35 protein-coding genes and 1 pseudogene are annotated in these 40,822 nt (G+C 73.2%); 14 read left to right on the top strand and 22 right to left on the bottom strand.

Annotated elements, in window-relative coordinates; translation table 11 throughout:
• A pseudogene (locus DKT68_RS31230) lies at positions 1–433 on the top strand (hypothetical protein); the annotation flags it as partial.
• Here the strand turns inward: DKT68_RS31230 and DKT68_RS25645 are convergent.
• The 5 genes from DKT68_RS25645 to DKT68_RS25665 form a co-directional block, all read right to left on the bottom strand.
• A complete protein-coding gene (locus tag DKT68_RS25645) occupies positions 396–941 on the bottom strand; it encodes a GNAT family N-acetyltransferase (protein ID WP_109819945.1) in 546 nt (181 codons plus the stop codon). The pseudogene DKT68_RS31230 and the gene DKT68_RS25645 sit on opposite strands and share 38 nt — an antisense overlap.
• Before the next feature lie 63 nt (positions 942–1,004).
• A complete protein-coding gene (gene fxsT / locus DKT68_RS25650; protein ID WP_109819946.1) occupies positions 1,005–4,916 on the bottom strand; it encodes an FxSxx-COOH system tetratricopeptide repeat protein in 3,912 nt (1,303 codons plus the stop codon).
• A 12-nt stretch (positions 4,917–4,928) separates the two neighbouring features.
• On the bottom strand, positions 4,929–6,170 hold the full coding sequence (locus DKT68_RS25655) for a TIR-like protein FxsC (RefSeq protein ID WP_109819947.1): 1,242 nt from the start codon (positions 6,168–6,170) through the stop codon (positions 4,929–4,931).
• 247 nt (positions 6,171–6,417) lie between these two features.
• Positions 6,418–9,054 carry a discoidin domain-containing protein gene (locus tag DKT68_RS25660; RefSeq protein ID WP_109819948.1) on the bottom strand — a complete coding sequence of 879 codons (2,637 nt, stop codon included), beginning with the start codon at positions 9,052–9,054 and terminating at the stop codon, positions 6,418–6,420.
• 203 nt (positions 9,055–9,257) lie between these two features.
• Positions 9,258–10,457 carry an ROK family transcriptional regulator gene (locus tag DKT68_RS25665; RefSeq protein ID WP_109819949.1) on the bottom strand — a complete coding sequence of 400 codons (1,200 nt, stop codon included), beginning with the start codon at positions 10,455–10,457 and terminating at the stop codon, positions 9,258–9,260.
• Between the two features lie 236 nt (positions 10,458–10,693).
• Here DKT68_RS25665 and DKT68_RS25670 point away from each other — a divergent pair, with 236 nt between their 5' ends.
• The 4 genes from DKT68_RS25670 to DKT68_RS25685 all read left to right on the top strand — a co-directional run bounded on the left by DKT68_RS25670 (position 10,694) and on the right by DKT68_RS25685 (position 15,293).
• The gene (locus DKT68_RS25670; RefSeq protein WP_109819950.1) at positions 10,694–11,992 is read left to right on the top strand and encodes an ABC transporter substrate-binding protein; all 1,299 of its coding nucleotides are present in this window, start codon (positions 10,694–10,696) and stop codon (positions 11,990–11,992) included.
• A gap of 70 nt (positions 11,993–12,062) precedes the next feature.
• Positions 12,063–13,055, top strand: a complete 993-nt coding sequence (locus tag DKT68_RS25675) for a carbohydrate ABC transporter permease (RefSeq protein WP_109819951.1) — start codon at positions 12,063–12,065, stop codon at positions 13,053–13,055.
• The gene (locus tag DKT68_RS25680) at positions 13,048–13,887 is read left to right on the top strand and encodes a carbohydrate ABC transporter permease (RefSeq protein ID WP_109819952.1); all 840 of its coding nucleotides are present in this window, start codon (positions 13,048–13,050) and stop codon (positions 13,885–13,887) included. Before DKT68_RS25675 ends, DKT68_RS25680 begins: the two co-directional genes overlap by 8 nt.
• A 29-nt stretch (positions 13,888–13,916) precedes the next feature.
• On the top strand, positions 13,917–15,293 hold the full coding sequence (locus DKT68_RS25685) for a GH1 family beta-glucosidase (RefSeq protein ID WP_109819953.1): 1,377 nt from the start codon (positions 13,917–13,919) through the stop codon (positions 15,291–15,293).
• A 76-nt stretch (positions 15,294–15,369) separates the two neighbouring features.
• On the opposite strand, the gene DKT68_RS25690 is transcribed toward DKT68_RS25685, so the two are convergent.
• Genes DKT68_RS25690 through DKT68_RS25700 form a run of 3 tightly spaced genes read right to left on the bottom strand, consistent with a single transcriptional unit; the run spans position 15,370 to position 19,174 of the window.
• Entirely contained in the window at positions 15,370–17,829 is a 2,460-nt protein-coding gene (locus DKT68_RS25690; protein WP_109819954.1) for an ABC transporter permease, read from the bottom strand.
• The gene (locus DKT68_RS25695) at positions 17,826–18,551 is read right to left on the bottom strand and encodes an ABC transporter ATP-binding protein (RefSeq protein ID WP_109819955.1); all 726 of its coding nucleotides are present in this window, start codon (positions 18,549–18,551) and stop codon (positions 17,826–17,828) included. The genes DKT68_RS25690 and DKT68_RS25695 overlap by 4 nt, the downstream gene beginning before the upstream one ends.
• Positions 18,548–19,174 carry a PadR family transcriptional regulator gene (locus tag DKT68_RS25700; protein ID WP_109819956.1) on the bottom strand — a complete coding sequence of 209 codons (627 nt, stop codon included), beginning with the start codon at positions 19,172–19,174 and terminating at the stop codon, positions 18,548–18,550. The genes DKT68_RS25695 and DKT68_RS25700 overlap by 4 nt, the downstream gene beginning before the upstream one ends.
• A gap of 131 nt (positions 19,175–19,305) precedes the next feature.
• Here DKT68_RS25700 and DKT68_RS25705 point away from each other — a divergent pair, with 131 nt between their 5' ends.
• Positions 19,306–19,977 carry a TMEM175 family protein gene (locus DKT68_RS25705; protein WP_109819957.1) on the top strand — a complete coding sequence of 224 codons (672 nt, stop codon included), beginning with the start codon at positions 19,306–19,308 and terminating at the stop codon, positions 19,975–19,977.
• A gap of 23 nt (positions 19,978–20,000) precedes the next feature.
• On the opposite strand, the gene DKT68_RS25710 is transcribed toward DKT68_RS25705, so the two are convergent.
• Positions 20,001–20,579, bottom strand: coding sequence for a nucleotidyltransferase family protein (locus DKT68_RS25710; protein WP_109819958.1), 579 nt, complete (start codon positions 20,577–20,579; stop codon positions 20,001–20,003).
• A 127-nt stretch (positions 20,580–20,706) separates the two neighbouring features.
• Here DKT68_RS25710 and DKT68_RS25715 point away from each other — a divergent pair, with 127 nt between their 5' ends.
• The 6 genes from DKT68_RS25715 to DKT68_RS25740 all read left to right on the top strand — a co-directional run bounded on the left by DKT68_RS25715 (position 20,707) and on the right by DKT68_RS25740 (position 25,999).
• Positions 20,707–21,204: a 2Fe-2S iron-sulfur cluster-binding protein gene (locus DKT68_RS25715; protein WP_201749188.1), complete on the top strand. Its 498-nt coding sequence runs from the start codon at positions 20,707–20,709 to the stop codon at positions 21,202–21,204.
• Entirely contained in the window at positions 21,201–22,193 is a 993-nt protein-coding gene (locus DKT68_RS25720) for an FAD binding domain-containing protein (protein WP_109819960.1), read from the top strand. Before DKT68_RS25715 ends, DKT68_RS25720 begins: the two co-directional genes overlap by 4 nt.
• Positions 22,190–24,289, top strand: a complete 2,100-nt coding sequence (locus DKT68_RS25725) for a xanthine dehydrogenase family protein molybdopterin-binding subunit (protein WP_109819961.1) — start codon at positions 22,190–22,192, stop codon at positions 24,287–24,289. The genes DKT68_RS25720 and DKT68_RS25725 overlap by 4 nt, the downstream gene beginning before the upstream one ends.
• A gap of 28 nt (positions 24,290–24,317) precedes the next feature.
• Positions 24,318–24,686 carry an ArsR/SmtB family transcription factor gene (locus DKT68_RS25730; protein ID WP_109819962.1) on the top strand — a complete coding sequence of 123 codons (369 nt, stop codon included), beginning with the start codon at positions 24,318–24,320 and terminating at the stop codon, positions 24,684–24,686.
• Positions 24,683–25,324 (top strand): SRPBCC family protein, encoded by a 642-nt coding sequence (locus DKT68_RS25735; RefSeq protein WP_109819963.1) that lies wholly within the window; start codon positions 24,683–24,685, stop codon positions 25,322–25,324. Before DKT68_RS25730 ends, DKT68_RS25735 begins: the two co-directional genes overlap by 4 nt.
• 159 nt (positions 25,325–25,483) lie before the next feature.
• On the top strand, positions 25,484–25,999 hold the full coding sequence (locus DKT68_RS25740; RefSeq protein WP_109819964.1) for an NUDIX domain-containing protein: 516 nt from the start codon (positions 25,484–25,486) through the stop codon (positions 25,997–25,999).
• 123 nt (positions 26,000–26,122) lie between these two features.
• Here the strand turns inward: DKT68_RS25740 and DKT68_RS25745 are convergent, their stop codons facing one another.
• The 3 genes from DKT68_RS25745 to DKT68_RS25755 all read right to left on the bottom strand — a co-directional run bounded on the left by DKT68_RS25745 (position 26,123) and on the right by DKT68_RS25755 (position 29,898).
• A complete protein-coding gene (locus DKT68_RS25745) occupies positions 26,123–26,755 on the bottom strand; it encodes a hypothetical protein (RefSeq protein ID WP_109819965.1) in 633 nt (210 codons plus the stop codon).
• 13 nt (positions 26,756–26,768) lie between these two features.
• On the bottom strand, positions 26,769–28,553 hold the full coding sequence (locus DKT68_RS25750) for a DUF4012 domain-containing protein (protein ID WP_109819966.1): 1,785 nt from the start codon (positions 28,551–28,553) through the stop codon (positions 26,769–26,771).
• 100 nt (positions 28,554–28,653) lie between these two features.
• Positions 28,654–29,898 carry a glycosyltransferase family 4 protein gene (locus DKT68_RS25755; protein ID WP_109819979.1) on the bottom strand — a complete coding sequence of 415 codons (1,245 nt, stop codon included), beginning with the start codon at positions 29,896–29,898 and terminating at the stop codon, positions 28,654–28,656.
• Positions 29,899–30,066: 168 nt separating this feature from the next.
• Between DKT68_RS25755 and DKT68_RS25760 the strand changes: the two genes are divergently transcribed.
• Complete coding sequence (locus DKT68_RS25760) at positions 30,067–30,621, top strand: arsenate reductase/protein-tyrosine-phosphatase family protein (protein WP_109819967.1); 555 nt, start codon at positions 30,067–30,069, stop codon at positions 30,619–30,621.
• Here DKT68_RS25760 and DKT68_RS25765 read toward each other — a convergent pair.
• Complete coding sequence (locus tag DKT68_RS25765; protein ID WP_109819968.1) at positions 30,602–32,053, bottom strand: polysaccharide biosynthesis tyrosine autokinase; 1,452 nt, start codon at positions 32,051–32,053, stop codon at positions 30,602–30,604. The genes DKT68_RS25760 and DKT68_RS25765 overlap by 20 nt on opposite strands.
• 337 nt (positions 32,054–32,390) lie before the next feature.
• Between DKT68_RS25765 and nhaA the strand changes: the two genes are divergently transcribed.
• Positions 32,391–33,773 carry a Na+/H+ antiporter NhaA gene (gene nhaA / locus DKT68_RS25770; RefSeq protein WP_109819969.1) on the top strand — a complete coding sequence of 461 codons (1,383 nt, stop codon included), beginning with the start codon at positions 32,391–32,393 and terminating at the stop codon, positions 33,771–33,773.
• Between the two features lie 65 nt (positions 33,774–33,838).
• Here nhaA and DKT68_RS25775 read toward each other — a convergent pair whose 3' ends face one another.
• From DKT68_RS25775 to DKT68_RS31235, 9 genes are all read right to left on the bottom strand, one after another.
• Entirely contained in the window at positions 33,839–34,036 is a 198-nt protein-coding gene (locus DKT68_RS25775) for a hypothetical protein (protein WP_109819970.1), read from the bottom strand.
• Positions 34,033–34,365 (bottom strand): hypothetical protein, encoded by a 333-nt coding sequence (locus DKT68_RS25780; RefSeq protein WP_109819971.1) that lies wholly within the window; start codon positions 34,363–34,365, stop codon positions 34,033–34,035. The genes DKT68_RS25775 and DKT68_RS25780 overlap by 4 nt, the downstream gene beginning before the upstream one ends.
• A complete protein-coding gene (locus DKT68_RS25785) occupies positions 34,362–34,724 on the bottom strand; it encodes a DUF1622 domain-containing protein (protein ID WP_109819972.1) in 363 nt (120 codons plus the stop codon). Before DKT68_RS25785 ends, DKT68_RS25780 begins: the two co-directional genes overlap by 4 nt.
• Positions 34,725–34,763: 39 nt before the next feature.
• The gene (locus DKT68_RS25790) at positions 34,764–35,351 is read right to left on the bottom strand and encodes a TMEM165/GDT1 family protein (protein ID WP_109819973.1); all 588 of its coding nucleotides are present in this window, start codon (positions 35,349–35,351) and stop codon (positions 34,764–34,766) included.
• A gap of 215 nt (positions 35,352–35,566) precedes the next feature.
• Positions 35,567–36,532, bottom strand: coding sequence for an L-histidine N(alpha)-methyltransferase (gene egtD, locus DKT68_RS25795; protein ID WP_109819974.1), 966 nt, complete (start codon positions 36,530–36,532; stop codon positions 35,567–35,569).
• A gap of 49 nt (positions 36,533–36,581) precedes the next feature.
• Positions 36,582–37,328, bottom strand: a complete 747-nt coding sequence (egtC, locus tag DKT68_RS25800; RefSeq protein WP_109819975.1) for an ergothioneine biosynthesis protein EgtC — start codon at positions 37,326–37,328, stop codon at positions 36,582–36,584.
• A 40-nt stretch (positions 37,329–37,368) separates the two neighbouring features.
• Positions 37,369–38,709, bottom strand: coding sequence for an ergothioneine biosynthesis protein EgtB (gene egtB / locus DKT68_RS25805; RefSeq protein WP_407940791.1), 1,341 nt, complete (start codon positions 38,707–38,709; stop codon positions 37,369–37,371).
• A gap of 117 nt (positions 38,710–38,826) precedes the next feature.
• Positions 38,827–40,062 carry an ergothioneine biosynthesis glutamate--cysteine ligase EgtA gene (gene egtA / locus DKT68_RS25810; RefSeq protein ID WP_109819977.1) on the bottom strand — a complete coding sequence of 412 codons (1,236 nt, stop codon included), beginning with the start codon at positions 40,060–40,062 and terminating at the stop codon, positions 38,827–38,829.
• 158 nt (positions 40,063–40,220) lie between these two features.
• Positions 40,221–40,822: hypothetical protein (locus DKT68_RS31235; RefSeq protein WP_109819978.1), on the bottom strand; the 602-nt coding region annotated here is incomplete at its 5' end.

Below are 40,822 nucleotides of genomic sequence, written 5' to 3' on the forward strand. Positions count from 1 at the left end.
CCCGGCCGACGCGCCACCCCCGGCGGTCGCGCCGGGCCCGGCCACCCCGGCGCTCACCACCGACGCCGGTCCGGAGTCGGCGGTACGCCGGCGGCTACTGGCCGCCGACGCCGAACCGTCCACGCTGGATCCCGTCGACCGGGCCTACGCGGCGGGCGATGCGGCGGGCGCGCTGGACGGCTACCGGCGGCGGCTGTCCGACGATCCGGACGACGCCGACGCGTGGGTGGGGCTGGCGCTCGCCGCCCGTCGTGCCGGCCGTCCGGCCGCGGCCCTCGCCCTGGCCACCCGTCCGGACCTGGTTCGCGCGGCCCACCAGGCGCTGCCCGACGCCGACGTGCTGACGTTGGCGGCGTGGTGCCAGGACACCACGGCACCGCCCGAGCCCGGCGCGGTCAGCCGCGATGGCGGGCCTGGTACTGCTCGCGGGTGAGCGCGTGCACGGCGACGGGCTGCATGTGTTCCGGTACGACTGTGCGGAACACGTACGAGAGCCCCATCTTCTCCATGACGCGCGCCGATCGCGCGTTGTCCACGTGCCGGATGCTGATGATCCGATCCAGGTCGCGGGTCTCGAAGCCGAACCGCATGACCTCCGCGGCGGCCTCGGCGGCGTACCCGTGCCCCCAGAACCCGCGGTCCAGCCGCCAGCCGATCTCGACGGCGGGCAGCACCTCCGGCAGGAACTCGGGCACCGAGAGACCGACCCATCCGGCCACCGCGCCGGTCTCCCGCAGCTCGACGGCGAACAGACCGAACCCCCGGACGTCCCAGTCGCGTATCATCCGGCGCAGGCCCGCCGCGCTCTGCTCCCGATCCCGGACCGAGCCGTCCAGGATGTAGCGCATGACCTCCGGATCGGCGTTCATGCTCGCGAGGGCGTCGAGGTCGTCGTCGCGCAGACGTCGTAGGGACAGGCGGTCGGTGCCGAGAAGCGTCACCCGCCCATTCTCGTCCGACGGCCCGGACGGCGCGACGCGATATCAGCTCGCGTCGCCGGCGTCCTAGAGCAGCGCCGGTTCGATGTAGGCGTTGGAACGGTCCCGCTGGCGGGCCTGGACCACCCGTGGGTTGTCCCCTCCGAAGAGCTGCACCAGCTGCCCGAACGCCTCGTCGTAGAGGGCACGCCCGGCGTCCGCCTCGCTCTCCGTGGCGAGGCGGCTCAACGCCAGGTTGACCGACGCGGAGAGGGTGTCCGGGTGCTCGGGGCCCAGCGCCCGGGTCAGCTCCACGTAGGCGGTGGTGTCCAGCAGCAGCGCGGTGTCCCGGTCACCGAGGGCGAACAGGTCGTTGGCCAGGTTGAGCGTGGCCAGCAGGGTGTGCGGGTGCCGCTCACCGAGGTTCGCCAGCAACTGGTCGCGGACCCGCTGGGAGAGGTCCCGGGCCTGGACGTGGTCGCCCTGCTTGCGCAGCAGCACGCCGACGTTGTTGAGGCAGGCGAGGGTGATCGCGTGCGTCTCGCCGAGCACCTCGTTGTAGCCGTCGCGCAGCCGGCGGGCCATCCGCAGCCCGGTCTGGTTGTCGCCGACGGCCGACCAGGTGGTGGCCAACGCCATCTCCGCGGACAGCGTGTCGGCGTGCTCCCCGCCGAGGACGCGCTGGTAGCGGACGACGGTCCGTTCGATCAGCCGGTGCGCGTCGGCGAAGCGGCCGAGCTGGCGCAGGGTGAGCGCCAGCTCCTTGGCCGTCCGCAGGGTCTCCGGGTGGTCCGGGCCGATCACCTTCTGCTGCGTGGTGTACGCCCGTTGCAGCACGTTGTGTGAGCGCCACAACTCGCCGGTGTCCCGCAGCCCGCGCCCGTAGTTGCTGGCCGAGGCGAGCGTGGACGGGTCCTCCTCGCCGAAGCGGGCCCGCCGCCGCTCGTGGATGTGCTGGTCCAGCAGGGCGGCGCCGCGGAAGTCACCGACCAGCCGCAGCGACACGGCGAGGTTGTTCTCCGCGATGAGGGTCCGGCCGCTGTCGTCGCCGAAGCTGCGCACGCTCAGCTCCAGGGTGCGCCGGTCCTGCGCCTCGGCCTCGTGGTAGAGGCCCTGGGCGCGCAGGTCGGCGCCGAGGCTCCGCGCGGTCATCAGGGTGTAGAGGTGCTCCTCGCCGAAGATCCGGCGCTGCCGGTCGTACACGTCCCGGTCGATCTCGTACGCGCGGTCGAACTGGCTCTGCGCGCGCAGCACGTTGGCCAGGTGGAAGCGCATCCGCAATTTGGTCGGGTCGTCCTCGTCGGTGTCCCGCCAACCGTCCAGCGACTCCTGCGCCAGCACCCGGCTGGTGTCGTAGTCGCCGCGTCGGTAGAGGTAGCGCACGATGTCCACGACGAGCTGGCGCGCCTCGTCCATCGTGGACAGGTGCAGGCCGCTGGGCCGCACGTGCGGCCACAGCTCGGCGTACCGAGGCCAGTTGACCGGCTTGTCCGGGTCGCGCGGGCTGGCGGCGGCGAGCAGCAGTTGCGCCTGCCGGCGGGCCTCCTCCCGGTCGTCGAGCTGGTCCTGGATGACCAGCTGGACGAGCCGGTGGATGCGGACCGAGTTGTTCTCCGCGTCGACCTGGGCCAGCCCGTAGCGCCCCAGCTCGGCCGTGACCAGACCCTGCAGGATCGGGTCGGTCAGCGTCGGGTCGAAGGGTGCCATGAAGCTCGCGAAACGGTCGCCGGTGAGCATGGCGACCGGGATCGGCTCCGGCGCGTAGAACGAGCACAGCTCCAGCAGCCGGGCCGCCGCCGGCTTCTCGGAGCGCAGCTGGGCCAGGGTGACCAGCCAGGTGGCGGCGAGCGCCTTGGAGTAGCCGGCGGACTGCCGGCCGTCGAGGATCCGCAGCAGGCCCGGGGTGTCGAGTGAGGCGAGGTACCGGTCGACCTGCATCGCGGTGGCCCGCAGGTACGCCGCGCCCTGCTCGACGGCGAGCGGCAGGTCGCCGAGCTTCTCGGCCACCTGGGCCGCCTCGTCCTCGCTGAGCCCGGCGACCCGGTCGCGCAGCAACTGGACGCTCTCGGCGCGGTCGAAGACCGTCAACTCGGTCGCGGTGGCGTACTCGCTCCAGCTCTGGTCGCGGGTGGTGAGCAGGACGTGGCCGGGCCCCTGCGGCAGCAGCGCCCGGATGGCCCGGGTGGGCTCGTTGGCGTTGTCCAGGATGACCAGCCAGCGCCGGTCCGGTCCGCCCCGGCGCAGCGCGTCGAGCACCCGGCGGACGGCGTCGGCGCCGCCCCCGGTGCCCAGCCCCATCGCCTGGCCGAGGTCGGCGAGGCCGCCACGGATGCGGTCCTCGCTGTCCGCGGGAATCCACCAGACCAGGTCGTAGTCGCGGCCGAAGCGCAGCGCGTACTCGGCGGCGAGCTGGGTCTTGCCGACGCCGCCGAGGCCGTGCACGACCTGCGTCGCGGAGTCGGGCGAGGCGGTGAGCCGGTCGCGCAGCGTTTCGAGCTGGGCGGCCCGGCCGACGAACGGGGTGCCGTGCTGGCGGACGTTGGACACGGCGGGGAACGGGCCGGGGAACCGGCCGACCGGGCGCCCGCCCGCCGTGACCGTCGGAGTGCCGGCCGCCTCCAGCAGCCGGGTACGCGCCGTGGACGGGTCGACGTCGGTCAGGTCCACCGGGCTGCGGTCGCTGTACGGGACGGGCAGCCGCGACTCGTCCACCCGCAGCGGCACCAGCAGGCCGTCGCCGCCGAGCTGGTCCCGGCTGGAGGCGCTCTTCCACACCTCGGCGGCGAGCGAGGTGCCCGCGTAGTGCCGGGTGAGCACGGCGAGCACCCGGCTCGCGCCACCGACGGCCCGGTCGAACTCGGCGCGCCCGCCGGCGCGCAGCGGCACGTCCACCGCCCGGCGGTCCACCCGCAGCCCGGCCTCCTCGAGCTGGTCGGTGATCCACTCCGCCCAGAGCCGGTCGGCGGAGGCGTAGCTGACCAGCACGGCCTGCTCGGCGGTGAGGCGGCTGCGCTCGAACTCGGTGAGCGAGCGGCGCCGGTCCTCCTCGGGCATCGGGTGCAGCGCGGTGACCCGCCCTCCGGTGATCACCGAGGCGAGCTGCTCGTACGCGGCGAGCAGGGTGCCGACCTGCTCGGGGCGGTCGCCGAAGACGGCGAGGATCTCCTCGTAGGCGTAGAAGGCGCGGTAGGGCACCTCGATGGTGTTCCAGTAGCGGGCGGCCGCCGCGTCGGAGAGGTGGTCCAGGAACGGGGCGAACTCGGCGCGGACCAGGTCGCGCCCGGTCTCCAGCTTGCGCAGCTCGGCGTCCTCCACCCGCATCGGCACCGGCAGCAACAGCGGCGGGTGATCGGGGCGCTGGCCGCGGATGGACCGGGCCACCGCCGCCGCGCCCCGGATGCTCTGGGTGGACATGGTGAAGCAGTTGACCACCAGGTCGGGGAGTTGCACGGTGCAGATGCCGGCCACGTCGCTGAGCCCGGTGCGGCTGTCGATCAGCACCACGTCGTACTCGGCGTGCATCTGCGCGCGGACCGCGTCGATGAACGACGCGCCGCCATGCCGCTCGTAGAAGTTGGCCCAGTCGAACGTGCTCACCAGCCGGGAGTACGCCGAGTCCTGCTGGCCGGCGGCGACGAAGTCGATCACGCCGCCGTGGCTGAAGTCCCAGTTCAGCGAGACCGCCCGGCGCTGGATCTTGGCATGCCCGGCGAGCAGTTCCTGGGAGTCCTCGTCCCGGTTGCGCTGCATCGTGGCGATCGAGTAATCCCAGATCATCTCGATCACGCCGGGGGTGGCCCGCAGCTCCTTGTCCCGCAGGAACGGGTGGAAGTAGCGGTGCAGGCCCGGGGACTCCAGGTCCCAGTCGACCACCAGCACCTGCAGGCCCTGGCTGGCCAGGATCCAGGCCACGTTGGCCAGCGCCATCGTCCGGCCGGTGCCGCCCTTGTACGAGTAGAAGGTCACGATCTGGCCGCGTGCCGTCTCGTTCACCGCCATGACGTGCCTCCCCTAGGGACCTTCGAGGATCGGGCGCTGGCCGGGGCCGCCGGTGGGCGGCTCCTGGTAGACCGTGCCCGTGCGGTAGATCCGCCCCTGCTCGACCACCAGCACATCCTCCAGCTCCTCCTGGAAGCGGGCGGAGGTCGCGATCTCGGTGCGCCACACGTCGCGGGTGTTGTGCAGCACGTGGTGGGGAAGCACCCGGGCCAGGGTGTCCCACATCCTGCGGTTGCCACCGGACGCCGCGTCGTCGGCGGCCGTCCAGGGCACCAGCACCGGCGCCCGGGGGGACCGCACGTCCTCGTCGTAGTTGATCAGGCTCAGCCGGTAGCGCGGCAGGTCGGCCGACCACACGTCGACCACCAGCACGACGATCTGGTTGTGGGCCCGGGCCCACTCGCGCACCGCCGCCAGCTCCTCCGCGTCCTCCACCGTCCAGCCGTAGCTCTTGGTGGTGGCGATGGCCCCGGCCCAGCTGCCGATCGGCACCTCCAGCTCGGGCCGGTACGGCCGCCAGTCCCGCGACACCGCGCCGTAGCGGTCCTCGGCGCCGGGGCGGCTGCCGGCCAGCTCGGCGGAGCTGCCGGCGACCAGCACGATGTGCACGTGCCGCGCGCTCGTGGCCCGCTGCACCGCGCCGACCGTGGCGGGCCCGGCGTGCGCCCGCGCCCGGGCCGGCGGGCCGAAGGCGCTGGTCACCTTGGCCAGCGTCGGGCGCTGCGCCGGCCGCTGCAGGGTGTGGTCGCGGGCGGTCTGCACGATGTGCTTGGCGAGCGCGTCGACGAAGTCCCGGTACTCGTCCTCGTGCCGGCGCCGCTGCTTCAGGGTGAGCAGCCCGTCCTGCGCGTAGACGGTGCCGGTCGGGAAGTTGCGGTACTGGAACGTGCCGACCGCCTCGGGCAACCGGTCACAGGGGATCCACTGCACCGGCACCAGCGCCGGCGGGCGGACCTGGAACTGCCGCTCGTGCTCGTCGATCCGGTCGGCGAAGACCCGGAACTCCCGCCCGCAGTAGTCGCTGACGACGTACCGGGGGGAGGTCAGCGCGATCAGACACGCGCTGGTGGAGAGCGCGTTGGCGAGCGTGTCCGTCCAGGTGCTGCCGAGCGGGATCTGCCCGTCGATGAACCCGGCCTCGTGCCAGCGGACCCCGGCCAGCCCGGCCACCGCGTCGCTGAGATCGCCGAAGAACGCCTGCACCTGACCGTTGCGGTTGTCCTCTTGGGCGTAGCTCAGGAAGAAGAGTGGCACGCCCGCCTCCGCTCACGGGTTCCACGACCGGTGCGCCCAGTATAGGACCGTCGATGCCAGCCCAGCCGGAGCGCGATCATCGCACCGGGCGCGCCGGGAGTCGTATGCCCGACGGTTGCGGGTGAGCGGCGGTGGGCACGCGACCGGGCCGGCCCGGTCGACGGCGCGACCCGGCCGGCCCGGCACGCGGGCGCCTCCCCGACCGGCCCGGTCGACGGCGCGGCCGGGCCGGTGCGGGGCGCCCCGGTCAGGGGTAGGTGGTCAGGTACACCTGCTGGGTGGCCGCGTTCGCGGTGCCGCCGGCGTTGTTGATCACCCGGTTGATGGTGCCGACGCCGCCGAGCGAGACGGTGACCATGTTGGTGAACCGCACGTTCGGGTTGGTGGGCGCCTCGATGGCCCGGTCGGCGACGACGGCCGGGTTCACGTTGAAGTAGCAGTAGCTTCCCATCCCGAACGCCTGGTGGCTGGTGACCGAGTCGGCCACCTTGTACGCGGCGTACCCGCGGGTCGCCCCGTTCATCCAGGCGACCTGGTTGGGCGGGTCGTACGGCATCTCGTTCTGGTAGAAGTACGTGCGCCCGCCGTTGCCGTTCCAGACGGTCTGGTACTTCTGGTAGTGCTCGACAAAGAGGCCGTACATGGTGACGTTGTCGCCGTTGACCGTGAGCCCGGTGTCGGCGGTGTTCAGCGTCCATCCGGTGGGCACGCCCTGGGCGGCGTGGTCGGCCCGCCACAGCCACATGTGGTCGCCGATCACGTTGTCGCTGTTGACGGTCAGCGTGTTGGTGGCCTTGCCGACGTGCGGCCCGCCGATGCGGAAGAACACGTCGTGCAGCGAGGTCGGGTTCGCGGCGTGGCTCGCCGCCGAGCCGGCCGGGCCGACCTCCATCAGCACCGGCGAGTTCGTCGTGCCGGCCTCGAACATGAGGCCGGCCACCTTGACACCGTCCACGTCGGCCACCCGCATCCCGACGCTGCCGTTGTCGGCCTGGATGGTGGCCAGGCCGAGGCCGAGGACCACCGTGTCGGCCCGGTTGACCTGGATCGGCTCGGTGACGTGGTGCACGCCCGGGGTGAAGAGCAGGTGCTTCCCCTGGGCCAGGGCCGCGTTGATGGTGGCCGCGCTGGTGCCCTGCTGGACGACGTAGAACTGCGACAGTGAGATCGACGAGCCGGCCGGGGTCTTGTTGTACCAGCTGGTGCCGGTGGAGTTGCTGCGCAGCGCCGGCACGAAGACGCGGTACTCACCGGTGCCGTCCACGTAGAGGAACGGCTTCTCGCGTACCTGCGGGGTCTGCGGGATGACGGTGTGCGACGGGTTGGGGAAGTGCGGCGGCGGCGCGCCGGTGACGCCCTGGAAGACCATGTTCCACACCGAGCCGGTCCAGCCGTTGCCGAACTCGCTGTTGCGCGAGTACCACTGCTGCTGAGAGCCGGAGACGACCAGCCCGTCGATGCGGGTGTCGGCCAGCAGGCCGCCGCTGGACCAGCCGTCGCCGCCGTTCCAGAGCTGGATCTGGTTCTGCGCGCCGCGCAGGTGCATCCGCCGGTACGGCGCGGCCTGCGACACCGCCCAGCGCTCCACGGTCTGCCCGGCGGGCAGGGTGACCGAGAGGTTCTCGGCGGCACGCCAGAAGTTCTGGGTGGCGTTGCCGCCCATCCAGAACGCCTCGGTGCGGACGTGGCCGTTGAGGTTGACGTCGTCCGGGCTCATGCCGAGGCCGGCGACCTGGGTGAAGAAGCCGAGGTTGACGTCGGCGGTGTAGGTGCCGGGCTTGAACAGCACCGCGTAGCGCTGCGGGCCGAACTGGTTGGTCTCCTGCTGGGTGAAGAGGGTGTTCAGTCGACTCTGGATGGTCGACGTCGGCGTGCTCGGGTCGAAGACGAACGTGTTCGGCCCGAGGTTGGGGTTGCGTGGGTCGGTCGTGTCGACCGGGGGCTCGCTGGTCCCGCCGCCGGTGGTGTTCACCGCCAGCTCCCAGAGCGAGTAGCCGTAGGCGGTGCCCCGGGCGGTGCCGTACATCCGCAGGTAGCGACCGCTGCCGGTGACGGCGAGGGTCTGCGTCCCACCGGTGCCGGTGGTGGTCGAGTAGATCGTGGTCCAGGTGGCGCCGTCGGCCGAGGTCTGGAGCTGGAAGGCCCGGGCGTACGCGGCCTCCCAGGTGAGGACCACCCGGCAGATCGTGCGGGTGCTGCCCAGGTCGACGCGCAGCCACTGCGGGTCACTGGCGGCGCTGGCCCACCGGGTGCCGGTGTTGCCGTCGACGGCGGCGGACGGCGCGAGGCCGGCGTCCTGGGTGGACGAGGCGGTCGCCGGGCTGCCCTGCGCGACGTTGCTGCTGCCGCAGGTGGGCGTGCTGCCACCGGTCTCGCCGTAGACCTGGAACTCCCAGAGCGAGTAGCCGTAGCCGGTGGCCCGGGCGGTTCCGTACATCCGCACGTACCGGCCGGCGCCGGTGACGGTGAGGTTCTGGGTGCCGCCGGCGCCGGTGGTGGTGCTGTAGATGGTGGTCCAGGTGGCGCCGTCGTCGGAGGTCTGGAGCTGGAAGGCCCGGGCGTAGGCGCCCTCCCAGAGCAGGTTCACCTGGCTGAGGGTGGCCCGGGCGCCCAGGTCGACCTGGAGCCACTGGGGGTCGCTGAACGCGCTGGCCCAGCGGGTGCCGGTGTTGCCGTCGACCGCGGCGGAGGCGGGGGTGCCGGCGTTCTCGGCGGATGAGGCGGTGGCCGGGCGGCCCTGGGAGAGCAGCGTGGGCGCGGCCTGCGCGGGTGTCGTGGCGCCGGTCGGCGTCAGCGCCGCGACCAGGGCCACGGTCAGTCCGAGGAGCAGGTGCCGGACGGTCCGCCGGGAACGCGGCCGTACGGATGAAGCGCGAGATGTCATGACATCGCCTGTCGATAGGGGGTTACGGACGACGCGCGGGTGGGATCGGGCTCGCCCGTGGTGCCGTGGGTGGTGCCGCCGATGCGACGCCGCGGGGCGGAGAGCGCTCTCGTAGGAGTGTTGCGGCGAGATTGCGACGGCGTCAAGACATCGATCTATAACACTGTTATTTATCCCGAAGGTTGGGTGTGGGCGATTTGCCCTCAGCGGCGCACGCCACCATCGGTGAGGAACCGGGCGATCGGCAGCGTGGCCGCGCCCAACGCCACCGCGTCCACCCCGAGTCGGCACAGCTCGATCGACGCCTGCTCGTACGGCTGGCGCAGCGCCTGCCGCCCGGCGGCCTCCCGGACGGCCGGCAGCAGGTCGCCCAGTGCCATCGCCGCCCAGCCGCCGAGCACCACCCGCTCCGGGTTGAACAGGTTGATCAGGTTGGCCACGCCGGCGCCGAGGTAGCCGGCGGTCTCGTCCAGCACCCGCCGGGCGGTGCCCGAGGTCGCGGCGGCGGCCACCAGCGCGGCGAGTTGCGACTCCTCGTCGTCGCCCGGCACCGGTCGACCCCGGCGCGCCTCCCGGTAGCGGTCGATGATCGCCTCGGCGCCCACGTACGCCTCCAGACAGCCCCGGGCGCCGCACCGGCAGGCCCGCCCGCCGTAGATCAGGGTGGTGTGCCCCCACTCCCCCGCGCTGCTGGACGCACCCCGGTAGGTGGCCCCGTTGGTCACCACCGCCGCGCCGACGCCGGAGCCGACCAGCGCGAAGACGGCGTGCCGCGCGCCCCGGCCGGCGCCGAACCACATCTCCGCCTGGCCGAGGGTCTTCGCGCCGTTGTCGATGTGCAGCGGCAGGTCGGTGCCCGCGCCGATCAGGCGCTCCAGCGGCACCCGGTCCCAGCCCAGGGCCTGGGCGTGTACCACGGCCTGGGCGCCCTGTTCGACGACCCCGGAGACGCCGATACCGACGCCCAGCACGTCGGCCGGGGCGACCCCGGCCTGCCCGGTCACCACGTCGATGCCGGCCAGCACGTGCCCGGCCACCACGTCCGGCTCGGTACGCGCCGGGTCGAGCGGGTACTCGACGCTGGCCAGCAGGGTCATCGCGAAGTCGAACAGCTCGACCCGGACCCGGGTCTCACCCACGTCCACGCCGACCACGAAGGCGAACCGCGGCGCGAACCGCAGCAGCATGCTGGGCCGGCCACCGTCGGACTCGGCGGCGCCGGCCTCGGCGACCAGGCCCTCGTCGATCAGGTCGGCCACCACGTTGCTGACCGCCGGCTGGCTCAGCCCGGTGCTGCGCACCAGGTCCTGCCGGGTGAGCGGGGCGTCGAGGAAGAGCTTCGTCAGCAGGGCGGACCTGTTGCGCAGCCGGACGCTCCGGTTCGTGGCTCGCGCCAGCTCCACTCGTCACCTCGATCCCGTCGGTCGTCCGAGCGACTGTAACCGCCCTGTGCTTGACGACCCACCAGCCAGCAACTTTAATGACGACATTCATTAAGCCGTGATGTAACTCCCGGGAAACGCCGACCGGACCCCCGACGGCGTGTCCCCGAACCCGTCCGCAGCCGGCCGTCCGTCGCCTCACCCCTATCGACGACGGAGGTCGGCGGACCCCCACCACGCACCGGAAGGGCTGACCCGTGTCGAGACGACACCTCGGGATATTCACCGCCGCCGTACTGGCCGCCGCCTCACTGACCGCCTGCGGTGGCTCCGGCGACGACTCCGCCGCATCGCCCAAGACGCTCACCTACTGGGCCAGCAACCAGGGCGCCAGCCTGGAGGCCGACAAGACCATCCTCCAGCCCGAGCTGGACAAGTTCGAGAAGCAGTCCGGCATCAAGGTCACCGTCGAGGTGGTCCCCTGGTCGGACCTGCTCAACCGCCTGCTCGCGGCCGCCGCCTCCGGCAAGGGCCCGGACGTGGTCAACATCGGCAACACCTGGTCGGCGTCGTTGCAGGCCACCGGCGCGCTGGTCGAGTTCGACGACGCCACCCTGCAGGCCGTCGGCGGCAAGGACCGGATCGTGCCCGCCGCGCTCGCCGCCGCCGGCGCCCCCGGCAAGCCGCCGGCCGCCGTGCCGCTCTACAGCATGGCGTACAGCCTGTACTACAACAAGAAGGCGTTCGCCGACGCCGGCATCACCGCACCGCCGACCACCTGGGAGCAGCTCGCCGAGTACGGCAAGAAGCTGACCACCGGCGGCAAGTGGGGCCTGGCGATCGAGGGGGCCAACCCGTCGGAGAACGCCCACCACGCCTTCACCTTCAGCCAGCAGTACGGCGGCGAGTGGTTCGACTCGGCCGGCAAGCCGACCTTCGACACCCCGCAGAACGTCTCGGCGATCAAGCGCTACATCGACTTCATGGCCGCCGACAAGATCACCAACCCGAGCAACGCCGAGTACGCGCAGAACCAGTCGGTCTCCGACTTCGCCAACGGCAAGGCCGCCATGCTGCTCTGGCAGTCCGCCGGCTCGAACCTGAAGACGCAGAACATGCCCGCCGACGCGTACGGGGTGGCCCCGGTGCCGTTCCTGGCCAGCCCGCCGGCCGGTGGCAAGAAGGTCAACAGCATGGTCGCCGGGATCAACATGGCGGTCTTCAAGCACACCAAGAACCGCGACGGCGCGCTGAGCTTCGTGAAGTTCATGACCAGCGACGAGGAGCAGACGGTCCTCAACCGCACGTACGGCTCGCTGCCGGCGGTCACGACCGCGGGCTCCGACCCGGCGTTCAGCGCACCGGAGCAGAAGACCATCCAGGAGACCCTGGTCACCACCGCGGCCCCGCTGCCGCAGGTGCCCGAGGAGAGCACCTTCGAGACCCTGGTCGGCACCGCGATGAAGGAGCTGTTCGCGGACGCGGCCAGCGGCAAGCCGGTCACCGAGGCGTCGGTGAAGGCGAAGCTGACCGACGCGCAGCAGAAGATGCGCTGACCCAGGCGTCACCGGTGGCCGTGGTCGGGCGCTGAGCCCGGCCACGGCCACCGCCTCCGAGAGGACCCCGATGGCAACCAGCACCACCGCGCCGGACGCCGACCGGCGCGAACCCCGAGCCGGGTCACCGGCCCGGGGGCCGGCCCGCCGGCCCCGCGGCCCCCGCCGCTCGCTCCTGCCGTACCTGCTGCTCGCACCGGCCGTCGTGCTGGAACTCGCCATCCACGTGATCCCGATGGTGGTCGGGGTCTGGATGAGCCTGCTGGAGCTGACCCAGTTCCACATCCGCGACTGGTCCACCGCACCCTTCGTCGGGTTCGAGAACTACCGGGCGACGCTCGACCTGAACAGCGCCGCCGGCAAGGAACTGCTGCACTCGTTCTGGATCACCCTGGCCTACAGCCTGCTCTCGGTCGGGTTCGCCTGGCTGCTCGGCATCTCGGCGGCGGTCGTTCTGCAACGGCCGTTCCGGGGGCGGGCGATCCTGCGGGCGCTGTTCCTCACCCCGTACGCCCTGCCGGTCTACGCCGCGGTGATCACCTGGAGTTTCCTGCTGCAACGCGACACCGGCCTGGTCAACCACGTCCTCGTCGACCAGCTCGGGCTGCTCAACGAGCGGCCGTTCTGGCTGATCGGCGACAACAGCTTCTGGTCGCTCCTGGTGGTGTCGGTGTGGCGCAACTGGCCGTTCGCGTTCCTCTGCCTGATGGCCGGCCTGCAGAACGTGCCCGGCGAGCTGTACGAGGCCGCCGCGATCGACGGCGCCGGGTTCTGGCGCCGGCTGCGATCGGTCACCCTGCCGATGCTGCGGCCGGTGAACCTGGTGCTGCTGCTGGTGCTGTTCCTGTGGACGTTCAACGACTTCAACACCCCGTTCGTGCTCTTCGGCGGCTCCGCGCCCGAGCAGGCCGACCTCATCTCCATCCACATCTACCGCAGCTCCTTCAAGACCTGGGACTTCGGCTCCGGCTCGGCGATGTCCGTGGCGCTGCTGCTGTTCCTGCTCCTCGTCTCGGCCGCGTACCTGCTGATCACCAACCGTCGGAGGGACGACCATGCGTGAGACCGCCGGTGAGCGCTGGGGCCGGCGCATCGTGCTGACCCTGCTCACCCTCTTCGTCGTCATCCCGCTCTACGTGATGGTCACCTCCGCCGCGAAGCCGTTGCAGGACGTGCAGAACGGCTTCACCTGGTGGCCCAGCCGGCCCACCCTGCAACCGTTCGTCGACATGTGGAGCACCGTGCCGCTGGCCCGGTACCTGGTGAACAGCCTGGTGGTGTCGAGCATCGCGGCGGTCTGCTCGGTGGCGGTGGCCATCTTCGCCGCGTTCGCGGTGAGCCGGTACCGGTTCCGCGGCCGGGGAGTCTTCTCGGTGACGGTGCTGTCCACCCAGATGTTCCCCGGCATCCTGTTCCTGCTGCCGCTGTTCCTCATCTACGTCAACCTCGGCAACGCCACCGGCATCGAGCTGTACGCCAGCCGTACCGGCCTGGTGATCACGTACCTGACCTTCTCGCTGCCGTTCTCGATCTGGATGCTGGTCGGCTACTTCGACTCGATCCCTCGGGGGCTGGACGAGGCGGCGCAGGTCGACGGCGCCGGTCCGCTGCGCATCCTGTTCCGGGTCATCCTGCCTGCCGCCGTGCCCGGCGTCGTGGCGGTCACCGTGTACGCGTTCATGACCGCCTGGGGTGAGGTGCTCTTCGCGTCGGTGATGACCGACGAGGGCAGCCGCACCCTGGCCGTCGGCCTGCAGGGCTACTCCACCCAGTTCAACGTCTACTGGAACCAGATCATGGCCGCCTCGCTGGTGGTCAGCATCCCGGTCGTCGTCGGGTTCCTGGCCCTGCAGCGCTACTTCGTCGCCGGCCTGACCGCCGGCGCGGTCAAGTGAGTCATTCAATCCCAGAGGAGAACCGACCCGTGCCCGACCTGTCCAAGCTGCCACCCGACTTCCTCTGGGGCGTCGCCACCGCGGCGTACCAGATCGAGGGGGCCGTCGACGTCGACGGCCGGGCGCCGTCCATCTGGGACACCTTCTCGGCGACCCCCGGCAACGTCGACAACGGCGACACCGGTGCGGTGGCCTGCGACCACTACCACCGGTGGCCGGAGGATCTGGCGCTGCTGCGCCGGCTCGGCGTGGACGCGTACCGGTTCTCGGTGGCCTGGCCCCGCGTGATGCCCGACGGCGTCGGCCGGGTCAACCCCGCGGGGCTGGACTTCTACGACCGGCTCGTCGACACGCTGCTCGCCGACGGCATCCGGCCGTTCGTCACGCTCTACCACTGGGACCTGCCGCAGGCGCTGCAGGACCGGGGCGGCTGGCCGGAGCGCTCCACCGCAGAGGCCTTCGCCGACTACGCGGCGGTGGTGGCCGCCCGCCTGGGCGACCGGGTCGCCGACTGGAACACCGTCAACGAGCCGCTCTGCGTGTCCTGGATCGGGCACCTGGAGGGACGGATGGCCCCCGGCGAGCGGGACCTGACCCGCGCCGTGCACACCTCGCACCACGTGCTGCTCGGGCACGGCCTGGCCACCCAGGCGGTCCGGGCCAACGCCGCCAAGCCGGCCTCGGTGGGGCTGGTGCTCAACCTCAGCCCGATCGAGCCGGCCACCGACCGGCCGGAGGATGTCGCGGCGGCGCGACGGGCCGACGGGCACGTCAACCGCTGGTGGCTGGACCCGATCCACGGGCGCGGCTACCCCGCCGACATGATCGCCACCTACGGGGTCGAGCCGCCGGTGCGTGGCGACGACCTGACGATCATCGCCACCCCCACCGACTTCCTCGGGGTGAACTACTACTTCCGGCAGCTGGTCGTCGACGACCCGGCCGGGCCGGCGCCGTACGCCCGGCAGGTGCCGGTGCCCGGCTCGGTGGAGACCGCGATGGGTTGGGAGGTGTACCCGGCGGGGCTGGAGCGGCTGCTGGTCGAGGTGAGCGAGGAGTACCGGCCGGGCCGGATCATCGTCACCGAGAGCGGCTCGGCGTGGCCGGACGAGGTCACCGCCGACGGCGCGGTGGAGGACAAGGAGCGCACCGACCACCTGGAGCAGCACCTGGCCGCCTGCGCGTCGGCGGTGGCCCGGGGCGTGCCGCTGGACGGCTACTTCGTCTGGTCGCTGCTGGACAACTTCGAGTGGGCGTACGGCTACGACAAGCGCTTCGGGCTGGTGCACGTGGACTACGCGACCCAGCGCCGGACGGTGAAGGCGAGCGGTCTGAGCTACGCCGAGTTGATCCGCGCCCACCAGCGCCTCGCCCGGACCACCGGGACCGCGACGCCGGTGGCCTGAACGGGGGCGGGCGGGACCGAGGCACCCTGGGCTTCGCGCCGATCGGCGCCCGGGGTGCCCCGGTCCCGCCCGGCGCTCAGTCCAGGACGCGGCGGGACAACGTCGCCGGCAGCCGGCCGGCGAGCAGCCAGGCGGCGCCCGCGGCGACCAGTGGCAGCCCACCGGCGATCGCGACGAGGTGCGCGACCGGAACGGCGCCGAGCGGGTCGAGGTCGCGGTGCAGCGCACCGGCCAGCGCCAGGTACGTGCCGGCCACGCCCAGCACGGCACCGAGCAGGGCGAGCGCTCCGGCGGTCGTGGCGGTGAGCGTCCGCCGTACCCGTCTCGGCGCGCCGGCCGCGGTCAGCGTGCGCAGGTCCGCTGCCGCCTCACCCCGGATGAGCCCGACGGTCGTCGCCAGGACCCCGAGCGCGAGCAGCACGCCGGCGACGGTCGCGCCCGTCCTCAGCGCGGTCAGCGAACTCTGCTCCCGGCGCGACTCGATGGTGAGCCCGGCGGCGGCCGCGAGCTCCTGGGCCGCAGCCAGCTGCGCGCCGGTGACGGGGTGGTCGGCGGCGAGGAACCAGCCGACCCGGGCGGGCTGCCAGCCGTGCCGGCCGAGCGCGGCGGGCGTGATCAGCGAGTCGGGCAGCCCGGTGTAGCCGGACCGGGGCAGGGTGCGCACGGTCGGCCGGACTCCCCGGGCGGGGATGTTCATCAGCGCCAGCTCACCGGTGCGGGTGGTGAGCACGTCGGTGTCGGCGTCCACCGCGATCCCGGCTACGCCGTTCAGCCGGAGCAGCCCGGGGTTGACCACGTAGAGCGGATGGGACGTCGTGGACTCGCCGGCTGCGGCCGGTGCGCCGATCTCGACGGCCGGGTGTCCGGTCGGTCCCCCCTCCCGGCCCGGGTCGGTGTGCGCGGCGACCACCGCCATGTCCAGCGGAATGACGGTGGCCGCGCCGACGGTGGCCGCGATCGTGTTGGCGTGGGCCTGGAGAGCGTCCATCTCGGCCGCCGTGCGCTCCGGAATCACCGGTTCCGGCTGGCCGATCCGGATCAGCAGATGGCTGTCCGCCAGGTTGCCCAGCCCGGCCGCCTCCCGGCTGCGGTGCTCCGCGGCGGCGGAACCGACCACGACAGCCGCCGAGAGACCCACCGCCAGACTGATCGCGGCGAGCGCCGCGCCGGCCCGAACGCGGTACCGGGCCAGGTCGGCCAGGGCGAGCCGGACGGCCACCGGCAGGCCGCCCCGGGCCGCCGCCAGCGCCGGGATGGCCAGCGGGCCGACGAACAGCACGCCGAGCACGGTGCAGACGCTGCCCACGATGATGAGCGGCGGGTTCGACCCGTCGGAGAGCACCAGTGCGGTGAGGCCGGCGGCGAGCAGCGCGGCCGTGGTCACGGCGGTACGCCGCGCCGCCGGCGGGGTGGGCGGCCGGGCCGAGAGCGCGCTCATGATCGGGGTACGCGCGACCGCGCGGGCGGGCCACCAGGCGGCGGCTGTCGCGGTCACCACGGCCAGCAGCATGCCCGCGCCGATGGTGAGCCAGGGCAGGTCGAACCGGCCGATGCGGTGCCCGGCGGCGGTCTCGACGAAACCGGCGGCGATCAGCCAGGCGGCGAGCCCGACGGCGGTGCCGCAGACCGTCGCGACGGCACCGACCGCCGCGCCGTTGACCAGCAGCACCAGCCGCAGGTGGCGGCGGGTGGCGCCCATCGCCGCCAGCATGCCGAGCTGACGCAGCCGGCGCTGCGCCACCACCACGAACCCGGCGGCGGCAACCAGCGACACCAGCAGCAGGCCGACGGTGGCCAGCGCCAGAGCGGCGACGGTGAGCACCGTGCGCTCGGCCAGCGGCCGGGACTCGCGCACCAGCGGGCCGTCGACGGTCCGGCGGAAGGCCTCCAAGCTGTCCCGGTCGCCGGCCACCAGCACGGTCACCGACTGGGGCCGGTCGGCGTGCGCCGGGTCTGTGAGGGCGAACTCGTCGTGCAGGTCCGCCGGGTTCTCCACCACGCCGACGACCAGACGGTCGGCGTCACCGAGCGGGACCCGGCTGCCGAGCCCGGCACGCAGCGCTCGCGCCACCCCGTCGGTCACCGCCAGCTCGGCCGGCCCGGCCGGGTAGCGGCCCTGCCGCAGGGCGAGCATCGGGCCGCCGTACGCGCCGGCGGGGTCCTGGGCCCGGACGTCGACCGGGTCGAACAGCCCTGGCACCGGCACGTGCCGGTGGCCGATCACGTCGATCGTGCCGAACCACCCCCGGGCGGCGGTGACCCGGGCGTCCAGCGCGGCGGAGTCGTCGCCGGGAATCCGGATGAGCTGGTCGGCGCGGCCGAAGGTGGCGTCGCTCGACGGGGCGAGGTTCCAGGTCGCGGCCAGGCCGAAGGTGGCACCGGTGACCGCGACGGTGAGCAGCGCGATGGCCAGCAGTTGCTGCCGCCACTCGCGGCGGAACAGCCGTACCGCCCACCGGATCACCGCGCGACGGGCCGGAAGTCCGCCGCCGGCGGGCCGGGCGGCCGTCCGGCTGCCGACCGGGGTCGCGGTCACCGCGGCGGGTCCGAGGCGAGCAGGGCGTCCGGGCCGGCCGACGGTGCGGTCTGGTCGACCACCCGGCCGTCCCGGATGAAGATCACTCGATCGGCCCAGGATGCGAGCTGGGCATCGTGGGTGACCATCACTCCGGCGATGCCGCGCTTGCAGGCCGAGCGGAGCATCCGCAGGACGGCCTCGCCGTTGGCGGCGTCGAGCGCGCCGGTGGGCTCGTCGGCCAGCAGCAGCCGCCGGTCCCCCACCACGGCCCGGGCGATGGCGACCCGTTGGCGTTCGCCGCCGGAGAGGTCGTCGGGGAAGTGGCCGGCGCGGTCGGTCAGCCCCAGCTCGTCGAGCACCCGCAGGGCGGCGGCGCGCGCCGGACGTACGGCCATGCCGTCCAGCTCCAGGGGCAGGGCCACGTTCTCGACGGCGGAGAGGCCGGCGAGCAGGTTCAGGTCCTGGAAGACGAAGCCGAGCGACCGGCGGCGCAGCCGGGCGGTGGCGTCGGCGGAGAGCGTGGAGACGTCGGACCCGCAGACCGTCACCTGGCCGGCGGTGGGCTCCTCCAGGGTGCCCGCGATGGTCAGCAGCGTGCTCTTGCCCGAGCCGCTGGGGCCCATCACCGCGACCAGTTCACCGGCGGCCACGTCGAGGTCGACCGCGCGCAGGGCGTGCACCGCGGCGGCTCCGACGCCGTACACCTTGGACACCTGTCGCAGGCTCAGCACGACGCTCATCGCCGCGCTCCTGCCGTGTTGTCCCCGGCCGGGCGCTCGACGCGGCCGTCGGCGGCGTTCGGTGTGCCGGCGCTGTCGGCGTTCGGTGTGCCGGCGTCGGCGGATGGCGTCGGGTGGTTGCGCAGGCGGGCGTCCGCCGCGTCCAGCCAGCGGACGACCGCTTCCAGCCGGAACAGCTCGGCGTCGACGACGAGGCCGAGGCCAACGTCCTCCGGTGCCGCGTCGGCCTTGAGATGGGTGTAGCGCTGCATCTCCTCGACGATCCGCCGCCGGTGGGCCTGGAGGATCTCGGTCACGTCCACCTGGGTCAGCCGTGCCGCCACTTGCACCTTCATCACGAGCTCGTCCCGGGGTGGTGGCCCGGCCTGCGGCGGTGTGCGCAGCCAACCGTGCAGCTCGCGCTCGCCCTCGGCGGTGAGCCGGTAGCGCTTCTGCGCGCCGTCGCGGCCAGCGTCGTCGGACTCGACGTGCCCCTCGCGCTCCAGGCGTTGCAGTGTGGTGTAGACCTGCCCGACGTTGAGCGGCCAGACCTCGCCGGTGCGCGCCTCGAACTCCTGGCGGAGTTGGAGACCGTACTTCGGTGCCTCGGCGAGCAGCGCCAGCATGGCGTGCCGGATGCTCACTGTCGACTACTCACGGTTAACATACTCGGTATAATACACAGTATTATCGGTCGGTGCCTCCCGTCCGACGACAGTCAGCGCAGTTGGACAAACGGCTATCGACGGATCACGCCGACGGTTAGCCTGCCCCAATGGCCGCAGCACCCGACGAGGTCGAACAGCCCGACACCGGGCCACGAATGTCCGGCACGGACCGGTTGACCGCGTTCAGCGACGGCGTCTTCGCCATCGTCATCACACTGCTGGTCATCGAGCTGCGGGTGCCGGAGTACCACGAGGGTGAGCTGCTGGCCGGGCTGCTCGACGAGGGGGCGTCCTACCTCGCCTTCGTGGTGTCCTTCGTCTACATCGGGGTGCTCTGGCTCAACCACCACGCGCTGGTCCGGCTGATCCGCGGCACCACCCTCGCGCTGAGCTGGATCAACCTCGGCATCCTCTTCGGCGCGGTGATCATCCCGTTCCCCACCGCCGTGCTCGCGTCCGCGCTCACCCACGGCGACACCGACGACAGACGCGCCGCCGTCGCCCTGTACGCGCTGGCCGCCGCCCTGATGTCGGCCCCCTGGCTGCTGTTCTTCGGCTACCTGCGCCGCCACCCGGCGCTGCTCGAACGCGGTGTCAGCCCCGAGTACGTGCGGACGCAGCGACTGCGACCGATCACCGGCCTGGTCCTCTACGGGCTCACCGGCCTGCTCGGCTGGTTCGTCAATCCGCTGCTGGGCCTGATCGGCGTCATCGTCATGGTCACGTATCACGCGTTCACCAGCGAGGGGCTGCGCCGCCGACGGGCCGCCGGTCGCTGATCCCTCCGGACCCGGCGCGCGGCTCACATCCGGGGCAGGTCGGCCGGGGTGTCCACGTCGACCGGCGAGCCGGCGTCGTCGCAGGGCACCTCGACCACCAGATCCGGACGTGCCCGGAGCAGGTCGCGGGCGCCCCGGTCGCCGACCGCGTACGCGTCCAGCAGCGGCCAGGTGGCCCGGCCCAGCAGCACCGGATGCCCCGGCCGGCCCGCGTAGGTGGCGACCGCGACGGCGGCGCCGCCGGCGTGCGCCCCGCGCATCCGACGGACCGCGACCGGGCTGATCAGCGGCTGGTCCACGAGGATCACCACGACCGCCGGGGCGTCGGCCGGCAGTGAGGCGAGGCCCCGGCGCAGCGACGAGCCCAGCCCCTCGCGCCAGCGGTCATGGCGTACCGGCACCGCGCCGGGCAGCTCCGGCAGCTCGTCCGCGCCCGCGCCGAGCACCACGTGCACCGGCGCGCAGCCGCCGTCGCGCAGCAGCCGGATGCCGCGCCGCACCAGCGGCTCTCCGGCCAGCTCGACCAGCGCCTTGGGCCGGCCGTAGCGCCGGCCGGCGCCGGCGGCCAGCAGCAGCCCGGCGATCACCGGCGGGTCCGGCATGCGAGCCCCACCTTCCGTGCGAGGGTCTGTGAGTTTTTCGTCGCATATGTACCACTAAAGCTACTCTGACCCGGTGCAGGGCGGACCGGAGCAGGAGACCACCACCGACGAACGGCACTCGTCCCGGGTGGCGTTCGAGGTCAACGACGCACGGCGGGAGCTGACCCTCGACAACCGCACCACGCTGCTGGACACGTTGCGCGAGCGGCTCGGCCTGATCGGGGCGAAGAAGGGCTGCGACCACGGCCAGTGCGGCTCCTGCACCGTGCTGCTCGACGGCCGCCGGGTGAAGAGCTGCCTGATCCTCGCGGTCACCCTGGACGGCCGGTCGGTGGTCACCGTGGAGGGGCTGGCCGGGCCGGACGAGCTGTCCCCGCTCCAGGCCGCCTTCGTCGCGCACGACGCGTTCCAGTGCGGCTACTGCACCCCCGGACAGATCTGCTCCGCCCGCGGCATGCTCGACGAGGTCGCCCGGGGCTGGCCCAGCGCCGTCACCGGCGACCTCACCGCACCGGCCGAGCTGACCGACGCGGAGATCCGCGAACGGATGGCGGGCAACCTGTGCCGCTGCGCCGCGTACCCGCACATCGTCGCGGCCGTACGCGAGACGGCGACGACGCGGTGAGGCCGTTCCGCTACCACCGGCCGGCCGACGTGGCCGAGGCGGTCGCCGTGCTGGCCGCCGAACCCGAGGCGGCGTACCTGGCCGGCGGGACCAACCTGGTGGACCTGATGAAGCTCGGGGTGCAGCGACCCGACCTGCTGGTGGACGTGACCCGGCTCCCCCTGGACGCCGTCGAGGAGCTGCCCGACGGCGGGCTGCGGATCGGCGCGACGGTCCGCAACAGCGACCTCGCCGCCCACCCGGCGGTCCGCCGCGACTATCCGGTGCTCGCCCGCGCCCTGCTCGACGCCGCCTCCGGGCAGCTGCGCAACCTGGCCACCACCGGCGGCAACCTGTTGCAGCGCACCCGCTGCGTCTACTTCCAGGACACCGGCAAGGCGTGCAACAAACGCGAACCGGGCACCGGTTGCGCCGCCCGGCACGGCCAGAACCGCGACCTCGCCGTGCTGGACTGGTCCGATCTCTGCGTCGCCACCCACCCGTCGGATCTCGCGGTCGCGCTCGCGGCGCTCGACGCGGTGGTGGAGGTGCACGAGCCCGACGGCCCCCGCGACGTGCCACTCGCCGCCCTGCACCGCTCGCCCGGCGAGCACCCGGAGCGGGAGACCACCCTGGAGCGGGGCACGCTGATCACCGCGGTCCGACTGCCGGCGCTGCCCGCCGCGCGCCACTCGACGTACCGCAAGGTGCGTGACCGGGCTTCCTTCGCCTTCGCCGTCGGCTCGGTGGCCGCGGTGCTGGACCTCGACGGCGACGTGGTCCGCGACGTCCGCCTGGCGTACGGGGCGGTGGCCCACCGGCCGTGGCGCGCCTACCGGGCCGAGGAGGAACTGCGGGGTCGACCGTTCAGCCCGGAGCTGGCGGCGCGGGCCGCCGACGCCGAACTGGCCGAGGCACGCCCGTTGCGGCACAACGGCTTCAAGCTGCCGCTGACCCGGGCCATCACCGTGCGGACGCTCACCGAACTCGCCGAGGGGGCGCGGTCGTGAGCACCGGGGCCGTCGGCCGGGCCCACCCCCGCCTGGAGGGCCGGGAGAAGGTCACCGGCACGGCGCGGTACGCGGTCGAGTACCCGGTGGACGGGGTCACCTACGGCTGGGCGGTGCCGGCGGCGGTGGTCCGGGGCCGGATCACCCGGGTCGACGCGGCCCCGGCGCTCGCGCTGCCCGGCGTGCTGGCCGTGCTGCACCACGGCAACGCACCCCGCCTGGCACCGGGGCCGGATCGAGGGCTGTGGCTGTTGCAGGAACCCGCCGTCCACTACCGGGGGCAGTTCGTCGCGGTGGTCGTGGCCACCAGCCTGGAGGCGGCCCGGGAGGCGGCCCGCCTGGTCCGCATCGACTACGACGCGGGGCCACACAGCACCGTCCTCGCCGCCGACCACCCCGGCCTGTACCGGCCGGACCAGGTCAACCCCAGCTACCCGACGGACACCGCCGAGGGCGACTTCGACGCCGGGTACGCGGCCGCACCGGTCCGGATGGACGCCACGTACCGGACGCCTGCCTACCACAACAGCCCGATGGAACCGCACGCCACCACGGCACAGTGGCGCGACGGGCGGCTGCTGGTGCACGACTCGAACCAGGGGGCCGCTCCCGTGCAGGCCACCCTGGCCGAGCTGTTCGAACTGCCCCGGGAGGCGGTCCGGGTCGTCGCCGAGCACGTCGGTGGCGGCTTCGGCAGCAAGGGGTACGCCAAGGCCGCCGTGGTGCTGGCCGCGCTGGCGGCCCGACAGGTGGACCGGCCGGTCCGGCTGGCGCTGACCCGGCAGCAGCTGTTCGGGCCGATCGGCTACCGCACGCCCACCATCCAGCGGGTCCGGCTCGCGGCCGACGCCGACGGCCGGCTCACCGCGATCTGCCACGATTCGATCACCCAGACCTCGACCATCCGGGAGTTCGCCGAGCAGGTCGCCGTCTACACCCGCAGCATGTACGCCGCGCCGCACCGGCGCACCACCCACCGGCTGGTCCGGCTCGACGTGCCGACGCCGTTCTGGATGCGCGCCCCGGGCGAGTGCCCCGGCGCGTACGCGCTGGAGTCGGCGATGGACGAGCTGGCCACCGCCGTCGGCATCGACCCGGTGGAGCTGCGGATCCGCAACGACGCGGCGGTCGACCCCGACCTGGGGCAGCCGTTCAGCAGCCGCAACCTGGTCGCCTGCCTGCGCGAGGGCGCCGAACGGTTCGGCTGGGCGGACCGGGATCCGACGCCCCGGGCCCGGCGTGACGGGCGCTGGCTGGTCGGCACCGGAGTAGCCGGGTCGAGTTACCCGGCCCGGGCCCGGGCGGCCGCGGCGTCGGCCACCGCGCGGAGCGACGGCGGGTTCCTGGTCCGAATCGACGCCACCGACATCGGCACGGGCGCCCGGACGGCGCTCTGGCAGGTGGCGGCCGACGCCCTGGGGGTGCCGCCGGAGCGGGTGGAAATCCGGATCGGCGACAGCGACCTGCCCCCGGCCGGCGTGGCCGGCGGCTCGATGGGCACCGCCTCGTGGAGCTGGGCGGTGATCGGGGCGTGCGAGGCCCTGCGGGTGAAGCTGCGGCAGGTCCCGGGCGGGGCGCCGGCCGACGGCGAGGTGACCGCCGAGGTGAGCACCGCCGACGAGGTACGCGACCAGCCCGAGCGGCCCCGGTACGCGTACGGGGCACAGTTCGCCGAGGTCCGGGTGGACGTGGACACCGGCGAGGTGCGGGTGAACCGGATGCTCGGGGTTTTCGCCGCCGGGCGGGTGGTGAATCCGACGACCGCGCGCAGCCAGCTCATCGGCGGCATGACGATGGGAATCTCGATGGCCCTGCACGAGGAGGGTGTGCTCGACGAGCGGTACGGCGACTGGGTCAACCACGACCTGGCCACCTACCACATCACCGGCTGCGCGGACGTGGAGCGGATCGAGGCGCACTGGATCGACGAGCAGGACGGCGACCTGAACCCGGCCGGCGTCAAGGGCATCGGCGAGATCGGCATCGTCGGCACCGCGGCGGCGATCACCAGCGCGGTGTGCCACGCGACGGGCGTACGCGTACGCGACCTCCCGGTGCGGCTGGACAAACTGATCGCCCTATCACCTTTGGCTTAAATAAGCTGGGCCTGATATAAAGGTCGTCGTGCACGCCTTCGACGTGCTGGGCGATCCGGTCCGGCGCCGCATCCTGGAGCTGCTCGCCACCGGCGAGCAGAGCGCCGGCGCGGTCAGCGCGGTGATCCGCGACGAGTTCGGCATCTCCCAGCCCGCCGTGTCCCAGCACCTCAAGGTGCTGCGCGACAACGGCTTCGCCACCGTGCGACCGGACGGCACCCGGCGGCTCTACGCCGTCGACCCGCGCCCACTGCGTGAGGTCGACGGCTGGCTGGAACACTTCCGCCGGTTCTGGACCCCGCCCCTGGCGGCACTCGCCACCGAGCTGGCCCGGGGTCGCCGCGAACGGCGGCTGCGCGGCGCCGCCGACCCACCCGAGGAGAGGAACCAACAATGATCGACGCGACCGAGCAGATCAACGCCGTCCAGCGCCACGTCGGCAGCCGCACCCTGGAGGCCGGCGAGGCCCGGGTGACCACCCTCAGCCAGACGTACCACGCGACACTCGACGACCTCTGGGACGCCTGCACCACCGCCGAGCGCATCCCACGCTGGTTCCTGCCGATCTCCGGCGACCTGCGGCTGCACGGCCGGTACCAGCTCGAGGGCAACGCCGGCGGCACCGTCGAGAGCTGCGACCCGCCGCACCGCTTCACCGCCACCTGGGAGTACGGCGGCGAGGTGAGCTGGATCGAGGTGCGGCTCACCCCCGTCGACGACGAGCGGACCCGCTTCGAGCTGGACCACATCGCGCACGTCGACCAGGACCGGTGGGCCCAGTTCGGGCCGGGCGCCGTCGGCGTCGGTTGGGACCTGGGCCTGCTCGGTCTCGCCTCCCACCTGGCCGCCGACGGCAGCGGGGTGTCGCCGGAGCAGAGCGCCGAGTGGAGCGCCTCCGACGAGGGACGGCGGTTCATGGAGCTGAGCAGCCAGCTGTGGGGCGAGGCGAACATCGCGGCCGGCACCGACGCCGACGAGGCGAAAGCCGCCGCCGAACGCACCACCGCCTTCTACACCGGCGCACCCACCCCGTAACGCGACCGACCTCGCCGCCCGCCGCTCGCACGCCGCGCCACGACGCGCGGCCGCTCGCCCGACGGCGTCCCACCTGCGGCGCCGATCCGGGGAGAATCGTGGTGATCGGAGATCACCTGACCGCGATTCTCCCTAGATCGACGGGTAACGTGCTGCGGCATGACCGGTGGGCCGTACTCGCACTGCTCGTACTGTGGCGCCGCCTACCCGTCGACGGCTGGCTGGCCTCGGGTCTGCGACGGTTGTGGCGAGACGGTGTGGCGGAACCCGCTGCCGGTCGCGGTGGCGGTGCTGCCGGTCCGCACCGACGAGGGCCTGGGCGTGGTGGTGGTCCGTCGCGACATCGAGCCCGCCCGGGGGTTGCTCGCGCTGCCCGGCGGCTTCATCGAGTACGGCGAGGAGTGGTCCGACGCGCTGGTCCGTGAGCTGCGGGAGGAGACCGGGCTCGTCGCGGTGGCCGAGGACGCCCGGCTGTTCGCGGTGCACGGCGCCCCGGCGGGCGGCACGATGATGGTCTTCGGGGTGCTGCCCGAGCAGCGGGCGGAGGACCTGCCGCCATCGGCGCCGACCGAGGAGGCGACCGAGTGGCTGGTGCTCACCGACCCGGTCGAGCTGGCGTTCTCCACCCACACCCGGGTCCTCGCCGACTTCTTGGCTCAGGCCCGCCACGCCTGAGCCCCGGGGCGACGGGCGGATCTGCGTCGTGCGGGGCGCGTAGACAGCGGCTGGCGCCCGTCGGACACTCCGACGGGCGCCAGCCTCTGGTGCTGTCCGGGCACTGCCCGGTTGGTGCTGCGGTTAGTGCGCGGCCCCGCTGAAGCGCTGGCGACGACGCCACGCCAGGGTCAGCAGCAGCATGATCGCGCCGGCGCCAACCAGGCCGCCGCCGAGCTTCATGGGCGTGCTGAGGCTGCTACCCGTGACGGGCAGCGGCTGCTTCTTGTCCAGCACCCGAAGCTGCGTGGTGGCGGTCCGTCCGGACTCCCGGCCCGTAGCGGTGAAGGTCAACAGACCCGTCACCGACGGGCGGTAGCTCCGGGAGAACTGGCCCTGGGCGTTGGTCTGCGCCGTGAAGCTCAGCGGCGCGCTCGCCTGGTACGCCACCGGCCGCATGGCCACGGTGCTGCCGTCGCTGCGGCGGGCCGGTGCCTGGCCGGCGGCCGGCGCCGCCAGCGGCGTGACGGTCACGACGATGTCGACCGTCTCGTTCGGACCGAAGCCCGTACCGGTCAGCACGACCGTCTCGCCGAGGAAGATCGTCGGCCGGTTGACGGTCAGCGACGGGGGTGCGGGCACGTACGGCGGTGGCTGTGGCGTGTCCGTGATCGTCGGCGACGGCTGCGGCTGCGGCTGTGCCGCCCCCGCCGCGGTCGGCACGGCCACCACGGCCAGGCCGACCGTGAGCGCCATGATGATGCGGGATAGCCGCATGATTGGTTCCCTCCTACTGGTCACAGCTTGGTGCGGAATGAACTTGGGTGGTCCAAGGGCTGGCGGTGGGGGTCAGCCACAGCTCGGCTTGTCCGACGCCGGTCTTCGCGGTCAACACGGTGACCTCCAAGACCCGTTCGGCGCCGGGGCTCGCCTCGACGTTGGCCGTGGCGACCTGGCGGCGTCGTTCGGTGCCGCTGCCCAGAGCGATCTCCGTACCGTCGAGGCGCGCGTCGAGCACACTTCCGCCCGCCGGACTGAAGATCGACACCAGCGTGCGGATGGTGTACGGGTCCCCTGCCAGGCCGAGGCCGAGGACGGACTCACTGAGTCCGGTCTTCGGCGCCGTCGAGCGCAGGGTCACCCGCAGCCGGAGCTCACGGCGGCCGTCGGGCCGGCATTCGCCGACCGTGAGGTTCGCCGTCGGCCGCAGGTAGTAGCCGAGCTTCGCGCCGCTGCCGTCGTTGAGGAACACGCCGACCGTCGGCACGGTGTCCTGTTCCGGAAGCGTCCCGGCCATCCGGCTGTCGCCGAATGTCCGCTGTTCCTCCGGTCGGGCACTCCAGAACAATATCCGGCGTTCAGTGATAGCACGGTCAAATGCGGACAACAACACCCGCGGGTTGACATTCTTCTTGAAGAAGGCATCAAACACCGCTGCGGCGGACGCCGTGAAGAACTCGTCCTGCTCTCTGGTGCCTAGGCGCTGGTAGGTCTCGTTGAGCAGCGTCTGCACGACCTTTTCGCTGGCCAGCGGGACGCCGCCGGGCACCAGCACCGGGCCGGTCGCCTTGAGCAGGTAGGACAGCACCACCGGGTCGACGGCGAGCACGCCGTCGACCGTGGTGCCGGTCTTGCGGCGGAACATCTCGCGGTACAGCGCGGCGGCGGTCGGGAAGTGCGGGGTCAGATTGACGTCGGCGGGATAGATGCCAGGCAGGTCGGTCCAGAGTGCCCTGGTCTCGGCGGGCAGCTTCAGCGCCGGCAGGAATCGACCGAGGGAGGCGCTGCTGCCCTGCCGGCCCATCCGGACCTGGCCCTTCTCGGCCTCGATCATCGCGTACGCGCCGAACATGCCGCCGGTGGCGCGCAGCTCGGCGAGATTCTGCGAGACCAGCAGGTACCGGCGTGGTCCGTTCGCGCCGAGCAGCGGCGGGAGCAGCCGGGCGCCCTGGTCGGCGGCCGTGGTGAGGCTGGCCAGCCGGTCGATCTCGCCGCGCAGATCGGTCAGCGCCTGCCGGATCTGGTCGACCAGCCGATCGGCGGGCACCGCGGCCAGGTCGCGGCGGGTGCGCTGCACCGCGTCGTCCACCCGGGACAGTTCGGCGGAGACCCCGGTGAGCTTGGCCAGATCCAGCCGGCCCCCGGTCGGCACGAGGCTGGTCAGGTCCGTCCGCAGCAGGGCCGGGAACGCCTGCCGGGCCAGTTCGTCGATGGCGACGGCGATCTGCTGGACAGCGTCGAGGTCGTCGCCGGCGATCGGGGTACGCCGGCCGAGCTGCCAGCCCGGGTCGGCGGTCACGGCCCGGGCCGCGGCGGACTGCTCCTGGAGCGCGGCGAGGGTCCGCAGGGCGCGGTCGGTCTCACCACCGACAACCTGTGCGCTCAGCTCGCGGGCCAGGCCCGCGGCGTTGAGCAGGTGGGCCCGCGCCTGCCAGCCGCGGAAGCCGATCCAGCCGCCGGTGGCCAGCAGCAACGAGCCGACCACCAGGGCACCGAGGAGTGCCCGGCGCAGTCGGGCACGCCGGCGGCGCCGGGACCGGCTGTGCCGCCGGCGCGGTCGTTCGCTCTCCGTCACACCACACTCCTGATTCCTGGAACCGGACAGACGGTCCGATATCCCTGACGTTCTTAGCACGCATCCGGACGTCTCGTACCGTTATGGCATTTCTCGTCCGTTACGCGAGGGTCTTTCGCGGACTGGCGGGTTCGGAGACCCTGCCGGCAACCTCGAGCAGCAGCCGCTCGATCCGGTCCACGCCGGCCGGCAACGACATCTCCCGCAGGTACGCCTCCCGGCCCCGGCGGCCCATCTCCACCCGCGACGGCGGGGGGATGGTGGCGGCCAACCAGAACCGGTCCGCCAGCGCCGCCCAGTCCTCGGGCGGGCAGGACAGCCCCGCCCGCGTGCGTTCCACCAGGTCGGCGGTGTCCCCGCCGGCCGAGGCCACCACCGGCGCGGCGCAGCTGAGCGCGGCCTGCAGCTTGCCCGGCACCATGCCGTGCAGCTCCGGAAGGTCGCGCAGCATGACCAGCTGGTAGTCCGCGGCGGCATACAGCTCGGGCATGTCGACCGGGGAGCGGCGTTCCACGAACCGGACGTTGTCCGCACCCAACTCGGCGGCGAGCCCCCGCACCCGCCGCTCGTCCGCCCCGGAGCCGACAAGGACCAGGTCCATCGTCCGGTCCAGCGCCGCGGCGGCCCGTACCGCCGTCTCCAACCCCTGCCGGGCTCCGATGGTGCCGGCGTGCATCACCACGCACCGCCCGTCGCCGCCGACCAGCTGACGGGCCGCCGGGCTGGGCGTCGCGGGGTGGAAGATCCGCTCGTCGGTCCAGTTCAGCACCACCTGGACCCGGGCCGGGTCGGCGCCGGCGGCGACCACCAGGTCCCGCATCGACGGCGCCGCCACGGCCACCCGCGCGGCACTGCGGTAGACCCGCGCCATCGCGGCGCCCATCCGTGCCGCCCAGCGCCCGTCACCCGCCTCCTCGGCGCCGTCGAGTGCCCACACGTCCTGCACGTGCAGGACCACTGGCACCCGCCCGAGCAGCCGCAGCACCGCGGCCGTGGCGAACGTGGTGGCCGGCAGTTGGAAGACGTAGAGCGCGTCCACGTTGCCGAGGAACCGGCGCGCGGCCAACGCCGCGCTGCCGGCGAACGAGACGTAGCTCGCCATCCTGCCGCCGGTGGACGTGGCGCCGCTGGAGTAGCGCGGCACCCGCCGCACGGACAGCCGTTGGCTGTGCGTCTCGTGGTGCCAGCGCTGGCGCCAGCCGGGGTAGACGTGTCCGCCGGGGTAGTCCGGGAAGCCGGTGAGCACCCGGACCTCGTGCCCGCGCGCGGCCAGCTCCTCGGCGAGGCTGCCGGGGATGAACGCCGGCTCCGGCGGAAAGTGGTACGACAGGATGCCGATCTTCACCGGGTCACCGCCGTTCGCCACGGAACCGCCCCGGTCGGCGCGGCACCGCGACCGACGGGCGCCCGGCCCGCGTACGATGCCGACAACCCCTCACCGCGCGGCCACCGGCGTCGACGCACCGCTCTCGCGGTGCGGCCGTCCGCGTCCGCACCGATGAGAGGGGCACCCATGGCCGACCGCGTCCTGTTCGTCTGCCACGCCAACCTGTGCCGGTCGCCGATGGCCGAGTACCTGGCCCGACGGCTGCTGGCCGACCGGCCGGTCACCGTGGCCAGCGCCGGCACCGACGCCCTGGACGGGCTGTCGATGCACCCGTACGCCATGGAGATCGCGGCCGAGGGCGGCGCGGACCCGTCGGCGTTCCGCAGCCGGGGGCTGCGCCCCGAGTACCTGGCCGACGCGACGCTGGTGCTGACCGCGACCCGACGCCAGCGCTCGGTCTGCACCGCGCTGGCGCCGGCCGCGCTGCACCGGACGTTCACCCTGCGCCAGTTCGGCCGGCTGGCCGCGGCGGCCGAGCCGCCGGTGGAACCGGCCGACGACTCGCTGGGGGCGGCGATCGCCGCGGCCGCCCACGCCCGGGGGCGGCTGCAACCCGCCGCCCCGGACGCGGACGACCTGCGGGACCCGATCGGCGGCACCGCCGCCGACTTCCGACGCTGCGCCGAGGAGATCGAACGGTCGCTACGACCCCTCGCCGCGCTCATCGGGGCAACCGGGTGAGTTCCTGGGTGCGGTCGCCGACGCCGCTGCCCTCGCTGTGCCGGGCGGACGCCGCCCGGTCGGCCGGCACCGACGGTGTGGCCGTCGAGGCGACCACCCGGTAGGCCTCGTACTGGTACGCCTCGGCCTTGGCCACCTTGGCCATGTTCAGCACGCAGCCGAGCAACCGGACCGAGACCGAGTGCAGCGACCGGGCCGCGGCGGCCACCTGGGTCCGTGAGGTGCGGCCCTGCTGGGTGACCAGCAGTGCGCCGTCGGCCTGCACGGCCACCACCACGCCGTCGGTCACGGCGAGCAGCGGCGCGGTGTCGATGATCACGATGTCCGCCGACTCGCGCAGCGCCAGCAACAGGTCCGCCATGGCCTTGGAGCCGAGCAGCTCGCTCGGGTTCGGCGGCGCGGAGCCGCTGGGCAGCACGAGCAGGGACTTGTCCCCCCAGCGCTGCACCACGTCCCCGACCTGGACGTCACCGACCAGTACGTCGGTGAGGCCGACCCCGGCGTCCAGGCCCAGGTAGTCGTCGACCTTGGGGCGACGCAGGTCCGCGTCGACCAGCAGTACCCGCCAGCCGGCCTCGGCCAGCGCGATCGCCAGGTTGCAGGAGAGCGTGGTCTTGCCCTCGCCCTGCAACGCGCTGGTGACGGCGATGACCCGGGCGGGCTCGTGCACGTCGACGAACCGCAGGTTCGTACGCAGTTTGCGGACCGCCTCGGCGCGCGCCGAGGTCGCGGCGTCGCCGACGATCAGCGGTGCCGAGCGGGCGCCGCTCTCGAACGGGATCTCACCGAGCAGCGGGCTGCCGGTGGCTCGTTGCAGGCCGGCGGCGTCGCGCAGCCGGACGTCGGCCACGCCGCGCAGGATCGCCAGGGCGACACCGAGTACCAGACCGAGCAGCCCACCGAGGGTGAGGTTGCGGGCCGGCTGCGGCGAGACGGGGCTAGAGCTGACCCGTGGACCGCTGACCACTTCGATCTTGATCGGCGCCTTGCCCTCCGGCGGCGTCTCGACCCTCTGCACGAGCTCGACGAACTTGGCGGCGAGGGTCTCCGTCACCCGCAACGCCCGCGTCTGGTCGGTGTCGGTGATCGACGCGCGCAGCAGGACGGTGCCGGCCTCGGTGGAGGTGCTCACCTTGCGCTGCACCTCGTCGGCGGTGAGCCCGACCGGATTCTCGGCCACCACGCTCTGTGCCAGCCGGTCGCTGCTGAGCAGGTCGGCGTACGACTTGACGCGCTGCTGGAGGAAGAGGCCACCCTGGTAGGCGTCGGTGACGCCCTGGTTGGGCGTGGTGACGAAGAACGTCACGGAAGCGACGTACCGGGGTTGAGCCCGTACGGTCACGAACGCCGAGACGCCCAGGGCGACCATGAACGTCACCAGCACGACCCACCAGTGGCGACGCACGTGGCGCAGTTGGCGGAGCAGGTCCATCAGGTGCGCCTCCGTGCCGGTCCGGTTACGCCAAAGAACTTCACGAAAACCCCCAAGGTCGTCTGTCAACTCGTGAAACCATTAAAGCCGCTCATACGGCTTATGTCCGGAGTTATGCATTTTCGTTGTGCCGGGATGCGCTCGAATGACCAACCCGACAAACGGCCATTCGGCAGCGGCGACAACGGGGAAAAGTCGCAACCGATCGGGCAGCGTCCGGGCGGCCCCTGCGGTCGCCGGCGTCGACGAACCCGGATAGGGTCGTCAGCGGTGTGCCGGGAAGCCTGGTCGGCGAGTGGATTCCTGCCGTCCCGACATCGCTAGGTGAGCCCCGCCAATGACCGACCACACCCCACCACCTGACCGGCCCCGGGCCCGCCTGTTCTCGCGGTCGTCCTGGCCCGAGGCCCGGCACCTCGCCGACGTGCTGCGCACGGAGACCGTCGGCGGCGCCCTGCTGCTGCTCGGCGCCGTGATCGCCCTGATCTGGGCCAACTCCCCCTGGGCCGACGCGTACACCCGACTCGGCGACTGGGTGCCGTGGCCCGGCGGCACGCGCTGGCACCTCGACCTGGACCTGGCCACCTGGGCCGCGGACGGCCTGCTCGCCATCTTCTTCTTCGTCGTGGGCCTGGAACTCAAGCGGGAGTTCATCGTCGGGGAACTGCGCGACCCGCGCCGCGCCGCGCTGCCGGTGGTGGCCGCCCTCGGCGGCATGCTGCTACCCGCGCTGATCTACGTGACGGTCACCCTGACCGCGGGCGGCGAGGGGCTGCGCGGCTGGGCGATCCCGACCGCCACCGACATCGCGTTCGCGCTGGCCGTGCTCGCGGTGGTCAGTTCGCACCTGCCACAGGGCCTGCGCGCCTTCCTGCTCACTCTCGCCGTGGTCGACGACCTGTTCGCGATCACGATCATCGCGGTCTTCTACACCGCCGACTTCCATCCCGTGCCGCTGCTCGCCGCGCTGGCGCCGATCGGGCTCTTCGCCCTGCTCGTCCAGCGGGGGCGCAGTTGGTGGTGGGCCCTGATCCCGCTCGCCGTCGCCGCCTGGGCCCTGGTGCACGCCTCCGGCGTCCATGCCACGGTGGCCGGCGTCCTGCTCGGGTTCACCGTGCCGGTGCTGGGGCGGCGCCGACGTGCGGGGGGCGCGTCCGCCGGCGACCGGTCGGACGCGGGCGGGCCGCCGGAGGGCACGAACGGGGACGCCGGCGGGCTCGCCGCACATCTGGAACACCGCTGGCGGCCGGTGTCGGCCGGCTTCGCGGTGCCGATCTTCGCCCTGTTCGCCGCCGGGGTCACGCTGCGGGGCACCGACCTGGGCGCGCTGCTGACCGACCCGGTGGTGATCGCCATCGTCGCCGGCCTGGTGCTCGGCAAGAGCATCGGCATCTTCGGGTCGACCTACCTGCTCGCCCGGTTCACCCGCGCCGAACTCGACGAGGACATCACCTGGTCGGACCTGCTCGGGATCGCGCTGCTGGCCGGCGTCGGGTTCACCGTCTCCCTGCTCATCGGCGACCTGGCCTTCGGCGTCGGCAGCACGGCCGACAACCGGGTCAAGGCCGCCGTGCTGACCGGGTCGCTGATCTCCGCCGGCCTGGCCGCCACCGTGCTGCTCCGTCGCAACGCCGTGTACCGCCGGGTGGCGGAGCAGGAGCGACTGGACGCCGACGGCGACGGCGTTCCCGACGTCTACCAGAGATCCGCCGACAGCTGACCGGGACGCCGGGGAGAGTCCCGCCCCGGCGTCCGGGTCAGGCCGGACCTGACCGCACGGGCCGGTCAGTGGCCGCGTTCGGCGGGCCGGCGCTCCTCGGTCTCCTCGGACAACGCCTCGGCCGCCGGTGCGGTGAGGTCGTCACCGGGCACCGCCACCTCCTCGGCGAGGTCCTGCTCGTCGGGCTTCCCGCCGGGCTGCGGCTCGGGAGCGGTGGCGCCGCCGGCGAAGCCGTACTCGTTCGGTTCGTCGTGCCTGCTCATGTGGTTGTCCTCCCGGGTGCGCCGGTTTCGCCTCGTACCGCCAACGGTAGGTGGTGATCGTCCCCGGCGCAGGGCGGCCGGGATTGTCGACGCGACCACCCCGGCGCGGCGCCCAGCGCCGCCCAGAGCAGCTGGCGCAGCGCGATGACCGCAGCCGCGCCGGCGAGGCCGTTCCAGCCCGGATCGCCAACGAGCCGGAGCAGACCGGCCGCGATCAGCAGGTCCAACACCACCCGGATGGCGGTCCGGCCGGCCCCGGTGCTGAGCACGACGACCACACCGGCGACCAGAGCCAGCGCGGTCACCGCGGTCACCAGTCCGTCGATCACGTCCGGCGCTCTCCCTCGGCCACCTGCCGCTGCTCCTGACGGATCTCCCGGCCCAGGAAGTAGTTCAGCGCCGTCCGGATCGTGGCGATCGCGGCCAGCTGCCCGATCTGCGCGAACGACGGGGACACCGCGGTCCGCAGCACGTCGGCGGCCAGCTGGAACTCCAGGCCGAGCGTCAGGAACCGACCCAGGGCGAGCCGGATCGGGGTGAAGACGGCGGCGGTGCGGTGTCGCAGCCCTTCGACCACGAACCGCACCGCCGCCCAGACCGCGCCCACGAAGATCACCAGAGCGCCGGCGACCTCCACCACGGCGACCAGCACCTCGTCGCCCTGACGCAACAGGTCCGCCGCATCCACCCGGGGCCGTTACCCGCCACGGGGGTAGGTAGTCGACACTCAGGTCAGCTGGTTCACCGCCTCCAGGATCAGCCAGAGACCACAGATGGCGAACAGCACCGCCGCGCCGTACTTGATGGCCTTCTCCGGCAGCCGGCGGCCGAGCATACGGCCCACCAGGATGGCCAGGGCGTCCGCGGCCACCATGCCGATGGTGGAGCCGAGCCAGGTGCCGAACCAGCCGTACTTGGTGGCCAGCGTGATCGTGGCGAGCATCGTCTTGTCGCCCAGCTCGGCCAGGAAGAACGCCACCGAGACCGCGATGATCGCCGACTTGCTGGTCTTTTCGGCCTTGCGCTTCTCCTCGTCGGTCAGGCTGTCCCCGCGCAGGGTCCACGCGCCGAAGGCGAGGAACGCCAGGCCGGCCACCAGGGTGATCCACTCGGTGGGCAGCACGGCGCCGAGACCGGAGCCGATGGCGACCGACGCCAGGTGCACCACCGCCGTGGCGACGGTGATGCCGATCAGCACCGGCACCGGCCGGAACCGCGTGGCGAAGGTCAGCGCCATCAACTGGGACTTGTCCCCCAGCTCGGCGACGAAGATGACGCCGAAGCTGACGACCAGCGCGGCGAAGAATCCTTCCATGACACCCTTCCCGATCCTGCCGGGAGGAGGTACAGGGGCGCCCTCGACCCGGCTCCAAGAGCCTGAGTCGAAGGTCTCGCCCGCCCCGGAGACCGGGGCCGCGTGGCCGGATGCGGAACGCACCAGTATGTCGACCACGACATTGGGGGCTACTCCCCTTCGCGTGATCAGCCTAGCCGATCACCGCCGGGGCCCGCCGGGGTGGGTGAACCGGCTCACCGCGCCTGGGCGAGGGTGACCCCGAAGAGTCCCTCCGGATCGGTCCAGAAGTCCGTGGCGGCGAAACCGGCCCCGGCCAGCTCGGCGGCGATCCCCGCCCGACGGAACTTCGCCGAGATCTCGGTACGCAGATCCTCGCCCGTGGCGAAGGCCACGGTCAGGTCCAGCACCCGGACCCGCATCGGCCGGGTCGCCCGCAGCCGCATCTCGATCCACTCGTGGTCGGCGTCCCAGCGGGCGACGTGCGCGAACCCCGCGGGGTCGAAGTCGGCGCCCAGCTCCCGGTTGATCACGTGCAGCACGTTGCGGTTGAACTCGGCCGTCACCCCGGCCGCGTCGTCGTACGCGGGCACGATCAGCGAGGGATCCTTCACCAGGTCGGTGCCGAGCAGCAGCCAGTCGCCGACCTCCAGCGCGGCGCGCATCGCGGCGAGGAACCCGGCACGCTCGCCCGGCAGGAGGTTGCCGATGGTGCCGCCGAGGAACACCACCAACCGGCGGCCGCCGGTGGGCAGCCGGTCCAACTGGCGGGTGAAGTCCCCGACGATGCCCCGGACCCGCAGTCCGGGATAGTCGGCGGCGATCTCGGCGGTGGACGCCCGCAGCGCGCTCACCGACACATCGAGGGGGACGAAGGTGCCCAGCCCGCCCCGGCGGGTGAACGCGTCCAGCAGCAGCCGGGTCTTCTCCGACGAGCCGGAGCCCAGCTCGATCAGGGTCTTCGCCCCGGTCAGGGCCGCGATGTCGGGCGCCCTCTCGGCCAGCACCGCCCGCTCGGCCCGGGTCGGGTAGTACTCGGGCAACCGGGTGATCTCCTCGAACAGCTCGCTGCCCCGGGCGTCGTAGAACCACTTCGGTGGCAGCCACTTCTGCTCGGCGCTCAGCCCGGCCCGGACGTCCTCGCGCAGCCCACGCTCCAGGTCCTGCTCCTCGAGGTAGATCTCCAGCGGTTCCGCCGTCATCACGTTGCCTCTCTGTTCGGTCAACCGTCGCCTGCCCGACCGCCGCCGCTCACCACGCCGGCAGTGGGCTCACCCGCACCTCGTTCGCCGTGGCGCTCACCAGGCGCCCCTCCGGCACCGGCCGCCACCCGGGGTCGTCGTCGTGTGGCTCGGACGCGAGCAGCACCGAGCCAGCCGCCGCGCGCACCGACAGCGCGTGCCCGGCCACGCTGGCCACCACCCGGCGCCCGTCGGTGAGCAGCAGATTCAGCCGCGAACCCGGCGCCGCGGCGGCGACCTCGGCCACCGTCCGCCCGACCGCCTCGGCCGGGTCGGCGCCGGCGCGCAACCGGTGCCGGACCAGCGCCCAGAGCAACGCCGAGTCGGTGGCGGCGTCCAGCGTGAGCAGGTCCCGCACCGGCAGGCCGGCCGCGAGCGGCACCACGGCGTCCGGCCAGCCGCGCACCACCCCGTTGTGGCTGAACAGCCACCGCCCCTCCGCGAACGGCGCGGCGGCGCCGTCGAGCACCGCCATCCCGACGGTCGCCGAACGGACCGCGGCGAGCACCGCGCCGGCGCGGGTCACCGCCGCGAGCTGGGCGATCGTCGGGTCGCTCCAGATCGGCTGCGCCCGCCGGTAACGCACCGGCTCGCCGTCGCCCGGGTACCAGCCGACGCCGAACCCGTCGGCGTTGATCGTGCCGCCACCGCGCATGTCACGAGGCGCCCAGGACTGCCGCACCAGCGAGTACGCCGGGTCGAACAGCAACTCGGCCAGGGTGACCGGCGGCCCCAGGTAGGCAAGGTGGCGGCACATCAGCGCGCCCCGCCCGCCTGCGCGCCCGCCGCGCGGCGGGTCACCGGTGCGACTCGTCCGGGCGGGCGTCGCGGGCGCAGCGGAAGCCGCTGAAGATCTGCCGCCGGATCGGGTAGTCCCAGTTGCGGAAGGTGCCCCGGCAGGCGGACCGGTCGGTGCCGAACGAGCCGCCGCGCAGCACCCGGTGGTCGTCGCCGAAGAAGACCTCCGAGTATTCGCGATAGGGAAACGCGGTGAAGCCGGGATGCCCACGGAAGGTCGTCGACGTCCACTCCCAGACGTCCCCGATGAGCTGGTGCACGCCGAGCGGCGAGACGCCGGCCGGGTACGCGCCCACCGGGGCCGGCCGCAGGTGACGTTGGCCGAGATTGGCGTGCGCGTCGGTGGGGTCGCCGTCGCCCCACGGGTATCGGCGGGACCGCCCGGTCGCCGGGTCCCAGCGGGCCGCCTTCTCCCACTCCGCCTCGGTCGGCAGGCGCTTGCCGGCCCACGACGCGTACGCCTGCGCCTCGTGCCAGCACACGTGCACCACCGGCTCGTCGGCGCGGACCCGCTCCCACCGGCCGAAGCGCCGGTACGACCAGCCGTCGCCGTCGCGGCGCCAGTGCATCGGCGCGCTCAGCTCCTCCCGGAGCCGGTGCGCCCAGCCGGCCGGGCTCCACCAGCGCGGGTCGGTGTAGCCGCCGTCGGCGATGAAGGCCTCGTACTGGCCGTTGGTGACGGGGGTGGCGTCGATGACGTACGCGGGCAGGTCGACGCGGTGCGCGGGGCGCTCGTTGTCGAGGGCCCACGGGTCGGTGTCGGTGCCCATCGTGAACGGGCGGGCCGGCACCAGCACCTCCCCGCCGACGGGGGCGGGCGGCTCCGGTGGCGGCGGGGCGTGCAGCACCGCCGGCCCGGAGCGCAGCTGGTGGGTGGCGAGCATCGTCTCGTCGTGCTGCTGCTCGTGCTGCACGATCATGCCGAAGGCGAACCCGTCGGCGACCAGCGGGCGGTCGCCGAAGGTCACCGCGTCGAGCAGGTCGTGCACCTTGTCCCGGACGGTGCCCAGGTAGGCGCGCGCCTCCGCGGGTCGCAGCAGGGGCAGCGTGGGGCGGTCCCGGCGGGGTTGCTTGAACGCGTCGTACAGCTCGTCGATGTCGCACCGGACCGGCTCGCGGCCCCCGACGTCGCGGACCAGCCAGAGCTCCTCCTGGTTGCCGACGTGCGCCAGGTCCCAGACCAGGGGCGACATCAGGGGCGAGTGCTGGCGCATCAGGTCGGCGTCGTCTACCACCTCGGTCAAGAGCGACGTGCGGGAGCGGGCCCGCGCCAGCTCCGCCGTGATCCGGCCGCGCAACTGCTCCCCGTCGAGGTGCCCAGGCTCACTCCTCGCGGTCACCGCGCCGCCTTTCGCTCCCGACTGCGGGGCTCGCAACCCCGGCTCACTCCTCGCGGTCACCGGTGCCGCCCTTCGCTCCCGACTGCGGGGCTCGCAACCCCGGCTCACTCCTCGCGGTCACCGGTCTCCCCTCTCCGCGGCGGCCAGCCGCCGCCGTACGTCTCGGTGGATCTCGTCGTGGGCGCCGGCCGGCAGGTCGAGCCGGGGCAACGTGGTCAGGGCCAGGTCGAGCAGCGCCGCCGCGGCGGCGGCCAGCGCAGGATCGGCCAGGCCGTGCCGCGCGGCGACCGACCAGCGGTGCGCCACCGGCGCCCCGATCGCGTACGCCGCACACACGGTGCCCGGATCGGCGAACAGGGCGGCCAGGACCGTCATCGGGAGCCGCCAGTCCCGGCCGGGTTGGGCGTCCAGGTAGCGCAGCTCCAGGTAGCCGCGCGGACGCACCGGTGGAAAGAGGGTGCTGACGTGGTAGTCGAGGTCGTCGGTGGTGGGTGGTTGGGGCAGCGCGCCGTCGAGCCAGTCGGCGAAGGTCACGCCCGGCGGAGGGGACCAGTCCGGGCCGTGTCGGCGCAGGCAGAGCAACGGCGCGGCGAGGACGTACCGGATCCAGGTGGCGGTCGGGTCCTCGTCGGCGCTGCCGGGTGCCCAGACCGGGCGGGTGCGGGCCGGGTCGATGGCGAGCCAGGCGGCCATCCGGGCCGAGGCCCATCCGGTGCGTCGCCCGGCGTGCCGGCTGGCGGAGGCGAACGCCGCGAGCAGCGGTGGGCCGACCGCGTGGGCCGCTGCCCAGCGCGCCGGGAGCTGGTCCGGTTCGCCGGCGTCGAGGCAGATCTGCAGGCCGGCGGTGCTGTACATCATGGTCCGGCCGGCCGGGCCGCGCCGGTCGAAGGCGCCGCGCATGGCGCGGTAGCGGGGAGTTTCCAGCACCGGGCGGGGCCGGCGGTGCGGGTCGATGCCGCTGCGGCCGAGGATCAGCCCCGCGGCGGCCAGCAGGTCGGTGACCTGGGCGATGTCGGCCTCGGTGGCGTGGATCAACGCGGCGATCGAGGAGCGCGGCGGGGTGGAGATCTCGAGCTGGCCACCGGGCTCCAAGGTCACCGTGCCGCCGTGTCGCAGCGGCTCGGCCGGGCTCGTGGCATCCAGCGTGACGGGGCTGTGCCGCCCCAGCGCCGCCCGCAGCCGCCCCGGGTCGACGGGTCGGGTGGGATCGGCGGCGTCGTGCACGGTCCATTCCAGTTCGACGCCGGTGCGGGTGGGTGGGCCGGTCTTGAAGCAGATGCGGGCGAGGTGCCGACGTGCGGCGGCGGACTCGCTCAGGATCACGCTGCGGTCCAGCTCGGGTGACGTCACCACCGGACGGGCCCCCTCTCCGTGCGCCGGCCCCGGGACACTGTGCCACCGTAAACCCGCCCACCGACACCGTCGGGGGCGTCCGCGGCGCCACCAACCTCTGTCTAACAGACGAATTTCCCGGTGCAGGCCGGAACACGAACGCCCCTCCGCAGGGACGCTCACTCCCGGGTGGGCCGGCCGGTCTCCGGGTGCGACGGCCTGGCCTTCGCCGACTTCGACGGCTTCGCCTCCGGCGCCGACCGGGACGGCTTCGCCTCGGGCGCCAACCGCTGGCAGTACGCCTCGACCTCCTCGGCGCCGCCGGCAGCGGCCACCAGTCTCTGGTAGGCCGGGGTGTCCAGCGCCTTCTCGCGTTGCTCGGGGTTCTTGGCCTGCCAGGCGCGGCACAGCCCGCGCAGCTGACCCACGGACGCCCCGCCGGCCGACGGCGCACCGGTGGTCGACGGCGTGGCGACAGCGGAGGGTGTGCCCGGCACCGACCGGCCGGGTGCGGCGGTCTGGTCACCGGGCGTGCTCGTCCCGACGTCGGTCGGCGTTGGCGATGGGCTGGTCGGTGCCACCGGCACCGGATCCGGCGCCCGGTCCAGGCTGACGGCGGCGAAGGCGGCGCCCGCGGTGGCGGTGGCAGCCAGCGCGCCGATCCAGGCCAGCGCACCGGTGGTCAACCGGCGGCGGTGTGGCCGGCGGACCATGGTGGGCGCCGGGTCGGCCCGGGCGGCCCGGAACGCGGCCAGTGCGGCCTCCTCGCCGGCCCGGGCGC

This window comes from Micromonospora acroterricola (assembly GCF_003172955.1).
In the GTDB taxonomy this organism is placed as follows: domain Bacteria; phylum Actinomycetota; class Actinomycetes; order Mycobacteriales; family Micromonosporaceae; genus Micromonospora; species Micromonospora acroterricola.

Coding starts and splice junctions, on each gene's coding strand:
- fxsT (WP_109819946.1), bottom strand. CDS start 4,916: ATGGCGGTGAACGAGACGGCACGCGGCCAGATCGTGACCTTCTACTCG.
- DKT68_RS25660 (WP_109819948.1), bottom strand. CDS start 9,054: ATGACATCTCGCGCTTCATCCGTACGGCCGCGTTCCCGGCGGACCGTC.
- DKT68_RS25675 (WP_109819951.1), top strand. CDS start 12,063: ATGGCAACCAGCACCACCGCGCCGGACGCCGACCGGCGCGAACCCCGA.
- DKT68_RS25680 (WP_109819952.1), top strand. CDS start 13,048: ATGCGTGAGACCGCCGGTGAGCGCTGGGGCCGGCGCATCGTGCTGACC.
- DKT68_RS25695 (WP_109819955.1), bottom strand. CDS start 18,551: ATGAGCGTCGTGCTGAGCCTGCGACAGGTGTCCAAGGTGTACGGCGTC.
- DKT68_RS25705 (WP_109819957.1), top strand. CDS start 19,306: ATGGCCGCAGCACCCGACGAGGTCGAACAGCCCGACACCGGGCCACGA.
- DKT68_RS25710 (WP_109819958.1), bottom strand. CDS start 20,579: ATGCCGGACCCGCCGGTGATCGCCGGGCTGCTGCTGGCCGCCGGCGCC.
- DKT68_RS25735 (WP_109819963.1), top strand. CDS start 24,683: ATGATCGACGCGACCGAGCAGATCAACGCCGTCCAGCGCCACGTCGGC.
- DKT68_RS25740 (WP_109819964.1), top strand. CDS start 25,484: ATGACCGGTGGGCCGTACTCGCACTGCTCGTACTGTGGCGCCGCCTAC.
- DKT68_RS25745 (WP_109819965.1), bottom strand. CDS start 26,755: ATGCGGCTATCCCGCATCATCATGGCGCTCACGGTCGGCCTGGCCGTG.
- DKT68_RS25760 (WP_109819967.1), top strand. CDS start 30,067: ATGGCCGACCGCGTCCTGTTCGTCTGCCACGCCAACCTGTGCCGGTCG.
- DKT68_RS25765 (WP_109819968.1), bottom strand. CDS start 32,053: ATGGACCTGCTCCGCCAACTGCGCCACGTGCGTCGCCACTGGTGGGTC.
- nhaA (WP_109819969.1), top strand. CDS start 32,391: ATGACCGACCACACCCCACCACCTGACCGGCCCCGGGCCCGCCTGTTC.
- DKT68_RS25775 (WP_109819970.1), bottom strand. CDS start 34,036: ATGAGCAGGCACGACGAACCGAACGAGTACGGCTTCGCCGGCGGCGCC.
- DKT68_RS25790 (WP_109819973.1), bottom strand. CDS start 35,351: ATGGAAGGATTCTTCGCCGCGCTGGTCGTCAGCTTCGGCGTCATCTTC.
- egtD (WP_109819974.1), bottom strand. CDS start 36,532: ATGACGGCGGAACCGCTGGAGATCTACCTCGAGGAGCAGGACCTGGAG.
- egtC (WP_109819975.1), bottom strand. CDS start 37,328: ATGTGCCGCCACCTTGCCTACCTGGGGCCGCCGGTCACCCTGGCCGAG.